A 56,799-nucleotide genomic window follows, 5' to 3' on the forward strand; every position below is an offset into this window, starting at 1 on the left:
TGAACCTGGAGAACAGCGCCCTCACCCAGAGCCCGGGCCTTGCGCCCGCCGCCCATGCCAGCCTGCGCCTGACGCGCGCCACGCTGGACGCCATTGCAGGCCAGGAGACCACGATGGCCGAGGCCATCAAGAGCGGCCAGCTGCGCATCGAGGGCGACGCCTCCAAGGTGACGGCGCTCATGTCCATGCTGGACCGCTTCGACAGCGTGTTCCCCATGGTGGAGCCACGCCCCGAGCGGGCCGCTCAGTAACCGTGCTGGGCGCGGAAGTCGCGCGCCTTGCCGAAGTGCCCGTTGCCGATGAAGGGCACGGGCGGGCGCAGCGCCGACAGAGGCGAGGGATGGTTGCTGGTCAGCACCAGATGGCCCCGGTCGGCCGGAATGAAGGCGCGCTTGGACTGCGCATGGCTGCCCCAGAGCATGAAGACCACGGGGCGCGCGCCCTGGGCGATGTGCCGGATCACTGCATCGGTCAGCAGCTCCCAGCCCTTGCCCGAGTGGCTGGCCGCCTGGCCTTCCTCCACCGTGAGACAGGTGTTGAGCAGCAGCACGCCGTTCCTGGCCCACTTGACCAGGCTGCCGCCCGGGTTGGGGAACGGCGGGAAGGGCACGCCCAGGTCACGCTGCATCTCCTTGAAGATGTTCTGCAGCGAGGGCGGCATGCGCACGCCCGGCGCCACCGAGAACGACAGGCCTTCGGCCTGCCCCCGGCCGTGGTAGGGGTCCTGCCCCAGGATGACCACGCGCACTTCCTCGGGCGGGGTCAGATCCAGCGCGCGCAGCGGCTGGGGCGGAAAGATCACGGCGCCGGCTTCCAGGCGCTGGTGCAGAAAGGTCAGCAGCTGCTGGCCCGTGGCACCCGCGAAGAAGTCCTCGACCAGGGGCTGCCAGTCGGGCGCAACGGGCCAGTCGGCGGGATCGGCGGATTGGAGTTGGTCGGCTTGCGCCGGGGCGATTGCGTCGTCTTGAAGGGCCATGGCGGATGGGGCACCAGCGCACGCATGGCGCGCGATGGTGGTTCCTCGAAGGTACGAAAGAAACGGGAATGCACCGGCGCGCGGCCGGTGCATTGATGTCCTGAGGATACCCGCAGTCGCACAGCCGCCCGGCGTGTGCGACATGCACGTCAGCGCATCAGCGCGTCCGGCGGCGCCGGCGCATTGCCGCCATGGCCAGCAGCACCGAGGCCGATGTGCCCGCCAGACCCGCGAGGTTCCACACGGGAATGGCTGCAGCAGAGGTCGCCGCCATCACCATCAGACCACCCGGATCGACCACCACGCCATTGGCCTGCAGGTCATCGTCGCCCAGGCCACCGTCCTGGACTTCCAGGGTGTAGGTATTGGCCGAGGTCACCTTGAAGCCATCGTTGAATTCATACCAGTGCGGTGCCGGGTTGGCCGCCGTGGGACCGTACTTCCAGTACTGGGCACCCGCAGGCAGGGCCTGCGGCATGGTGACACTGAGCTTCAGCGTCGCGCCTGAGTTGCAGCCCGACGAGCGCAGGTCCAGCACACCCAGCGGATAGGCCGCTGCACCCTGGGGCGGCGCCGTGGGCAGGCTTTGCGCACGCACCAGCGATGCCGATTGCAGGCTGCAGCCGCTGGCCGGATTGCTGACGGTCAGCGTCGCGCTGCCGCCTTGCAGGGTCGAGATGGTGGTGGCGCCAGCGACAGGGGCGTTGACCGTCAGGGGCTGCGAGGCGGGCCCCGCACCGCTGCTGGACTGTGCCGCCACGCTGCAGTTGTAGGCCACGCCGGGTGTCAGGCCGTTGACCGCCACCGTCGGAGTGCTGGACGTGCCCATCAGCACCGCGCCGCCACCTTGCGGGACACATTGCGCCACATAGCCCGTGACCGTCTGGCCGGGGATGGAGGCCACCGGATCGAAGGTCAGCTGCACGGCCGTGCCCTGCGCGAAAAAGCCCGTATCGGCAGGTGGCTGAAGTGCGCCCGGAACGCTGCCGGACCAGACGCTCATCGCATCCACGCCGAAGAACAGGCTTTGCCGGTTGTCCACCTCGGCAATGCGCAGGCGCACGGTCTGGCCCGCGTAGGCCGACAGGTCGAACTGCAGCGACTGGTAGCCGCTGCCGCTGTCCGAAGGACCGGGCGCCGTGGCCGGCGGCCACTGGAAGACATTGGCCAGCACACCGGCGCCCAGGCTGTCGGGCGCGGCGGCAGGGTTCATGACGTCGATGCGCACCTGCTGGTTGGGCGCAGCCACCGTGTAGTCAAGCGTGGCCGGCGCCGCAGCGACCTTGGCCGCATTCTGGACATGGACGCGGGCGCTCAGCGTGGCCGGGCTGCCCGCCGGAATGGCGACGTCCTGGTAGAGCACATGGCTGCCGGGGCCGGGCTGGTCGCTCATGAGGGCAAACGCCCCGTCGGGAGGTGCAGGCACGGCCACGGGCGTGATGGCGCCTTTGGTGCCTTGCTGGGCGGCGAAGCCGCCCTTGGAGCCGGCCTGGGACACGGATTGCCAGCCCGTGAAAACCAGGGAACCCGGACCGGAGTTCTGCTCGAAACTGCCGTTGGCCAGCAGTTCGGCGGCCTGCGCCGGGCCCAGGGCCGCAAACACCGCAAGCCCCAGACAGGACTTGCGGGCAACGCCTTTTACGCTGTGCATGATGCTGCCTTGCGCCGATCAGCGTTCGTAGACGGTGTCGGTGGGCGCGCTGTCCTGGGTGTTGCCCATGACCCGGTTGTTGTTGAACGAGGTGATCTTCCCGCCAGCCACAGCGTTGAACGCCTTGTCATTGCCGAACACCGTGGTGTTGGACAGGTAGACCTGGGCGGTCGTGCTCTGGACACTGATGGCGGCGCGTTCCGGCTCGCCCTGTGCTGGCACTGCATTGCCCAGCAATTGCGAGCGTTGCACCAGAACAGACACAGAAGTAGCGCTCGTCTCGACCTTGACCGCCGCCTGCGTGAAGCCCTGAATCCTGACGTTGTCCAGCACCACTTTGCCTGCCTGGAAGATTCTGACGCCGAACGTTCCTGTGCCGTTGCCGACGATGTCCAGATCCCGCAGCACCACGGTGTCAGAAACACCCGCGTTGATGGTGATGCCCGCGCTACCGGAGACCAGCACGCCGGCAAGCACGCCTGTGCCGTCCACCTGCATGGACTTGGTGATGGTGACTCCACCGACGCCCGCAGGATCCAGCACGTTGATCTCGCCGTTGGCGGCCGTCCTGGCGATGGCCCCCGCAAACGTCTTGCAGGGAGCCGTGCGGCTGCAGGGGTTGACGTCATCGCCCACGCCCGAGACCCAGGTGCGCGTGGCCTGTGCCCAGGCGCCGGACGATGCCAGCGTGGCCGATGCGCAAACGATGAGGGCAGCCCAGCCGCGGCTGGACAGGAAAGGGGCACGGGGCATGAACGACATCGGAGTCTCCGTAGGCGATGGGCTGCGGCCATGTTGCCGGATCGGCATTTCATGCGCATTGTCAATAATTATCATGCAAACGAAAAACTTTTAGAAACACTATTTGCACAAAAAAAGCCCGCACGCATGGCTGCGGCGGGCTGCTTCGGTGGCGCACCACCGAGGGACCGATCCGGTCTTGGCTTCAGGCAAACAGCTTGGCCAGCGCCTCTCCCGGCTCCTTGGCGCGCATGAAGGCCTCGCCCACCAGGAAGCTGTGGATGCCGGCATCGCGCATGGCCTTGACGTCCTCGCGGCTGCCGATGCCCGACTCGGTGACCAGCAGGCGGTCGGCGGGCACGTTCTTTTGCAGGTCCAGCGTGGTCTGGATGCTGACCTCGAAGCTGCGCAGGTTGCGGTTGTTGATGCCCACCAGCGGCGTCTTGAGCCGCAGGGCGCGGTCCAGCTCGGCGCCGTCATGGACCTCGACCAGCACGGCCATGTCCAGGCTGTGGGCGATCTGTTCCATCTCGGCCATCTGCGCGTCGTCCAGGCAGGCGGCGATCAGCAGCACGCAGTCGGCGCCCATGGCCCGCGATTCGTAGATCTGGTAGGGATCGACCATGAAGTCCTTGCGCAGCACGGGCAGGTGGCAGCTGGCGCGCGCCTGCTTGAGATAGTCCACGCTGCCCTGGAAGAACTGCTTGTCGGTCAGCACCGAGAGGCAGGCGGCGCTGACGCCCTTGCCGTCGCCATCGGCATAGCTTTGCGCGATGTCGGCGGGGATGAAGTCCTCGCGGATCACGCCCTTGCTGGGGCTGGCCTTCTTGATCTCGGCGATCACGCCGGCATGGCCGGCGGCGATCTTGGCGCGCAGCGCGCCCACGAAGTCGCGCGTGAGCACGCGGCTTTCGGCGTCGCGGCGCATGTCCGCGAAGGGCATGCGCTTCTGGGCGGCGGCCACTTCCTGCACTTTCACGTCGCAGATTTGCTTGAGGATGTCGGACACGTTGCTTTCCTTGGTTTCTTGTATTCGGTGGTCGATGGGGGCTGCGCGGCTCAGGCCGTCAGCCGGGCCGTGTAGGCCACGAGTTCGTTGAGCTTGGCCAAGGCCGCGCCGCTGTCCAGCGCCGCCTGGGCGCGGGCCATGCCGTCCTCGATGCTGGAGGCCACGTTGGCCGCATACAGGGCGGCACCCGCGTTCAGGCAGACGATGTCGCGCGCGGCACTCTTCTCGCCATGAAGCACGCCCAGCAGCATGGCCTTGGATTCCTCGGGATTGTCCACCTTGAAGGCGCGCGTGCCCACCATGCGCAGGCCGAAGTCCTCGGGATGGATCTCGTACTCGCGCACCACGCCGTCCTTGAGCTCGCCCACCAGGGTGCCCGCGCCCAGGCTGATCTCGTCCAGGCCGTCGCGGCCATAGACCACGATGGCGTGCTCGGCGCCCAGGCGCTGCAGCGCGCGCACCTGGATGCCGACCAGGTCCTCGTGGAACACGCCCATGAGGATGTTGGGCGCGCTGGCCGGATTGGTCAGCGGACCCAGGATGTTGAAGATGGTGCGCACGCCCAGCTCCTTGCGCACGGGCGCCACGTTCTTCATGGCCGGGTGGTGGTTGGGCGCGAACATGAAGCCGATGCCCACGTCGGCGATGCTGCGCGCGATCTGCTCGGGGCTGAGCTGGATGTTGACGCCCAGCGCCTCCATGGCGTCGGCGCTGCCGCTCTTGCTGCTGACGCTGCGCCCGCCGTGCTTGCTGACCTTGCCGCCCGCCGCCGCGATCACGAAGATGGAGCAGGTGGAGATGTTGAAGGTGTTGGCGCCGTCGCCGCCCGTGCCCACGATGTCCACCAGGTGGCGCTTGTCCTCCACATGGACCTTGTTGGAGAACTCGCGCATGACCTCGGCCGCGGCCGTGATCTCGCCGATGGTCTCCTTCTTCACGCGCAGGCCGGTGACGATGGCGGCCGTCATCACGGGCGACAGCTCGCCGCGCATGATCAGGCGCATCAGGTGCAGCATCTCGTCGTGGAAGATTTCGCGGTGCTCGATGGTGCGCTGCAGCGCTTCCTGGGGGGTGATCTGGGTCATTGCGGTGTCTCGGTTGGGTGCCGGCCTGCTCAGGCCTTCTGTTCCAGGAAATTCTTGAGCATGGCGTGGCCATGCTCGGTGAGGATGCTCTCGGGGTGGAATTGCACGCCCTCGATGGCCAGGCTGGTGTGGCGCACGCCCTGGATCTCGCCGTCCTCGCTGGTGGCCGTGATCTCCAGGCATTCGGGCAGGCTGGAGCGCGCAATGGCCAGCGAGTGGTAGCGGTTGACCGTGAACTGCTCGGGCAGGTCGGCGAACACGCCCTTGCGGTCGGTGGTGATGACGCTGGTCTTGCCATGCATCTGCTGGCCCGCGCGCACGATGTCGCCGCCGAAGGCCGCGCCAATGCTCTGGTGGCCCAGGCACACGCCCAGGATGGGCAGGCGGCCCGCGAAGTGCTGGATGGCGGCCACGGAAATGCCGGCTTCCGCCGGCGAGCAGGGGCCGGGCGAGATCACCAGGCGGTCGATCTTCTCGCGCTCGACCAGGGCGATCACCTCGTCCAGCGTGGCCTCGTCATTGCGCACCACGGTGACATCGGCACCCAGCTCGCCGAAGTACTGGACGATGTTGTAGGTGAAGCTGTCGTAGTTGTCGATCATCAGCAGTCTGGTCATACCGGCTCCTGGGTCTCAAAGGGAAAAACGGGTGGCGCGGGCATGCCGCAGCGAAGGCTGGCGCGGGAATGCGCGCAATGCTGCCTGGGTCTGGAAGGGGGAATCTGAGGGCATCTGGGCAATCTCCTGGGTTCTGGGAGCCGCCGTGCCGGGGAGCCATCTGCTGGGTGAGCCTTGCTGCCGTCACGGCGGCAAGGCGCGGTACGCAACCGCAACGACGTGCCGCTTCCTTATTGGAAGCGCCACCACTGTGCAACGATGATCGAAACGGGCGTACCGTTCATGGCTGTCTTGGATCGAGAGTTCAGGTGTCTGGAAGACGGGAATGCAGCAGGCTGCATGGCGAAGCATGCTAACACAGGGTCCGCGCAGCGTGGCGGGACGACCCTGCGGGCGCCTCACTTCAGGAAATCCGGCTGGTCGAACTTCTGCTTCAAAAAACGGCCATTGGCCAGCAGCGCCTGCGCATCGCTGGCCGCCACATGGGCCACCACCTGCTGCATCTGCCCGGCCAGCAGCGCCAGTTGCTCGGTCAGCAGTTGCCTGGGCGTCTTGCCGTCCTGCACGGGCTGGGTGACACGGAACAGCGGCGGCAGCGCCGCATAGTGCGACAGCGTGGCGGGCAGGTACTCCAGCACCGTCTCGCGCACAGTGAACAGGCCGTCGTTGAAGACCGGGCCGGCCTCGGCCAGCGAGGGCAGCACCTCGTGCACCGAGCCGCGCACGCTGTCCAGGTGCTTTTGCATCTCGGGCGTGAGCATCGGGCGGGCTTTTTGCACCAGCTCGTCGATGCGTTCGCGGATGTCCTCGGCGCTCCAGTGCTGCTGCAGCGCCCGCTCGAAGCTGGCGCCCGCGGGCTGCAGGGCCCAGCCCAGCAGCAGGCCCGCGACGTACAGCCCCAGCGTGATCCAGCCCCAGCCGCCGCCGATCACGCCGGCAAACAGCAGCACCGGCCCCAGCAGGGCCAGCGCCAGGCCGGCGAGGTTGCCGTTGCCGTAGAAGAAAAGCTGCAGGCGGCGCATCAGGCGGGTCCCATCGGTGGCGGCGCTGTCACTGGTAGCCCCGGATTTCCTTGAACACCAGCGGCAGTCCGCTCTTGCCGGTGTTGCGCGCATCGAAGGCGCGCCCGCCCGTCAGCGCGGCCAGGGCCTGCATTTCGCCGGACTGCGCCTCGCCAAAGATGATGGGAAAGACGCGCACCAGCGGCGCGCCGCCGTCGCGCGCCATGCGCTGCTCGCGCTCGAACGCGGCCCAGTCGCGGCCGGCCGTGTTGGCGCCATCGGTCAGCAGCACGATGCTGACGAAGCGCTCGGGATCGGCCCGCAGTTCCTGGCGTGCCTGCTGCTGGGCCAGCGTGAGCGCGTCGTAGATGGCCGTGCCGCCGTCGGCCACCAGGCTGTCGGCATAGGCCAGCACCTGGGCGCTTGCGGCCTGCAGGTCGCCCGCCGCGAACTGCACGCGCGCGGGCTGGCCGACCAGGCCCGAGAACGGAATCAGCAGCACGCGCTCGCGCGCCTGGAAGGCGGCGTAGCGCTGGCTGGCGGCCGATGCCTCGGCGCCGGACAGCAGCTTGAGCGCCTCCTTCATCTGCGCCAGCCGCGCACCCTTCATGGAGCCGCTCACGTCCAGCACGAAGATGCTGGTGGCCGGGCGGCGCAGATCGCTCTGGTAGGCCGAGAGCACGGCATCGATCACCTCCAGCCGGTTCGGAAAGCTCAGCTCCACCACGGGCGCCGTGGGCAGCGCCGGGCTGGCCTGTGCCTCGGGGCTGGCGGGGCGCAGCTGGGCCTGGCGCAGCGGCTGGCCCTGGAAGGCGGGGGCCTTGAACTGGGCGACCAGCTTGTCATAGTCTGCGCGCCGCGCAGCGTTGAGCAGCATCAGCGGATAGTCGGCCGAGATCACGCCGTCGCGCGGGTAGACCAGGGTGAGCCGGTCGGCGGCGGGCAGCTTCTCGTTCAGGCGCAGGATCACGGCCTCGTAGTTGACCAGCGCATCGACGGCGCCGGGCTCGCGCTCGAAGGCCTCGGCCAGCCAGCCGGAGCTGCCTGCCGTGAGCTTCTGGCCCGACAGAAAATCCTTGAGCACCTTGGCGTTGACCTCCCTGGCGTCCAGGTCCTCGGTCTTGCCGGCCACGGCCGAGGCCACGGCGAACAGCGCGCTCATGCCGGTGTTGGAGCTGGCCGGATTGGTCATGCCGTAGCGCAGCCGGCCCTGGGCGGCAGCGCGTGCGATGTCGGTCCAGGTGGGCGGTGCCTTGTCCCAGCCCAGCTTTTGCAGCACGGGGGCCTTCACGCCCAGGGCCACGCGCGAGTAGAAAAGCTTTTCACGCGCCAGAGGCTTGTTCGCCAGCGCCAGCGCGGGATAGGCGCCATTGGGCGGCAGGATGGCGTCGTACTGCTCGCCCGCATTGATGCGCTCGACCATCTCCAGCGTGCCCGCATAGCTGAGCTTGAGCGGCACGCCCGCCGCCGTGGCGGCCTGCTCCAGCGCGGGCGCCACGTCCTTGAGTTCGGAGCCGGCCAGCACGGTGAATGCACCCTGGGGAGCGGCGGACGGATCGGACTTGGCGGCGGCCTGCGGCGCGGGTTCGGGCGACTTGCCGCAGCCGGCCAGGGCCAGCGCAAGGCCCAGCAGCCACCAGGCCGCCAGGCGCCGGAACATGCTCACAGCACCACCTCGCCGGCGGGCGCCTGCAGCGCCTCGCGCACGTCCTCGCGGCGGCTCTTTTCCAGATAGGCGCGGGACTTGTCCACCTCCTGCGACAGCGTGTCCACCGTGGTCTGCATGGAGGCCAGGGCCTTGACCTTGAAGTCGGCCATGGCGTCCATGGTCTGGTAGATGTTGCCGAAGGCCTGCTGCAGCCTGGCGATGTCGATGGTGCTGCTGGCCGCCTGCTCGTGGATCTTCCCGCTTTGCTCGCGCAGCAGCTCGCTGGTGCCGGCGATCAGGTTGCCCGTGGTGGTGTTCAGCGCCGTGATCTGGTCCAGCACCAGCTTCTGGTTGGCCAGCGCCTGCGCCACGATGACGGCCGTGCGCAGCGCGGAGACCGTGGTGGTGGTCGCGCGGTCCACGCCCTTGGCCAGTTCGAGGTTGTTCTTGCGCACCAGGTCCAGCGCCAGGTAGCCCTGCACGTTCACCGCCATCTGGGTGAGCAGGTCGGTGACCTTCTGGCGTGCGTAGAACAGCATGTCCTCGCGCACCACGCGCGCCTTTTCCGGGTCGCTGGCGTCCAGCTGTGCCGCCTTGGCCTCCAGCGCCGCGTCCAGCTTCTTGCCGATGTGGATGTATTTCTCCAGCCGCTCCATCAGGCCCCACAGGTTGGCCTTTTCCTGCTCGATGGCGGCGTTGTCGCGCAGCAGCTCATCCTTGCCGCGCTTGAGGCTGTCGATGATGGCGTTCAGGTGGCTCTGGCTGGACTGGAACTTGTCGAAGTAGTCCACCAGCCTGTTGCCCATGGGGATCAGGCCCAGCAGCTTGCGCGGCTTGAACAGGTCGTCCTGGCGCGAGGGGTCCAGCGCCTCCACCTGGCGGCGCAGGTCGATCAGGCCCTGGCCGATCTGGCTGCCCTGGTCGAACAGGCCGTTGTTCAGCGTCTTGACGGGGCGCTCCAGCATGCGGTTGGAGACGGCGGCAGCGGCCTGCACCTCCTTGTTGCCCATGCCGTGGATGCGCTCGACCGCGCCCTTGAAGGCGGGCGACTGGCTGTCGTTGGCGGTGATGTCGTCGATGAACTGCGCCACCTGCGCGTCCAGCTGCTGCACTTCCTCGGCCTTGAGGCGGACCTTGCCGCTGGCCGACTCGATGGGCACGGGCAGGGCGGGCGCAGGCGGCTCCAGCACGAAATCCTGCTCCTGTGCAGGCACGGCCACGGCGGCGCTGGCAGCGGTGGTCTGGGGGGTGTTGCTCATCGGTTGCTCCTGGAACGTTCGGTCATTTGAAGCGCTGCTCCATGTCCACGATCATTCGCTCCAGCCACTCCTGGCTGGGCGGTTCGATCACATCCACCAGCTGCGCGGGCGCCTGCACGCCCTGCCCGGCCCAGCGCTCGGGCCCGTGCGTGTCGCCGCCGGTGCGAAAGCCGTATTCCTGCGCCAATGCGCGCAGTTGCGGATCGGATTCGAGCAGCTGGCCCACGCGATCGCCCGCAGGCGTGTAGGGCACGAGCACATGCTTGGAATACAGCGTGGGCTGTGGGTAGAGCATCACCATCTCGCCGCTCCTGCGCTGCGGGTGGCGCAGCAGGAACTCCACCAGCTGCGATTCATAGGCCACCAGCAGCGGCGCCTTGCCCATGCCCAGGGCCAGGTAGTCCTCGAAGGGGCCGGCCGACGAGCTTTCCTGGAAGCCCTGGCGCAAAAACAGCGGCGCCACCTGGGGCATCACGCGCTCCAGGTCGGCCGGGCTCTGCACCACCTGCTGGCCGTTGAGCACATAGCTGGCCAGCGCCAGGTACATGGCGGCGCTGTTGGAGCTGCGCACATCGGTGCTGGCGGGCAGCACGGCCTTGCCGGTGGCAAAGGCGCCGGAGGCCTTCAGGTCACGCCAGCGCGTGCCCTTGCCGGCCATGGCCAGCAGGGCGGGAAGATCGGTCACGTAAAAGAAGTCGCCCTGCTTTTGCACAACGCCGTTGGCGATCAGGATCTCGGCAATGGGCCGCCAGCTGGCGAACACGATGGGCGTGTAGAACGGCGTATAGACCGTGCCGGCCCTGGCCGCCGCCTTGAGCTGGGCCGCAGCCGGCGCCCCCGAGGGAAAGCCGAAGTCGTACTGCTTGGGGTCGTAGCTGTTGGCAATGCTGCGCGAGCCGGCCTTTTGCACCGTCACCGTCACGCCGTGGCGCGCCAGCACGTCGCGCACGCGCTCGTCCTGGAAGAAGGCTTCCTTCTCGGAGCCGATCAGGCCGCGTGCCGTCACGGACTGCTGCTGCGTCAGCTGCGCCTGGCGGTCCTGCACCAGGGCCGTGCGCGAGTACCAGACGCCGCCGCCCACGGCCGCCAGCAGCAGCGCCGCCAGCCCCGCCGCCAAAGCACGGCGCGCGTTCATTGAGAGGCTCCGCCCTGGATGACGGCAAGATGAAATTCGGTCATGAACGCGCGGGCCGTTGTCATGTCTTGTTCAAAAAAACTTCTTATACGGAAGTTTTGTGACACAACGACGACACGCGGCCCGGCCCGCGCCGCGACTACCTCAGCGCGAGTTGCTCAGTGAAGCTGCGCCCACCGGGCGTTTCGCGGTGCTGCTGGGTGCGGTGCTCCACCAGCTGGTCCCACGTCTGCATCTGGCGCTCTTGCGTCTTGCGCAGCGCGCCGGTGACCTGCTTGCCGGCTGTCTCGATCAGCGTGGTGATGGTGCGGCTGTCCTGCACCTTGGTCAGGTCATAGTTGCCCGACTGCAAATCCAGCATGCTGCGGTTGCGCGCCTTTTTGGATTCGGCGTTCAGGGACTCGGTCACCACCTGGGCGATCGACTCGCCCTCCCTGCCGCGGGACTGCCGGGTGGTCTTCTGGCCCACCTGGTACTCGGCGCGGCCGATTTCGGTCACGGCGCCGAATTCATTGGTGTTCTCGAAGTCACCGCTGAAGCTGGCCTGGAAATCGGCCAGGCCGCTTTGCAGGGACTGCACGGAACGCTCCAGCCCGGAGAGCGCGACGATGGCGCCCGGCGCGGCCGGCGCCTGCGCGTTGTGCAGCTGACTGAAGGCACTCTTGAACATGTCCACCAGCGCCGCATCCGCACGGCCACGCTGCGCGGCGGCATCAAAGCGCTTCAGATGCTGGTCCAGCGCGGCCTGGCGCTGCGAAGCGCTGGCGCCCACGGGGGCATCGGACTCCAGGTTGACGGCCAGCTCGCCCGCCGCGCCCTTCATCGCCACCGATCGGCCATCGGCGCCCACATGCAGGCTGAACGAGGACAGGGGCTGCGAAGGCTTGGGGTTCTTGATGTCCAGGTCCAGGCCGGACAGCACGCTGCGGTCGAAGTCCATCAGCTTGCCCAGTTCCAGCTGGGGCTTGCCCGGCTTTCCCAGGCCTTCCAGCGCTTCGTCCAGCCCGTCGGCCAGCTGGGCAATGGCCGCGCTCTCGGCCTGGCTCAAGGTGCCGGAACTCTTGACCTCGACCCGCAGCCCGCTGCTGCTGCCCGCTTCGCTGCCGTCGTTCGTGGCAATCCGCAGCTCCACGGTCTGGCCCGATTGCGTGCGGATCTTCAGGCTCACGGTGGCAGCGCCCACGGACACATCGCTCAGTGCGGACTTGTCCAGGGCCTGCGCATCCGCGCTGCCTGCGACGGAGTCGGCCGCCGTGGGCGCCTGGTACTCCGCCACCGTCTGTTGGTAGTCCGACGGCGTGGCCGCAAAGCGCGACAGCAGGGCGCCGCCCAGGCCGCGCCAGCGGTCGGCCAGGCTGGCCGACGGACCCAGGCCCAGGTTGCGCGCCATCAGGGTGCTGATGTCGTCCCTGTCTTGCGAGGCCCAGGCCCGGGTCAGCCTGAACTGGCCCAGTTCCACGGGCTGCGGTTTGGCATAGATGACGCTGGACCCTGTGGACTGGCCCAGCGTGACCTGCGTGCCCGGGTCGGCGGGTGCAGCGGGTGCAGCAGCTGCCGTGGTCGCTGACGACCTCACGGACACCGTGGGCCGCATGCCCGCTGCGCTGGCGGCAAAGCTGGCGCCGGTGGATGAAATGCTGGTCATGGATTGATCGTCTTCCTTCGGTCTTGTCTTGACTGAATGGCGGCCCCAGGCCTTTGCAGGCAGGGGATTTTCTCTGTTCATGGACCATCGGCAGATTTCCGATTTTCTTTACCCCCCGTGCACCAATATGGTGTGAAAACCTTGTATTCATTGAAATCCGGCCAATACAGGGAATGTTTGGCTGTTGGCGCAAAAAGACGCCATTGCCCTACTGGACGCAGCGACCGGCGGCAAGCGACATCCTCTCAGTGACGCCGCCCTCTTTGACCTGAGTCAAGACTATGGAGTGAACTGCATCGATATAACGAAACGGCATCGCCAAAATCGGTCGCTGCAGTGCAACATAGATAGAATGAAAAAGACCAGGAGACGATATTGGCATGCAAACCTTTGATTTGCATGCATCAAAACAAGCTATCAAAAGCTTCGTAGTCACAGGAAATACAAACATTCGCCGTGGCGCATATGTCGGCAATGCCGCGCCATGCCCCGTGATTCCTGACGAAGCCGCCCCAAGGCGGCCTGTTTCCCGGCAGACCTTCTGATCTGGAGCATTCGAGATGACGCTATTGGCTGGCAAAAAGGGCCTGATCGTCGGCATCGCCAACCGCGACAGCATTGCCTGGGCCTGTGCCCGGGCCATGCATGCGGCGGGCGCCGAGATCGGCGCGACCTGGCAGAACGACAAGGCCCGTGTGCATGTGGAGCCCCTGCTCGACGAGATCGGTGCCGAGCTGCGCATGCCGCTGGACGTGGGCGACGACGAGCAGATGCGCGCACTGTTCGATGCCGCCGCCGTGCGCTGGGGCCGGCTGGACTTCGTGCTGCACGCCGTGGCCTACGCCCCGCGCAAGGACCTGCAGGGCCGCGTGGTGGACAGCTCCCGCGAGGGCTTTGCGCTGGCCATGGACATCTCCTGCCACTCCTTCATCCGCATGGCCCACCTGGCCGAGCCGCTGATGGCCGCCAGCGGCGGCAGCCTCATGACGCTGAGCTACCTGGGCGCCAGCGAGGTCATGCAGCACTACGGAATCATGGGCCCGGTCAAGGCCGCGCTGGAGTCCACCACGCGCTACCTGGCGGCCGAGCTCGGCCCCTCGCGCATCCGCGTCAATGCCGTCTCGCCCGGGCCCATCGCCACGCGCGCGGCCTCGGGCATTGCCGCGTTCGATGAACTGGTGGCCGACAGCGTGCGCCGCTCGCCCATCGCCGGCGAGCTGCGGCCCGACGACGTGGGGCCGCTGTGCGCCTTCCTGGCCTCGGACGGGGCGCGCGCCATCACGGGCTGCACGCTGTATGTCGATGGCGGCCACCACATCCTCAACTAGCGGCTGCCGCACCGGCACCCCGCAGCACTGCAGATGACCCTCCCATTCCCCCGAACCGCCGCCGCCGCGCTGGCAGCCGCACTGGCCGCCGCACTGGCAGGATGTGCCTCCCTGGCGCCGCCGCACGAGCCGCCGCCCCTGCCCACGCCCGAGGCCTGGCCTGCCCATCTGCAGGCGGGCGCCCAGGGTGTCGCCGCCGCCGGCCTGCCCTGGCGCGACTACTTCACCGACCCCGCGCTGCGCCAGCTGATCGCCACCGCGCTGGAGCACAACCGCGACCTGCGCGTGGCCGCGCTGCGCGCCGAAGAGGCGCGCGCGGCCTTCCAGATCCAGCGCTCCGAGCTGTTCCCGGCCATTGGCGTGGGCGGCCAGGCCGCACGGGCGCGCGTGCCTGGCGACCTCAACCTCTCGGGCCGCTCCGTGGTCAGCGGCGAGTACCGCGCCGAAGTCGGCTTCAGCAGCTGGGAGCTGGACCTGTGGGGCCGCGTGCGCAGCCTCAAGGACGCGGCCCTGCAGACCTGGCTGGCCAGCGATGCGGGCCGCCACGCCGTGCAGACCGCGCTGATCGCCCAGGTGGCCGACGGCTACCTGGGCCTGCGCGAGCTGGACGAGCGCGTGGCCATTGCGCGCGAGACGCTGACCACGCGCCAGGAATCCTTTCGCATCTTCACGCGCCGCGAGGCCGTGGGCGCCAGCTCGCGCCTGCAGCTGGCCCAGGTCCAGACCCTGCTGACCCAGGCCCAGGCCCTGCTGGCCCAGCTGGAGCTGGCACGCGCGCAGCAGCTGCACGCCCTGGCCCAGCTGGTCGGCGCCCACCCGGGCCCGCTGCCCGCCGCCGCACCCTTTGACGACGCCCTGGTGCTGGCCGAGCTGCGGCCGGGCCTGCCCTCGGAACTGCTCACGGCGCGGCCCGACATTGCCGCGGCCGAGCACCAGCTGCGCGCGGCCCGGGCCCAGATCGGCGCGGCGCGCGCCGCCTTCTTCCCGCGCATTGCGCTCACGGCCCGCTGGGGCACGGCCAGCGCCGAACTCGACGGCCTGTTCGACGGCGGCAGCCGCGCCTGGGCCTTCGTGCCCACGGTGTCCCTGCCCATCTTCGACGGCGGCCGGCGCCGCGCCAACCTGGAGCTGGGCGAGATCCGCAGCGACATGGCCGTGGCCCAGTACGAGAAAGCCATCCAGACCGCCTTCCGCGAGGTGGCCGATGGCCTGGCCGCGCGCCGCTGGCTGTCCGAACAGATCACCGTGCAGCGCACCGCCGTGCAGGCCCAGGCCGAGCGTGCGCGGCTGGCGCAACTGCGCTACGACAACGGCTCGGCCGCCTACCTGGAGGTGCTGGACGCCCAGCGCGACCTGCTGGCCGCACGCCAGCAACTGGTGCAGGCGCGGCGCGCCCTGCTGTCCAGCCAGGTGGGCCTGTATGCCGCCCTGGGCGGCGGCAGCGGGGCTGAACCTGCCGCGCTGCCCGCCACCCTGCCGGCCACGCCTGCCGATCCCCCGAATTCCTGAAGCCTCCGGACCCGCCCATGGACAAGAACACCTCTCTGAAGAACAAGATCGTGCCGATCGCCGCCGTGGCGGTCCTGGCCCTCGTGGCCTGGTGGGCCTGGAAGACCTTCACGCCCAAGGGCCCGGGAGAGGGCTTCGTCGGCAGCAACGGCCGGGTCGAGGCCACCGAGATCGACATCTCCACCAAGCTGCCCGGCCGCGTGGAGGAAATCCTGGTGCGCGAGGGCGACTTCGTGCAGGCCGGCCAGCCCGTGGCGCGCATGCAGATCGACACCCTGCGCGCCCAGCGCCAGGAAGCCGACGCCATGCGCCAGCAGGCCGAGCACAGCGTGGCCGCGGCCGAGGCCCAGGTCACCCTGCGCCGCAGCGACCTGGCCGCCGCCCAGGCCCTGATCGTGCAGCGCGAGACCGAGGTGGACGCCGCGCAGCGCCGCTTCAAGCGCTCGGAAACGCTGGCGCGCGAGGGCGCCTCCTCGGTGCAGGAGCTCGATGACGACCGCGCCCGCGTGCGCGGCAGCGAGGCGGCACTGGCCGCCACGCGCGCCCAGGCCGCCGCTGCGCAGGCCGCCGTGAAGGCGGCCGAGGCCCAGGTGGTGGGCGTGCGCTCCCAGGTGCAGGCCGCCACGGCCACGGTGGCGCGCGTGCAGGCCGACATCGACGACGGCGTGCTCAAGGCCCCGCGCGACGGCCGCGTGCAGCTGCGCGTGGCCCAGCCCGGCGAAGTGCTGGGCGCAGGCGGGCGCGTGCTCAACCTGCTGGACCTGTCCGATGTCTACATGACCTTCTTCGTGCCGGAAACTGCAGCCGGGCGCATCGCACTGGGCAGCGAGGTGCGCCTGGTGCTGGACGCCGCGCCCGAGTACGTGATTCCGGCCCGCGTCTCCTTCGTCGCCAGCCAGGCCCAGTTCACGCCCAAGACCGTGGAGACCGCCAGCGAGCGCCAGAAGCTGATGTTCCGCGTGCGCGCCCAGATCCCGCCGGAGCTGCTGCGCCGCCATCTGGAACAGGTCAAGACCGGCGTGCCCGGCATGGCCTGGCTGCGCACCGATGCCAGCCATGAGTGGCCCGCCAAACTGGCCATCAAGCTGCCAGCCCAGCCCGCGCAATGAGCGAGAGCACGACGCCCCATGCCAGCGGCTGGGTCGTGCGCCTGAAGGGCGTGCACCAGCGCTATGGCCAGGTCGAGGCGCTGGCGGGCATCGAACTGGACATTCCCGAAGGCCGCATGGTCGGCCTGATCGGGCCGGACGGCGTGGGCAAGTCCAGCCTCATGGCGCTGATCTCCGGGGCGCGCAAGATCCAGGAAGGCAGCGTCGAGGTGCTGGGCGGCGACATGGCCCAGCGCCGGCACCGCGAGGCCGTCTGCCCGCGCGTGGCCTACATGCCGCAGGGCCTGGGGCGCAACCTCTATCCCACGCTGTCGGTGGAGGAGAACCTGCAGTTCTTCGCGCGCCTGTTCGGCCATGACGCGGCCGAGCGGCGCCGGCGCATCGACGATCTCACCCAGGCCACGGGCCTGCGCAAATTCCTGGAGCGGCCGGCCGGCAAGCTGTCGGGCGGCATGAAGCAGAAGCTGGGCCTGTGCTGCGCGCTGATCCACGACCCCGACCTGCTCATTCTTGACGAGCCCACCACGGGCGTGGACCCGCTGGCGCGCGCCCAGTTCTGGGACCTGATCGCGCGCATCCGCCGCCAGCGCCCCGGCATGAGCGTGCTGGTGGCCACGGCCTACATGGACGAGGCCCAGCGCTTCGACTGGCTGGTGGCCATGGACGAGGGCCGCGTGCTGGCCACGGGCACGCCGGCCGAGCTGCTGCAGCGCACGGACAGCCGCTCGCTGGAAGAGGCCTTCATCGCCCTGCTGCCCGAAGAGAAAAAGCGCGGCCATGCGCCCGTGACCATCGCCCCCCTGCCCGAGGGCGGCGAGGACGACATCGCCATCGAGGCCAGGGACCTGACCATGCGCTTTGGCGACTTCGTCGCCGTGGACCATGTGTCCTTCCGCATCCGCCGCGGCGAGATCTTCGGCTTCCTGGGCTCCAACGGCTGCGGCAAGAGCACCACCATGAAGATGCTGACCGGCCTGCTGCCGGCCAGCGAGGGCCAGGCCTGGCTGTTCGGCCAGCCCGTGGACCCGCGCGACATCGACACGCGCCGCCGCGTGGGCTACATGACCCAGGCGTTCTCGCTGTACGGCGAGCTGACCGTGCACCAGAACCTGGTGCTGCATGCGCGCCTGTTCGGCGTGCCCGAGGCGGACATTCCCGCGCGCGTGGCCGAGATGCTGCAGCGCTTCGACCTGCAGGCCGCGCAGCACAGCCTGCCGGCCGCCCTGCCGCTGGGCATGCGCCAGCGCCTGTCGCTGGCCGTGGCCATGGTGCACAAGCCCGAGCTGCTCATCCTGGACGAGCCCACCTCGGGCGTGGACCCCGTGGCGCGCGACGGCTTCTGGCGCCTGCTGGTGGAGCTGTCGCGGCGCGACCGCGTGACCATCTTCATCTCCACCCACTTCATGAACGAGGCCGAGCGCTGCGACCGCATGTCCATGATGCATGCGGGCAAGGTGCTGGACAGCGACACGCCCGCGCGCCTGGTGGCCAAGCGCGGCGCGGCCACGCTGGAGGAAGCCTTCATCGGCTACCTGGTCGAGGCCGGTGGCGGCGAGGCCCCGGCCGAGGAACAGCAGGCCGCACCGGCCGCCCCCGCTGCCGTGGAAACGCACACCGCGCGCCGCCGCCATTTCAGCGCCCAGCGCATGCTCAGCTATGTCTGGCGCGAAGCGCTGGAGCTGCAGCGCGACCCGGTGCGCGCCACGCTGGCCCTGGTGGGCTCGCTGATCCTGATGTTCGTGATGGGCTACGGCATCAGCCTGGACGTGGAGGACCTGCGCTTTGCCGTGCTGGACCGCGACCAGACCACCATCAGCCGCAGCTATGCGATGAGCCTGTCGGGCTCGCGCTACTTCATAGAGCAGCCGCCGCTGACCGACTACGACGCACTGGACCGCCGCATGCGCAGCGGCGAGCTGACCCTGGCCATCGAGATCCCGCCGGGCTTTGCGCGCGACGTGCTGCGCGGCGGCTCCGTGCAGGTGGGCGCCTGGTTCGACGGCGCCATGCCCACGCGCGCCGAGACCGTGCGCGGCTACCTGCAGGGCATACACCAGCACTGGCTGACCGAGCAGGCGCGCGAGCGCCTGGGTGTGACGCCGGCCGGCCTGATCGACATCCAGACGCGCTTTCGCTACAACCCCGACGTGCGCAGCCTGCCGGCCATGGTGCCGGCCGTCATGCCCCTGCTGCTGCTGCTTTTGCCGGCCATGCTGACGGCGCTGGCCGTGGTGCGCGAGAAGGAAAGCGGCTCCATCACCAACCTCTACGTCACGCCGGTCACTCGCACCGAATTCCTGCTGGGCAAGCAACTGCCCTATGTGGTGCTGGCCATGCTGAACTTCCTGCTGATGTGCCTGATGGCCGTCACCCTGTTCGGCGTTCCCGTGACGGGCAGCTTTGCCACGCTGGCCCTGGCGGCGCTGATCTTCAGCGGCGCCTCCACGGGCTTCGGCCTGCTGGCCTCCACGCTGACGCGCAGCCAGATCGCCTCGATGTTCCTGGTGCTGATCGGCACGCTGATCCCCACCACGCAGTTCGCGGGCCTGGTCGATCCCGTGTCCTCGCTGGAGGGGGCGGGCCGCATCATCGGCGAGGTCTACCCGGCCAGCCACATGATCGCCATCAGCCGCGGCGTGTTCAGCAAGGCGCTGGGATTTCGGGAGCTGGCCGGCTCGTTCGGGCCGCTGCTGCTGTCCGTGCCGGTGATCCTGGGCCTGGCCATTGCACTGACCAGAAAGCAGGAGAGCTGACATGCGCACCCGCCTTTTCTCCAACATCTACCGGCTGGGCGTCAAGGAGCTGTGGAGCCTGTGGCGCGACCCCGTGCTGCTGGTGCTCATCGCCTATGTGTTCACGGTCTCCATCTACACGGCGGCCACGGCCATGCCCGAGAGCCTGCACAACGCGCCCATCGCCATCGTGGACGAGGACGGCTCGCCGCTGTCGCAGCGCATCGCGGGCGCCTTCTATCCGCCGCAGTTCGCGCCGCCGGCCATGATCGATCGCACGCAGATGGACCCGGGCATGGACTCTGGCACCTACACCTTCGTGCTCAACATCCCGCCCAACTTCCAGCGCGACGTGCTGGCGGGCCGCGCCCCCGAGCTGCAGCTGAACGTGGATGCCACGCGCATGAGCCAGGCCTTCACGGGCAACAGCTATGTGCAGCAGATCGTCACGGCCGAGGTCAGCGAGTTCGTGCGGCGCTTTCGGGGCGCCACTGCCCTGCCCGTGGACCTGGTGGTGCGCGCGCGCTTCAATCCCGCGCTGGACAAGGTCTGGTTCGGCGGGCTGATGCAGATCATCAACAACGTGACCATGCTGTCCATCATCCTCACGGGCGCGGCCCTGATCCGCGAGCGCGAGCACGGCACGGTGGAGCACCTGCTGGTCATGCCGGTGACACCGACCGAGATCATGCTGGCCAAGATATGGTCCATGGGACTGGTCGTGCTGGTCACCGCCTTTGCCTCGCTCAACCTCGTGGTGCGCGGCGCCCTGGGCGTTCCCATCGAAGGCTCGCTGCCGCTGTTCCTGGCGGGGGCCGCGCTGTGCCTGTTCGCCACAACGTCGCTGGGGATCTTCCTTGCCACGCTGGCGCGCAACATGCCACAGTTCGGCATGCTGCTGGTGCTCGTGCTGCTGCCGCTGCAGCTGCTGTCGGGCGCCATGACGCCGCGCGAAAGCATGCCCGAGCTGGTGCAGAACATCATGCTGGCCGCGCCGACCACCCACTTTGTCGAGCTGTCGCAGGCCATCCTCTACCGCGGAGCGGGGCTGGACGTGGTCTGGAAGCCTTTCCTCGCGCTGGCCGCGATCGGCTCCGTGCTGTTCGCCCTCACGCTCACCCGTTTTCGCAAGACCATCAGCCAGATGGCCTGATTTCGTTCCCGCCGCCAAGGCATCTTTCCATCTCAACCAGCAAGGAGTTTCATATGAGCGCACAGACCATTCCCCTCCATCTGCTCAAGGCACAGCTTGAACTGCAGCTGCACCTGAGCCGGCTGCTGCAGGAAAGCGGCCAACAGTGGCTGGAGCATGCCGCACGCAACGGCCCCGAGCGCATCGCCGAGACCGGCAGCGAGATCGAGGGCGTGCAGCAGACCAGCAGCTGGCAGGAGCTGGCCACCCTGCCCGCCCAGGCCTTCTGGCGCCACGCCCACCTGCGCATGGGCCATGCCCAGGCCCTGGCCCAGACCGCCATGGCCAGCCAGATGACCCTGGCCCAGGGCGTGCAGCAGGCCGTGCACGACTGGCAGCAACAGGTGGCAGCCACGCTGGGCAACAGCACCCAGGGCGCAGCCGACACCGCCGTGCCGTGGAGCGACCTGCTCGCCCGCTGGACCTCGGCCGTGCAGTCCGTGGCCCAGCCCGCCCATGCGGCGCAGCAGCCCATTGCAGCAGCCGCCGCCGAAACGGCCCGCGACACCACAGCCCAGGGCTGACAGGCCCCAAGGAAGCCGCCACGCGGTCCCGCAGGTTCGGGGCCGCATGGGCGCGGGGCGGCCATCCGCACCCAGCCACAAGCAATCACACGCAATCTAAGAGCAGGGCATGACATGCCGGTAAAGGAGTGGGCCAGATGAACGAGAACCTGCAGAGCCACGGCACCGTGGACGTGGGAGGGATGTGGGGCGATCCGATGAAGCTGTCGCAGGCAGCCGCGCAATACGCCACCGATGCCTGGCAGCGCTCGCTGCTGTATGCCGACATCCGGCGCCAGCGTGGCAACCAGTACCGCGAGCATCTGGCCGAGGAAGTGCCCAATGTGCTGAGCTTCCGGGCCGAGATCGTGATGTCGGGCCTGGACCTGCCGCGCCCCGTCAACTACGGCCTGGCACGCATCGCGCCCATGGAGGGCACGGTCATCGACCCGGCCAAGCGCCCCTTCATCGTCGTCGATCCGCGCGCGGGCCACGGCCCCGGCATCGGCGGCTTCAAGCCCGACAGCGAGATCGGCGCCGCGCTCAAGGCCGGCCATCCCTGCTACTTCGTTGGCTTCCTGCCCGACCCCGCGCCCGGCCAGACCGTCGAGGACGTGATGCGCGCCGAGGCCCAATTCGTGCGCAAGGTCGCCGAGCTGCACCCCGAGAGCCGGGGCAAGCCCGCCGTCATCGGCAACTGTCAGGCCGGCTGGCAGATCCTCATGACGGCGGCCGTCTGGCCCGAGCTGTTCGGCCCCATCATCGTGGCCGGTGCGCCGCTGTCGTACTGGGCCGGCGACAACCCCATGCGCTATGGCGGCGGCCTCATGGGCGGCAGCTGGATGACGGCGCTGACCAGCGACCTGGGCGCGGGCCGCTTCGACGGCGCATGGCTGGTGCAGAACTTCGAGAACCTCAACCCCGCCAACACGCTGTGGGAAAAGCAGTACCAGGTCTATGCCGACGTGGACACCGAGGGGCCGCGCTACCTGGGCTTCGAGAAGTACTGGGGCGGCTATGTCTTCCTGGAAGGCCGCGAGATGCAGTACATCGTGGACAACCTGTTCATCGGCAACCGGCTGGCCACGGCCGAGCTGACGACCTCGGACGGCGTGCGCATCGACCTGCGCAACATCCGCTCGCCCATCGTGGTGTTCTGCTCGCATGGCGACAACATCACGCCGCCGGGCCAGGCCCTGGGCTGGATCACCGACCTGTACCGCGACGACGAGGACATTGCCGCCCACGACCAGACCATCGTCTTCGCCACGCATGACAGCATCGGCCACCTGGGCATCTTTGTCTCGGGCGCCGTGGGCCGCAAGGAGCACCGCGAGTTCGCGGCGCACATCGACATCATCGACCTGCTGCCCGCCGGCATCTACCGCGCCGAGATCGCCGACCGCCCGGCCGGTGTGCCGGCACAGGATCTGACCGACGACGCCTACCTGATGAAGATCCGCCGCAGCGACCTGGCCGAGGTGCGCGCCATCGTCCGGCCCGACCCCGAAAGCGAGCGCCATTTCGCCGCTGCCGCGCGCGTCTCCGAAATCAACCTGGCCCTGTACCGCAACACCGTGCAGCCCTGGGTGCAGGCGCTGTCCACGCCGCTGTCTGCGCGCTGGCTGCAGGCCATGCACCCGCTGCGCGTGGGCTATGAATGCTGGTCGGACTCGCACCCGCTGGCACCCGTCGTGGCCCAGGCCGCCGAGCATGCGCGCGAGGACCGCCACCCCGTCGAGCCCGACAACCCCTTCCTGAAGGCGCAGCAGGCCATGTCGCAGGCCGTGGTGCATCTGCTCGACACCTACCGCGACCAGCGCGATGCCATGCAGGCGCGGCTGTTCCACGCCATCTATGGCTCGCCCCTGGTCCAGGCCCTGGCCGGCCAGAGCCGCCAGGACGACGGCCCGCCGCGCCCGCACCCCGGCGAATCGCCCGAGCACTGCCAGTACATGCGCCAGGAGCTGGCGCGGCTGCACGAAAGCGTGGCCCAGGGCGGGCTGTACGAGGCCGTCATCCGCGCCCTGTTCCACGTGCTGCGCGCACGCGGCGAGGCCGATGAACGCCACTTCCGCCACGCCTGGCGGCTGCTGCAGGACCACCTGGGCGGCGTGCCGCCCGACATGGCGCAGTTCCGCCGCATCGTGCGCCGCCAGGCCCTGCTGATGCAGCGCGAGCCCGACGCCGCCATGGCCGCCATCCCCCGGTTGCTGGCCGCCTCGCCCGCCGGCGACATCCGCTGGGGCATGACCACGGTGGACGAACTGGCCAACCAGGGCGGCAACCTCAGCGATGCCGAGCACCAGCGCCTGCTGCAGGCCATGGGGCATTTCGTGCAGGCGCTGGAGGCGGCCGAGTCCAGGCAGGCGAAAGAGCAGGCCGAGCGGCACCCGGCCATCGCGCCAGCCTCGGTGGCCGAGCCAGAACCCGGATCTGTGACGGCACCTTTGACGACTCCTTCGGCAGCGCCTCTGACCGCCCCTGTTGCGGCCCCTGCTGCAGCTCCTGAACCGGCACCCGAGCCCGCACCTGTTCCCGAATCCGCGCCTGCCGCCAAGCGCCCCGCACGCGCCCAGGCCAGCCGCGCACACCCCAGCCCCCGGAAAAAGCGATGAACCTCTCCCCCGATTCCGATGCGGCCCTGCCGCCCGAAGACCTGGCCCTGCTGCGCAACCACAGCTTTGACGAACTGGACGTGGGCGACAGCGCCAGCCTGGAACGCACGCTGAGCACCCAGGACCTGCGCCTGTTCGCCGCCCTGTCGGGCGCGGCCGTGGCCGACGGCGCTGGTGCCGGTGCCGGTGCCGGTGCTGGCACGGTTGCCGGCGCCGACGATGACGACACGGCCCTGATCGCCCACGGCATGTGGGGCGGCATGCTGCTGGCCTCGGTGCTGGGCACGCGCCTGCCCGGCCCCGGCACCACCCTGGTCGGCCAGACGCTGCGCTTTCTGGCACCGCTTGCCGCAGGCGACCGGCTGACCGTGCGCGTGGAGGTGCTGGCCAAGCAGGCCGAGCAGCGCCAGGTCACGCTGGCCGTGGCCTGCACCAACCAGCATGGCGCCGCCGTGATCGAGGGCCAGGCCACCGTGCATGCGCCTGCGCGCCACATCGAGCGCCAGCGCACCAGCCTGCCCGAGATCCGCCTGGAAGCCGGTGGACGCGACGGCCTGCAGCGCCTGCTGGCCCATGTGGCCGGCCTGCCACCCATCCGCGTGGCCGTGGTCCATCCCTGTGACGAGCCCAGCCTCTCGGCCGCGCTGGACGCGCGCCGCGAAGGCCTGATCGACCCCGTGCTCGTGGCCCCGCGCGCGCGGCTGGACGCCGTGGCGGCCGAGCACGGGCTGGACCTGGGCGGCCTGCGCATCGAGGACGTGCCGCACAGCCACGCCGCCGCCACGCGCGGCGCCGAGCTGGCCGCCTGCGGCGAGGTCGAGGCCATCATGAAAGGCAGCCTGCACACGGACGAGCTCATGGCCGAGGTGGTGGCCGCCGCCGCCGGCCTGCGCACCAAGCGCCGCGTCAGCCACTGCTTCGTGCTGCAGACGCCGCACTACCCGCGCCCGTTCATCGTCACCGATGCGGCCATCAACCTCGCGCCCGACCTGCAGCAAAAGGCCGACATCGTGCGCAACGCCATCGCCCTGGCCCATGCCATCGGCGTGCCCGAGCCCAAGGTCGCCATCCTGGCCGCCGTGGAGACCGTGAGCCCGCACATGCCGGCCACGCTGGACGCCGCAGCGCTGTGCAAGATGGCCGACCGGGGCCAGATCGAAGGCGGCGTGCTCGACGGGCCGCTGGCCTTCGACAACGCCGTGTCCATGGCCGCCGCGCGCACCAAGGGCATCGATTCGCCCGTGGCGGGCCAGGCCGACATCCTGGTCGTGCCCGACCTGGAAAGCGGCAACATGCTGGCCAAGCAGCTCATGTACATGGGCGAGGCGGCCAGCGCCGGCATCGTCATGGGCGCCAAGGTGCCCGTGATCCTGACCAGCCGCGCCGACAGCCGCGCCTCGCGCATCGCCTCCTGCGCCATCGCCCTGCTGCTGGCCCACCGCTACCGGAACTCCCCGCCATGATCCCTGCCCACACCGCATCCTCCCCCGCCCGCGAACTGGTCGTGGTGCTCAACTGCGGCTCGTCCAGCATCAAGTTCGCCGTCTTCGACGGCGCACAGCGCCCGCTGCCGCGCAAGCCGCTGTGGAACGGCAAGGTCCAGGGCATCGGCGGGCCCGCGCCCGACTTCGGCGAGAGCGGCGTGCCGCCCTTTGCCATTGCCCTGGATGCCGCCCACCCCTACCGCGCCGCGCTGCAGCTGATCCGCGAGCGCATCACCGCGCGCCTGGCGCAGCTGGACGGCGCCCGCGTGGCCGCCGTCGCCCACCGCGTGGTGCACGGCGGCAGCCGCTACTTCGAGCCCGTGCGCGTCGATGCCGGCGTGCTGGCCGACCTCAAGGCCTTCATCCCGCTGGCGCCGCTGCACCAGCCCTTTGCGCTGGAGGCCATGGACATCCTGCTGCGCGAGCGGCCCGAACTGGTGCAGGTGGCCTGCTTCGACACCGCCTTCCACCACACGCTGCCCAAGGTCGAGCAACTGCTGCCCCTGCCGCACGCGGCCTGGGAACGCGGGCTGCGCCGCTACGGCTTCCACGGCCTGTCCTACGAATACATGGCCACCGCCCTGCCCGAGCGCCATGGCGACCTGGCGCGCGGGCGCACCCTGGTGGCCCACCTGGGCAGCGGCGCCAGCCTGTGCGCCATGCAGGGCCTGCAAAGCGTGGCCACGACCATGGGCTTCTCTGCGCTGGACGGCCTGATGATGGGCACGCGCACCGGCGCGCTGGACCCCGGCGCCGTGATCTACCTGATGGAAATCGAAAAGCTCAGCCTGCAGGAAGTGGGCCGCATCCTGTACCACGAGTCCGGCCTGCTGGGCGTCTCGGGCACCTCGTCCGAGCCGCGCGTGCTGCTGCCGCTGGAGTCAGGCGGCGATGCCCAGGCCGAGCGTGCGCGCGATGCGCTGGCCCTGTACGTGCGGCGCATCGTGCGCGAGATCGGCGCCCTGGTCGCCGTGCTGGGCGGCCTGGACCTGCTGGTGTTCACCGCAGGCGTGGGCGAGCACAGCGCCGAGATACGGCGGCGCGTGTGCGAGGGCCTGGGTTTTCTGGGCCTGCGGCTGGACGCCGAGGCCAATGCGCGCGATGCGACCGTGATCTCGGCCACCGGCAGCGCCGTCACCGTGGGCGTGGAGCCCACGAACGAGGAATGGGTGGCAGCGCGCCATGCGCTGCGCTGGCTGCCGGGCAACGCGATCCCCGCATGAGTGTGAACAGGCCCTAGGAACGATCGTCCTGCGCACCGCCCTCGCGCAGCCGCGCGAACTCGCGGTGCTCGTAGGCAATGCATTCCTCCATGAGGTGGCGGTACACCGCCTCCATCATGTCGGGCTGGCCGCCCTCGGCGGCCGTGCGCTCGCGCACGCGGCGCACGATGGCCTCGATGCGGCCCTCGTCGCGCACCTGGGCCGCATCGGCCTTGATGCGCGCGGCCTGCTGCATGTAGCCCATGCGCGTGACCAGCAGCGGCACCAGCACATCGTCCAGCGCATCCACATTGCGGCGCACATCCAGCATGTCGGTGCAGTGCTGCACCAGGTCGATGGCCTGCTTGGCGCGGTCCGTGCTCATTCCAGTCCTTCCTCCACCAGCTCGGCCGCGCGCATCAATGCGCGGGCCTTGTGCTCGGTCTCTTTCCATTCCATCTCGGGCACGGAATCGGCCACCACGCCGGCGGCGGCCTGCACGTAGAGCGTGCCGTCCTTGATCACGCCCGTGCGGATGGCAATCGCCAGGTCCATGTCGCCCGCAAAGCTCAGGTAGCCGCAGGCGCCGCCGTAGATGCCGCGCTTGGTGGGCTCCAGCTGGTCGATGACCTCCATGGCATGCACCTTGGGCGCGCCCGTCAGCGTGCCGGCCGGGAAGGTGGCCTTGAACACGTCCATGTTGTCCATGCCGTCGCGCAGAATGCCCTCCACGTTGCTGACGATGTGCATGACGTGGCTGTAGCGTTCCACGGCAAAGGCCTCGGTCACCTTCACGCTGCCCGTCTTGGCGATGCGGCCGATGTCGTTGCGCGCCAGGTCGATCAGCATCACGTGCTCGGCGCGTTCCTTGGGGTCGGCCACCAGTTCCTTTTCGGTGGCCTTGTCGGCCTCGGGCGTGGCGCCACGCGGGCGCGTGCCGGCCAGCGGGCGGATGGTGACCTTCTGGCCCTCGTCCGTGTTCTCCTGGCGCACCAGGATCTCGGGGCTGGCGCCCACCACATGGAAATCGCCCAGGTGGTAGTAGTACATGTAGGGGCTGGGATTGAGCGAACGCAGCGCGCGGTACAGGCTCAAGGGGCTGGCCGTGAAGCGCTTGTGGATGCGCTGGCCCACCTGCACCTGCATGAAGTCGCCCGCGGCGATCAGCTCCTTGGCCTTCTCCACGGCCGCCAGGTAGTCTTCCTTGGCAAAGCTGCGCTGGGCCGGATGGCTCTCGCCGGCCTTGATCTGCGGCGCGCTGACCGAGTAGCGCAGCAGATCCTTCAGCTGCCGCAGCCGCTTCTTGGCGCGCGTATAGGCCTCGCTCTCGCCGGGGTTGGCATAGACGATCAGGTACAGCTTGCCCGACAGGTTGTCGATCACCGCCACTTCCTCGCACTGCAGCAGCAGGATGTCGGGGCAGTTGAGCGTATCGGGCGGGCAGGAATCTTCCAGCTTCTTCTCGATGTAGCGCACGGCGTCGTAGCCGAAGTAGCCGGCCAGCCCGCCGCAAAAACGCGGCAGTCCCGGGCGCAGCGCCACCTTGAAGCGCTTTTGGTAGGCAGCGATGAAGTCCAGCGGATTGCCCTTGGCCGTCTCCACCACCTGGCCATCGGTCACCACCTCGGTGCATGCCGCATCGCCGAAGCCGCTGGCGCGCAGCAGCGTGCGTGCAGGCAGGCCGATGAAGCTGTAGCGCCCGAAGCGCTCGCCGCCCACCACGGACTCCAGCAAAAAGCTGTGCTTGCCGTCACCGCCCGCATGGGCCAGCTTGAGGTAGAGGGACAGGGGGGTTTCGAGATCCGCAAACGCCTCGACCATCAGAGGGATGCGGTTGTAGCCCTGCGCAGCAAGGCTCTTGAATTCGAGTTCGGTGATCACGGGGGAAGGCTCCGGATTGCGTGGCGCTGGCAGACCTGATGTGGGTGCGGGCTGCGTATGGATTGCGCCGATTCATTCGATTGGCCCGTAGGGCCTCGGGTGCACGCCGGGTCGCGCCCCGGGTGCTTCAGCTGTTCAGTTGGACAGGCTTGCGCCAGGGCCAGGCTCCCCGGTCTCCACAACCTGCAATGAACATGCGATGAATGAACATAGCGGGCAAGTGTAGCGCAGACGCGGCTGGGTACAAGTGCGGACCGGCGCCTTGCGGGGGCGCCGCAGGGGCCTGCCATGGCCACAATTGACACCCTGGTCAGCCTGACCAACAATGGCAGCACAACCTGACCAGAAAGGTCGACCATGCCGTCCCATTTCTCCGCCCGCACCGACGCTGCCTTGCCCGAGGGCGAACGCGACCCGCTGAACCGCGCCCTGCGGGACCTGAGCCATCAGGTCGGATCGGCCATGCCGCGCAACACCACGCCCATGCCGATCTCGGTCTTCAAGGCGCAGTACGGCGCGGTGCTCAAACAGGCCGATCACGACGGGGTGGCCCTCATCTCCCAGGGCCGCAAGCGCTACGTGATCGTCAGCGAGGAGCACATGGTGGCCCTGTCCGCCAACGAGCGCGCCCCCCGCACGGTGGCCGACATCTGCCGGTCCCTGCCACTGCCGCGCCAGGCCGTGGATCTGTCCGCTGCGCAAATGTCCGGGGCGCGCGGCGATATCGACGTACCCGCCCGGCGCGCGCCATGAGCCGCTACCTGCTGGGCCCCCGCTGCCTGCTGTGGATGGCGAACCAGGAACCCGCAACCCTGCAGTGGTTCTCCACCATCCGTCCGCTGGACTGCATCGTCAGCGACCTGTCCATGGCCATCGCCAAGGCGGCCGTGGCCGAGGCATTCCATGACCTGCGTGACCGCAACGAGTGGTTCTCCCTGCTCGATGCGCTGTATGCCAACCTGCGGGCCGAAGGCGCCTCCATGCTGACCAGCGTGGACAACAAGGTGCTGGAGCGCTTCATCGAATGGCGCAACGTTGCGCCGCTGGACAGCCAGGGCCCGCGGGGCACGGCGCCCCTGGCGCAGGACCTGCGGCTGCTCATCGCCACGGCCGACCTGCTCAAGGTCTGCTACACCGAGCCCGCCAACCTCTACCTGACGCAGGCCGCCGCCCGGGGCGTCACCGTGCACGCGCTGTGATGGACTTCGACGTACCGCCCCTGTCCAGCGCGGTGCGCCAGGGCCTGCGCCGGCGCCGGGTCGTCCTGAGCCTGTCGGGCGGCGGCTATCGCGGCCTCTTCAGCGCCCATGTGCTGGAGCGCATCCACCGCGAATTCGGCAACGGCGACCTGCTGGAGAAAGTGGACCTGTTCGCCGGCACCTCCATCGGCGCAATCATCGCCACCGCCCTGGCCAGCGGCTGCCAGCCCGCGCGCATCAAGCAGTTGCTGCTGGACCACGGCCCCGCCATCTTTCCCTCCAAATGGCTGCCCGGCCTGCGCCAGGCCATGGGCAAGGCGCTCTATGACAGCGCCCCGCTGCGCGCAGCGATCAAGGAGGCCATGCCGCAAGCGGAGCAGTCCGCCCTGGGGCAACTGCAGGTGCCGCTGCTGCTGCCCGCCGTGAACTGGAATTCATCGCAGCTGCACCTGCTGGCCAGCGGCGCCCTGCCCGACAGGGACCGGCTGGGCCTGACGCTGATGGACGCCATGCTGGCCTCATCGGCCGCCCCCACCTACTTTCCCGCGCACGCCGCAGCAGGCCATGTCTTCGTGGACGGCGGACTCGCCGCCAACGCGCCCGACCTGCTGGCCCTGCAGGCCGCACGCCAGCTCTGGGGGCCGGCGGCCGACATCGTGATGATCAGCATAGGCACCGCCAACCCCCAGCAGGGCCAGGACCCCGTGGCCATGCCCCGGCGCGGGCTGACCCTGGTCAAGCCCCTGCTGGACCTGGTCATGGCCGCCCAGGAGGTCCAGGCCGTCAAGGCGGCCCGCCAGGAACTGGGCACCAGCAGCTACCTGCGCCTGAACTTCACGCAGCCCGCAGCCCAGCAAAAGCGCCTGGGCCTGGACATCGCCAACGCCGACAGCACCCGGCTGCTGCAGGCCCTGGGCGACGAATGCATCGCCGCCCTCACGGACCAGGAAAAGACGCTGCTGAAGAACGTCCTGGGCTGAAGCCCCAGGCCAAGCGAAGCGAAGGCCCGACAGGGCTTGCAAAGAGAATCAGCGCTCAAACGCCGCCGAAGCCGCAGCCATCCGCCGCAGATACGCCGGATCCTCCTGCAGACAATGCACGTAGCTCACCTCGTCCTCCACCAGCTCCTCCATCCGCTGCGCAGCCCCGCAAATGGCCTGCAGCGCATTGGCCACCACCTCCAGATTGCGATGGCCCTCGGGCCGCTCCAGCCAGGCCAGCGCCAGCTGGCCCAGCGAGTACACCTCGCTGCTGCCTTGCAGCGTCAGCCGGCCGATTTCGGTCACGGCATGGCTCAACTGCTGCGGCGTGGGCTGGGTCAGGGTTGTGGAAGCGGTACTCATGGCGCAACCCCTCCCACGGCAGACGCGCCAGAGTGAGGCGCTTGATGGGAGGAGGGGAAGGCAGAAATGGAAATGCCGTACATGATTTCGTACTCCTTTGCGAGAGAACAAAACCACCGGCCCGTGTTCTTACGCACAGACAGGTGGACGGGATGTTAAGAACACGTGCAAAGCCGTGCGGACGCCCTTGCGGGTAGCCCCATCCCGCCCGTAACCGCAGGGACGTGGGCATGCACCCACGATCCGACAATTCAGACGTGACAAGGCCTCGCTCACGGGGAGGCAGCACCGCTTTACACGCAGGTGTTCTTACGCACCAGCCCCTGAACAGGGGGCCGCCGCAATGATAGAGGCTTTCAAGACGGCAAACGCCCCAGCGCTCCAGGCCGAGCGAAGCGAAGGCCCGAACCCACTCCCCGTATGGCCGCGCCTGCGCCGGGCTGCCTGCGGGGTTGCAGTCCTGCCGAAGGACAGGACTGCTTCGTCATCTGACTCGCTGCGGTTGTCTGAGCGAAGTTCACGCAGTGAACGCAGCGAGTTCCGCAGCGAACCCCGCAGGCAGCCCGGCGCAGGTTGCCCCGCAGCGCAGCGAAGGGGTCGCGGACATTCGGGCGCTTTTCTTTGCTCACTTTCTTGTAGCGAGACAAGAAAGTGAGTCGGCCGCCGGGCCGAAACCCGGCCTCGAAAAGAAACGCCCCGACAGGGGCTTGCAAACAGAATCAACGGTGCAACGCACAGACAGGTGGACAGGATGTTAAGAACACGCATTGCGACGTGCGGACGCCCTTGCGGGTAGCCCCATCCCGCCCAAAACCACTGGGACGCAGGCTCGCGCCTGCGCTCCGGAAACAAGACGAAAGCCACGAGCCGGTGTTCTTACCCACAGACAGGTGGACGGGATGTTAAGAACACGCATTGAGCCGTGCGGACGCCCTTGCGGGTAGCCCCATCCCGTCCATAACCGCAGGAACGTGGGCATACACCCACGACAAGAAAGCGGACCGAGCAGGATGATAGCCACCCTGCACCGGCCCGCGAAAACCCTGTTGCCACCCCCACCCGATCCCCACAACATGTCGCCCGGACGTAACAAACCGCAACCGGGCCACAGGCCCCGCGCAGGAGACACCATGACCGCCTTGCCCCGCTGGATGAAGACAGCCGCCCTGGCCATGGCGCTGGCGATGCCGCTGGCCGCCACTGCCCAGGAGCCGCCGCGCACCGTCGCGGGCGTGGCCTATCCCGCCCAGGCCGGGGTGGGCGGCCAGACGCTGCAGCTCAATGGCGCGGGCATTCGCTACAAGGCCATCTTCAAGGTCTACACGGCGGGCCTGTACCTGGAAAAGCCGGCCGCCAGCCTGCAGGAGATCGCGGCCCTGCCCGGCCCCAAGCGCGTGAGCGTGACCATGCTGCGCGAGATCGATTCGGCCGAGCTGGGCAAGCTGTTCGCGCGCGGCATCGAGGACAACATGGAGCGCGCCCGCTTCTCGCGCCTGGTGCCCGGCGTGCTGCGCATGAGCGACATCTTCACGCAGCACAAGAAGCTGCTGCCGGGCGAGAACTTCTCGGTGGACTGGGTGCCGGGCCAGGGCGCCCAGGTCTTCGTCAAGGGCCAGGCCCAGGGTGCGCCCTTCCAGGAGCCCGAGTTCTTCCAGGCGCTGCTGGGCATCTGGCTAGGCCCGCACCCGGCCGACGATCAGCTCAAGAAGGCATTGCTGGGCGGTTGAACGGCTGCGCGGGCTCCTGAACCGGCCCGGCAAAGCGCGCCTGGATCTCCAGCCCCGTGGCACCGGGCAGGGCCGTGAGCGTCCAGCCGTGGGCGCGCGCAATCTCCAGGCAGATGGGCAGGCCCAGGCCCGCGCCCAGGTCGCGCCGCTCGCTGCTGCGCCAAAAGCGCTCGAAGATGCGCGGCAGGTCCTCGGGCGGCACGCCACGGCCCTGGTCCAGCACCGAAAAGCCCAGGCCGCAGGCCTTCACGGTGACGGTGGCGCCCTGCGGGCTGTGCTGCACGGCGTTCTCGATCAGGTTCTTGAGCAGCACGAACAGCGCGCCCCGGTCGGCACGCCAGGCAGGCGAGCCGTCCTTGACCTCGCAGTGGATGTGCACGCCGCATTTTTCGGAGGCGCGGGCCATGAAGTCGCAGACCTCGCCAATGATGTCGGCCGGCGCAATGTCTTCCATGCGGTAGCGCTGGTGTTCGCAGACCTCGGCCAGGTGCAGCAGCTGCTGGACCTGGCGCGCCATGTGGTCCACGTCCTTGAGCAGCTCGGGGCTGCGCCGGTCCTCGGGCTCCAGCTCGATCTGCACGCGCATCAGGGCCAGCGGCGTCTTGAGCTCATGCGCGGCCATGGACAGGAATTCCTGCTGGTTCCTGAAGCCGGCCTGCAGCCGGTCCAGCACGTGGTTGAAGGCCTCGACCAGGGGCGCGAACTCGCGCGGCAGATCCTTGGGCTGCAGCCGCGTGCCCAGCGTCTGCGGGGTGATGCGCTGCGCATCCTGCGCGGCCACGCCCAGCGGCCTGAGCATGCGCTGCAGCGTGCGGTGCGTGGAGAACAGGAACACGACCAGGAAGACCACGCCGATGGCCACCATGCCGCGCCACAGCGCGGGCAGGCCCACCGATTCGCGCAGCCAGTCCACCATGCGGTCGCTGACGGCTATCTGCACGTGCCACGTCGTGCCGTCGTGGACCAGCGTGGCCGTGCCCGCGCGCATGACCACGCCGCCGCGCTCGTAGGCAAAGGCCTTGAGCTCGGGGTCGAAGCCCTGGCCGGTCTGCGTCAGCGGCTGCATTTCGCCGTTGGGGGCGAAGACCACGCGGCCGCGGGCGTCGGTGATGCGCAGCTGCATTTCCTCGCCCAGGCTGGTCAGCATCCAGGCCTTGAGTTCACGCTCGCTGAACCCCTGGGGCACGCCCTTGGCATCGAAGCTCACCCACTCGGCCAGCTTCTCGGCCGCATGCCCCATGCCGCGCTGCAGCGCGTAGCTGTCGAAGGGCTTGGCGACGAGGATCACCAGCGCGCCGACCAGCAGCGCGCTGAACACCATGCTCAACCCATAGACGGCCAGCAGCCGCGAGCGCAGGCTACCGGGCCAGCAAAGGTTCGCGAAGCGCATAGCCCTGACCCCGGATGTTGACGATTTCCATGCACGAGCCGGCCGCGGCCAGCTTGCGGCGCAGCCGGTGCAGGGCCACATCGAGGGCGTTGGGCGTGACCACGCTGCTCATGCCCCAGGCCGCCGCCTCCAGCGTGGAGCGGCGCACCGTGGCGCCGGCCTTGCGCACCAGGCTGAGCATGATCTGCAGCTCCGCCGGCGGCAGCGCGATGGCCGAGCCCGCGCAGTGCATGCAGGCCTGCTGCGGGCTGATGCTGATGTCGCCCAGCTGCGGCGCCAGCTCCTGCACCAGGGCCGGGCGGCGCAGCAGGGCGCGCACGCGGGCGATCAGTTCTTCCATGGGAAAGGGCTTGGTCAGGTAGTCGTCGGCCCCGGCTTCCAGGCCGCCCACGCGGTCGCTGAGCGCGTCACGGGCCGTGAGCATCAGGCAGGGCGTGGAGCGGCCTGCGGCGCGCAGGCGCTGCACCAGTTGCAGGCCGTCGCCATCGGGCAGACCGCGGTCGATGACGATGACGCCGTAGTCGATGTCCTGCAGGGCCAGCCAGGCCGTGGAGATCTGGTGGAAGACGTCGGTCTCTATGCCGGAGTTGGCCAGCGAGCGGCTGACCAGCGTGGCCAGCCTGGCATGGTCCTCAATTAATGCGATGCGATTCATGGTTTCCGTCGTTGCCGCACAGGGACAGCAAATGCTCCCTGATCCCGGTGATGCGCTGGGGCGCCATGGGCTCGACCAGCACATGGATGACCCACAGGTCCTCGACCATGGCGCGGCATTGCAGAGCAATGTCCTCGGACACCAGATCGTCGGCGCAGGCCGCGTCCACGAAATCAAACCATATGTTCTGGAATCTTGCGCGGGTCAGCAACTGTGCGGCCGTCTTCTGGCCGCGCTGGCGGGACAGGGCATGCTCGCAGACGCAGCGCACGTAGGCGCGCAGGTGGCGTGCGGGGCCTGGCGGCTCCTCGGCCAGCGTCTGCAGCAGGTCCTCTCGGAACTTGAGGATGAGCAGCTCGAAGATCGTCTCCAGCCGCACGGCACGGTGCTGGCTGCATTCTTGGAAGCGCGAACCCAGGGAATACGCCTGGCCCGCCGCCTGGATACCTATCACGTCCTGGTAGATGGAGGCTTGCATTGCGATGGCACGTTCTGTCGTTTCAGGCTCCGTCGGTCCGCCGCGAGAGCGGCAAACCTGCGGGGAAAACGGCCATGCTCCCCGATTGCGTCTTACTGGCGACTTACCGGCCCCTGAATCTGCCCCATTACACCGGGAATATGCAGGCGGCCGGTTTGATCAATATTGGCTCAAATATCTTCCTGCCAGCCAGCAACATACCTGACCAGCGCCCACTGTGCCAGCCACAGTGCCATATATCCAAATGTCTCCACCAACTCCTCCAGCACAATCACCTGATAATCAAACCATTGCTGCAGGACAATGAAGCCATGTCCTTCCGCATTGGTGGATATCACCATGGCCGCGACAAATATCGCCAGACTGAATATCGGCAGCGCATTCTCGCGAACCAGGCGCTTGATGACCTTGTTCCAGACACCGTGGCGCACAAACCAATAGCAGCACAGCAGCAGCATGGCACCCACCACCCATTTGACGGCGGGCCGGTACCACAGCACCTGGGAGCTGATCACCGGCCCCCACTTGCCAGCCTCCAGGCTGGGCAGGAAAGCCGCGCCCCAGGCCAGTTCACGCCCCAGAAAGGCCAGCCAGAACAGGGAGGCGATCCACCACAGTGGCGCTGCAAAGGAGCCCTTTTGCCGCCGCGCCGCAACCAGGGCTGCCACCATGCCCAGCAGCAGGGTCACGGCCTGGATATTCTCCAGGAATCCATTTTCCCAGCTCAGGCTTTGCGGCAATACAAAGCTCAGGGGAAAGCTCAATACCAGTCCCGCCAACAAAGCCCAATTCCAAAGCCGCAGCAAGGAATCATCATGGTATTTGGACGCGGATATTCTTGTTTTTGAAAGGGAAGCAGTCATTTTGATACAGGGCGTCTGGCGCTTTATCTGTTGATATGGTTTTTGCAAGCACGCAATATCCCGGAAATACTTACCAGGAAGCCGGAAAAATGGCGGGCGCACGGGCCTTCCCGCCGTTTTTCATTACAGCAGACTTGCCACCAGATTGCAGCACTGTGTCAAATTTGCCCTGCCGGGCGCGCAGTTGCCACCGCAGCCCGGCCAGGGCGGGCCGGGCTCGGCCCGTTGCCAAAACGGGCTGGGTTCAGGCGACGCGGACCGCGCGCGGGGGCAGCGCCGCCAGGGGCGCGGGCTGCACCAGGTCGCGGTAGTAGTTGGGCAGCGCGAACAGTGCGGGGTGCACTTCGGCGTTGTAGTAGCGCAGGTCGGGCAGGCGGCGCTCGGCCAGGCGCTGGCGCAGCTGGGCGGGGGGCAGCGCCGCCGCATCCAGCGTGTCGGAGGCCACGGCCAGGCCCCAGTAGGCGCCGTACAGGGGGATGTAGAGGCCGTAGCAGCGCACGATGGCAAAGCGCTCGCGCAGGCTGGCCACCAGCCGCGCCACCTGCTCGCCATGGAAGACGGGGCTGCCCAGGTGCAGCACCAGGGCGCCGCCCGGCGCCAGCACGCGCTTCATGCGCGCCAGGGCCTGGTCGGAGTACAGCGCGCTGGCAGGCGTGTCGGGGTCGGTGAGGTCCATGAGCGCGAGGTCGAAACGCTCCTCGGTGTGCTCCACCATGGCCATGCCGTCGCCTATGCGCAGCTGCAGGCGCGGGTCATCGAACACGCCCCGGTGCACCTGCTGCAGGTGCGTGCGCGCAGCCTGGACCACGGCCTCGTCCAGCTCGGCCACCACCACCTGCTCCATGGACGGGTGCTTGAGCAGCTCCTCGGCCGCGCCGCCATCGCCGCCGCCCAGGATCAGCGCCTTGCGCGGCGCCGGGTGGGCCAGGGCCGCGGGGTGGACCAGGGCCTCGTGGTAGAAGAATTCCTCGCGTTCGGAGGTCATGAAGCGCCCGTCCAGGCGCAGCACCTTGCCGAACTGCGGCGTATGCAGCAGCTCCAGTTCCTGATGGGGCGTCTGCACGGTTTCGCGCCGCGTGGCGCGCCAGCCAAAGCGCGCATGGGGCGTGAGCGCCTCCAGCGCCCAATCGCCCTCATCGGCCGCCGCCTCGTCCTTGGCGCCGGGGCCGATGTCGCCGCGCATGAGCTGCTGGCGCACCACGCGGCCCGGCGCGTAGGCGGCGATCACGCCCTCCATCAGCGCGCGGGCCTTGCCCGAGTTGTCGGCGGAGAAGTTGCAGACGTAGACATCGACGGTGACGCAGCCGGTCTCGGGCCAGGTGTGGATGGCCAGGTGCGATTCGGCCAGCAGCACGGTGCCGGTAACGCCGCCGGGCTGGCCCTGGTAGTCCGGGAACTTGACCCAGCGGTCCTCCACCAGGGTCAGGCCGGCCTGCGCGGTCTGTGCGCGGCACAGGGCGGCGATGGCGTCGGCGTCGAGCATGTGGCGCGCGTCGCCCAGGCATTGGTAGAGATCGGCGGTCAGGTGCAGTCCGTGCATGTGGCGTGCTTCCTCCTTGTCTGTGGCCGGATCGCGGCCAGGATGGCAAAGCAGACGACTCTAGCAAAAACATAAATCGCACCGTCAAAGTGCGTTAACCATCGCCAAATCCCATTCTTTTTCCAAAAAACCTGGAACTGTGCGAATCAGGCCAGTTCGGTCAGCGCATCGACAAAGCCGTCGGCATCGACCTGGCGCACGGGCTGGCCATGGTTGTAGCCGTAGCTGACCAGCACCACGGGGCAGCCCGCGGCGCGCGCGGCCTGGGCGTCGTTGCTGGAGTCGCCCAGCATCAGCGTGCGCGCAGGGGAGGTGCCCAGGGCCTCGCAGGTCTTGAGCAGGGGCAGCGGGTCGGGCTTCTTGCGCTCGAAGGAGTCCCCGCCGAAGACCTGCTCGAACAGCGGCGCCAGGCCCTTTTGTGCCAGCAGCGGCTGTGCGAAGGACAGCGGCTTGTTGGTCAGGCAGGCCAGCCGCAGGCCGCGCGCGCGCAGGGCCTGCAGGCCTTCGAGCACGCCCGGATAGACCTCGGCGAACTGGCCGTTGAGCTGCAGGTAGTGGTGCTCGTAGCGCTGCCAGGCCTGGCCGTAGATGGCATCCACATCGGCTGCGCCCACATGGGCCAGCACCGAGCGGATCAGGTGCTCCGAGCCCTTGCCCACCATGTTCTCGATGGCCTGCGGGGCGATGGCCGGCAGTTGCAGGTCCACCAGCATGCGGTTGAGGGCTTCGGCGAAGTCGCCCAGGGTGTTGACCATGGTGCCGTCGAGATCAACGATGGCGGCGTCCAGTTGCGTGGAATCGAGGGGAATGAGGTGCACTTGCACGGCCTTGCAAACGGTTGAAGGATGTCGGGCACCGATCGTAGTGCCTGCGCAAAGCCGTTGGTGGCAGCGGAGTCTTGCGGAACTCAGGTCCCGGACTGCAGCGGGTGATCGTGCGTGCCCTGAACGCCCTGAGCGCCCTGAGCGCCCTGAGCGCCCTGAGCGCCCTGAGCGCCGTGCGTGCCGTGTGTTCCATGCGCCAGCCAGTTTTCCCCGGCCTGCCAGCGCGCGGCCCAGGCGGGCAGCTGGTCGGCGGGCATGGGCCGGGCGATGCCGTAGCCCTGGGCCACGTGGCAGCCCATGTCGCGCAGGCGGCGCGCATGCTTGGGCGTTTCCACGCCTTCGGCCACCGATTCGAGCTGGAAGGTGCTGGCCAGCTGGATGACACCTTCGACGATGCCCAGGTCGTCCGGGTCGGCCAGCATGTCGCGCACAAAGCTCTGGTCGATCTTGAGCGACTGCACGGGCAGCTTGCGCAGGTAGGTGAGCGAGGAATAGCCGGTGCCGAAGTCGTCCAGCGCAAAGCGTATGCCCAGCTGCCGGCACTGGCCCATCACCTGGATGGCCTGCTCCATGTCGGCAATGGCGGCGCTTTCCAGGATTTCCAGCTCGATCAGGTGCGGCGGCAGGTCCGGGTGGCGGGCCAGCACCTGGGCCATCTTGGCGTGGAAGCCGCCGTCCAGCAGTTGGTTGGCGCTGACGTTGATGCTCACGCACAGGTCCAGGCCCTGGCCGAACCAGCGCGCCGCCTGGGCCACGGCCTCGCCGATGACCCAGTCGCCCAGCGGCCGCTCCAGGTCGCTGCCCGCGATGAAGGGCAGGAACTCGCCCGGCGCGCGCAGGCCCTGGCGCGGGTCGTGCCAGCGCAGCAGGGCCTCGGCACCCACCAGCTTGCCGCCGCCCAGCTCCACCTTGGGCTGGTAGTGCAGCAGGAATTCACCCTTCTCCAGCGCCTGGCGCAGCCAGCCCAGCTGCAGGCGGCGCGCATGGGCCTTGCGGTCGTTTTCCGGATCGAACAGCTGGTAGCGGTTGCGCCCGGCCTGCTTGGCCACGCACATGGCCTGGTCGGCATGGCGCAGCAGCAGGTCGGGGTCGGCCTGGTCGTCGGGGTAGAGGCTGACACCCACGCTGGCGGTCACGGACAGCACCCGGTCCTGCACGGGCACGGGACGGCTGGCCGCCTCCAGCACCCGGTCGAGGATGGTGGAGCAGTGCTCGGCCGAGCCGATGTGCGACAGCAGCAGCACGAACTCGTCGCCGCCGAGCCGGGCCAGCGTGTCCTCGGAGCGCAGCACGCTCTTGAGGTGGGCGGCCACGCCCACCAGCAGCGCATCGCCTGCGGCCGCGCCGTGCAGGTCGTTGATTTCCTTGAAGCCGTCCAGGTCCAGGAAGCACACGGCCAGGGAGCGACCCTCGCGCGCCGTGCGCAGCATGGCCTGGTTGAGCCGGTCGATCAGCAGGCGGCGGTTGGGCAGGCCGGTGAGCAGGTCGTAGTGGGTGACGCGCTCGAGCTCGGCCTCGTGGGCCTTGATGTGGCTGATGTCGGTGAAGACGCCGATGTAGTGCTCGATCTCGCCACCGGCGCCCTGCGCGGCGGAGATGGACAGCATCTCGGCGAAGATCTCGCCCGTCTTGCGGCGGTTCCAGATCTCGCCGTGCCAGAAGCCGTCGCGCTCGATGCAGGCCCAGATCTGCCGGTAGAACTCCGGGCCGTGCAGGCCCGAGGACAGCACGCGCGGCGTCTTGCCGATCACGTCCTCGGGCGCATAGCCGGTGATGCGGGTGAAGGCCGGGTTGACGCGCGTGATGCGCCGCCCCGGATCGACCACCATGATGCCCTGGTGGCTGCTGTCGAACACCACGGCGGCCTGGGCCAGTTCGCGCTCGAAGCGCTTGCGCTCGGTAATGTCCCGGGAGATGCCGAACAGGCCCGCGATGTGGCCTGCGGTATTGCGCACGGGGCCCTTGGTGACCAGGAGGTCCAGCGTCCTGCCCGGCTCCACCGTCAGCTGCTCCTCATGCGTGGCCACCTCCTGGCGCAGCACAGCCTGGTCCTTCCTGCGGATGGCGCTGGCGATGCCGAAGGGAAAGAGCGCGAAGTCATCCTTGCCCACGATGTCCTCGGCCTGGCGGCCCACCAGGCTGGCGGCGGCCCGGTTGACCAGCAGGTAGCGCCCGCGCAGGTCCTTCACGAACACCGCGTCCGAGGTGCCCGAGATCACCGAATCGAGCAGTTGCCGCTGCATGTTGGCCTTGCGCAGCGAGCGCTGCAGCGTCTCGGCCAGCACGCTCACGGCCAGGCCGTTGACGGCCACCACGCCCCACTGCGCCCAGTCGCGCACGGCGACGCCGTCGGTCTGGTCCAGACTGTAGGCGGCAAAGGCCGTGGCCAGCAGGCCCGGCCCCAGGCCGCCGATCAGCGCACTGACCAGCACGGGCAGCATGAACAGCAGCAGCAGCGAGCGTTCACCGAAATGGCTGGCCAGCGTGCTGCTGGCGGCCAGCACGGCCAAGCTCATGGCCAGGGCAAACAGATAGGAGGCCCAGACCGGAAAACGGCGCGGCCCCATTTCCTGGGTGATGGCGGAGGCGCCGCCGCTGTGCGCGGCCGGCACCGAGCACAGCGCGAAGAACAGCAGGAAGTCCGTGGCCAGCACAAAGAACAGCCCTTTGACGACGGAAAGCCAGCCGATATCCGCACTCCCTGCCAATGCGAACAACAGCTTGTCGGACAGAAGGATCCAGCCGAATGCGAACAATCCGTAGCTCACCGTGATCAGTCCGATAAATCGGCGTCTTGCTGATTTGGCCATTTCAGCGTGGCACTCCCTGTGTGTATGGCTGTCCCGAATTATTGCCAATCCCTGCTGGCAATCACGTCGTCATTCACCGAAAACAGGGGCAATAAAACCATTTGCCGCACACTGGCTCATTCATAGAGAAATTGCATCGCAGGTTTTTCGCAATGGATGCAGGAATATCCGTTCTGCCCTTTTTCGGGGCTGGCGGCCAACTCATTCCGGGCTCTGGCGGCAGGGCTGCTGCTCGGTGCGGGCAGCCTCGGCATGCAGCCAGGCCAGGAAGGCCGCCACGGCGGGCCGCCGGGCGTTGCGCGCGGGGTAGACGGCAAAGTGGGCCTTGACGCGCAGGGCCCGGTCCACGCCGAAGGGGGCCACCAGCCGGCCGTCGGCAATGTGGCCGCCCGCATTCATGGCGCTTTCCAGCGCCACACCCAGGCCCTGCGTGGCCGCGTCCAGCGACATCTGGGCGCGGTCGAAACGCACGGCAAAGCGCTCTGGCGCGCGCAGCTGCGAGAACGATTGGAACCAGTCCGACCACTGGACGATGCTGACGTTGCTCTGGATCAGCGGCACATGCAGCAACTGCTGCACGCGCTGCAGCCCATGCTCGGCCACGAAGGCGGGGCTGGCCAGCGGCAGGATGTGCTCCTCGAACAGGGGCTCCACCTCCAGCTCCGGCCACTGCGCAATGCCGTAGCGGATGTCGATATCGGCCTGGCCCAGCGCGAAGTCGCTGTGCGAATGCGCAGCCGACAGGTTCAGCGCAATGTGCGGGCAGGCCCGCGCAAAGTCCCGCAGCCGGGGCATGAGCCAGAGGCTGGCGATGCTGGGCGCGCAGTGCACGTAGAGGCTGTTGCTCATGCTGTGGCGCAGGTCCTCGGTGGCCGAGACGATGGCCGCCAGCGCGCCGCCCACGCGTTCCAGGTAGGCCTGCCCCGGGCGGCTCAGGCGCACGCCATGCGCGCTGCGCTCGAACAGGCGCACGCCCAGCTGCGCCTCCAGCTTGGCCACCTGGTGGCTGACGGCCGAGGCCGTCAGGTGCAGCTCGGAGGCGGCCAGCGCGAAGCTGCGCCGGCGCGCCACGGCCTCGAAGGCCTGCAGGTGGGCACTGCTGGGAATGGATGCCATGGCAAGTTCCTCGAAGACGCGGGCAGCTCACGGGCAGACCCCGGGAGACCCCGTACGTGAGCTGAAGAACCGTCATCTTAGGCTGATGAAACATCGTTTGTCTTCATGCTCGCGACAGCCCAAGATGGCTGCATCCACCACCACTACAGCGGAGACAGGCACATGCTGCTCAAGGACAGGGTCGCCATCATCACCGGCGGCGCAGGGATCAACGGACTCGGTTTTGCCACGGCGCGCCAGATGGCCGCCCAGGGGGCCCGCGTGGCCATCCTCGACCTGGAGCGGGCCGATCCGGCCGGCGCGGCCGCGCGGCTGGGCGACGGGCACCTGGGGCTGGTGGCCGACGTGACGGACAAGCCCTCGTGCGAGGCGGCGGCCGCCGCCGTGCTGCGCGCCTTTGGCCGCATCGACGCGCTGGTCAACAACGCGGGCATCACGCAGGCCGTGGGCACGCTGGAGATCGGCGGGGCCGACTACGACCGCGTGCTCGACGTGAGCCTGCGCGGCACGCTGTACATGTCCCAGGCCGTGCTGCCGGCCATGCGCAGGCAGCAAGCGGGCGCCATCGTCTGCATCTCCTCCGTCTCGGCCCAGCGCGGCGGCGGCATCTTCGGCGGGCCGCACTATTCGGCCGCCAAGGCCGGCGTGCTGGGCCTGGCACGCGCCATGGCGCGCGAGTTCGGCGGCGATGGCATACGCATCAACTGCGTCACGCCGGGCCTGATCGAGACCGATATCACCCAGGGCAAGCTCGGCCCCGAACGCAAGCGCGAGATCTCCGCCACGATTCCGCTGGCACGCCTGGGCCGCGCCGACGATGTGGCCGGCGCCTGCGTGTTCCTGGCCAGCGACCTGGCCGGCTATTGCACGGGCATCACGCTCGATGTGAACGGCGGGATGCTCATCCACTGACTGCATCCTCACCCGCACCCCACCGGCCTGGCCATGGCGCGCATGGCCCCCCCAAAAAGCAAAGGAGACAAGACCATGCAGAACAAGCATTTCCAACGCGTCGCCCTGGCCGCAAGGGCCTTGGCAGCCTGCGCCCTGCTGCTGCCGGCCCTGGCCGGCGCCCAGGCCGTGAAGCTCACGCTGGGCCACGGCGCGGCGCCCGACAATCCGCGCCACCTGGCCTCGCTGAAGTTCGCCGAACTCGTGAAGGTGCGCAGCGCGGGCCGCATCGAGGTGCAGGTCGCGCCCTCGGCCCAGCTGGGCGACGACGCGGCCATGGTCACGGCCCTGCGCACGGGCGCGCTGGACCTGTCGGCCAATTCCCAGGGCGCGGTGGCAGCGGCCGTGCCCGAGTACGCGGCCTATGGCATGCCTTTTCTCTTCGCCACGCCGGCCCGTGCCTTCCAGGTGCTGGACGGGCCGCTGGGCCGGGAGCTGGCCGACAAATCGGCCGCCAAGGGCATGGTGGTGCTGGGCTACTGGGACAACGGCATACGCCACATGACCAACAGCAAGCGGCCCCTGCGCAGCGTGGACGATCTCAAGGGCCTGAAGATGCGCACGCCGCCCGACGCGGTGCTGGTGGACATCATCCAGGCCCTGGGCGCCGAGGCCCAGCAGATCAAGTTCGCCGAGCTGTACGTGGCCCTTCAGCAGGGCGTGGTCGACGGGCAGGAGAACCCGCTGGCCAACTTCCACGCCAGCAAGCTGTACGAGGTGCAAAAGCACCTGACGCTGACGGGCCACATGTTCCAGATGACGCCGCTGATCATGGGCAAGCGCAGCTGGGACCGGCTGCCGGCCGCCGACCGCACGCTGCTGGCCGAGGCCGCGCAGGAGGCCACGGCCTACCAGCGCCAGCTGGCGCGCGAGGCCGACGACAAGCTGCTGGACGACATCCGCGCCAAGGGCGTGGAGGTCAGCACCATCGACGCGCGGGCCTTCGCCCAGGCCACGGCCAAGGTGCAGGACAAGTGGCTGGCCAGCCCTGCGGGCCCCTACATCGCCAAGGTCGTCAAGGCCGCAGGCGCGCAGTGAAGTGCAGGGAGCCATCCATGAACCTCATCGAACGCCTGGTCACGGGCCTGTGCCGCGCCGTGCTGTGGACCAGCACCCTGGTGATCTTCGTGATCCTGGTGTGCAACACCGCCCTGCGCTATGCCAGCGGCGCCAGCCTGCAATGGGCCAACGAGGTGCCCGAGCTGCTGTTTCCCTGGCTGGTGATGTCGGGCGTGGTGCTGGCCGCCGCCCATGGTGCCCACATCACCACCAGCTTTCTGGTCGAGGCGCTGCCGGCCCGCGTGCAGCGCGCCACGGCCGTGCTGGGCTGGCTGGCCGTGGCCGCCCTGTACGCCACGCTGGCCTGGTCCACGCTGAACATGCTGGAGATCGTGCATGACGAGCGCAGCCAGATCCTGGGCATTCCCGGCTCGCTGACCTATGGCTGCGTGATGGTGGGCATGGCGCTGCTGGCCTTGCTGGCCCTGCAGTCGGCCTGGCGCGCCTGCGTGGCGGGCGGGGGCCGGGCATCCGCAGGGGCTGCAGATGCGGCCGATGCCGCAAGTGCCGATGCCGAACCCGCGCGGCCCGTGGCCGCCGCGCACTGGTGAAGGGGGCCGGTCCATGTCCCTCATCATGCTTTTCGTCTTCATGGCGGGCGCCGTGATCGCCATGCCCATTGCCCACGCGCTGCTCATGGGCGCCATGGCGGCGGCGGCCACCTCGGACCGCGTGCCGCTGGACCTGCTGGTGCAGCAGATGGTGGCCCAGGTGCAGAGCTTTCCGCTGATCGCCATCCCGTTCTTCATGCTCACCGGCTCGCTGATGATGGGCGGGCGCCTGGGCGAGGCCCTGGTGGGCGTGCTGTCGGCGCTGATAGGGCGCTTTCACGGCGGGCCGGCCCAGGTGGGGGTGATGTCGTCCACGCTGTTCGGCGGGGTGTCGGGCTCGGCCGTGGCCGATGCCTCGGCCATCGGCTCGCTGATGATCCCGTGGCACAGGCGGCTGGGCTATCCGCCCGCGTTCTCGGCGGCCACGCTGGCGGCGGCGGCCACCATCGACATCCTGATCCCGCCGTCGATCCCCATGATCCTGTTCGCGCTCAGCGCCAATGCATCGATTGCGGCGCTGTTCGTGGCGGGCATCGTGCCGGGGCTGCTGATGTGCGCGGGCTTCATGGGCGTGTGCTGGTGGGTGGGCCGCAGGCGCGGCTTTCCGCGTGACACCACGCCCTTTGCCTGGCCCGCCTTCCGGCGCCACCTGCTGTACGCCAGCCCGGCCCTGCTGCTGCCGGTGCTGATCATCGTGTTCCTGCGCTTCGGCATCGCCACGCCCACCGAGGTGGCCGTGCTGTCCACGCTGTATGCGGGCCTGGTGTCGGCCGCCATCTACCGCGACCTGGGCTGGCGCCGGCTCAACGATGCGGTGGTGCATGCGGGCCTGGCCACGGGCGTGGTGCTGCTGGTGATCATGGCCTCGTCGGCCATCGGCTGGCTGCTGACCTTCGACCGCATGCCCGATGGCATCGTGCACTGGGTGCAGTCACATGTGCATTCGGCCTGGCTGGTGATCGTGCTGATGAACCTGCTGATGCTCTTCATCGGCATGTTCATCGACCTGCCGGCCGCCGTGCTGCTGCTCACGCCGGTGTTCGTGCCGCTGGCCCAGAGCATCGGCATGGACATGACCCAGCTGGGAATCATGATGGTCGTGAACCTGGCCCTGGGGCTGTACACGCCGCCCGTGGGCACGACGCTGTTCATCACGAGCTCGCTGGCCCGGGTCAAGGTGGGCCAGACCGTGCGCGAGCTGATTCCCTTCTACCTGGTGGCGCTGGCGGTGCTGGCGCTGGTGTCCTATGTGCCGGCCAGCATCCTGCGCTGAGCCGCGCGCCCTTCCATCCCGAGGAGACGATGCATGAACCAAGAACTGCAACAGCGCCTGGACCGGCTCGCAGCCTGTGCCTGGCGCATACGCCGCCGCGCCCTGCAAATGGGCGAGGTGCAGGGCCAGGGCTACATAGGCCAGGCCCTGGGCTGGGCCGATGTGCTGGCCGTGGCCTATGGCGACGCGCTGCGGCTGCGGCCCGATGAGCCCGGGTGGGAGGGCCGCGACCGCTTCCTGCTCTCGCACGGCCACTACGCCATCGCCTTCTACGCGGCCCTGGCCGAGGCGGGCATCCTGTCCGACGAGGAGCTCCAGACCTATGGCAGCGATGACAGCCGCCTGCCCATGTCGGGCATGGCCAGCTATACGCCGGGCATGGAGATTTCGGGCGGCTCGCTGGGCCAGGGCCTGCCGATCGCCGTGGGCATGGCGCTGGCGCTGCGCCACAAGGGCAGCGATGCCTTTGTCTACAACTCCATGTCCGACGGCGAGCTGGACGAGGGCTCGACCTGGGAGGCCGCGCTGTCCGCCGCCCACCACGGCCTGGGCCGGCTGATCTGCCTGGTGGACGTGAACAACCAGCAGGCCGACGGCCCGTCCACGCGCATGCTGGGCTTCGAGCCGCTGGCCGACAAATGGGCCGCCTTCGGCTGGCATGTGCAGCGCGTGGACGGCAACGACCTGGCCCAGGTCGTCCAGGCCTTCGACGCGGCGCGCACGCTGGCCGCAGAGCGGCCCCGCGTCATCCTGTTCGACACGCTGATGGGCAAGGGCGTGCCCTTCCTGGAGCAGCGCGAGAAGAACCATTTCATCCGCGTCGATCCGCCCGAGTGGCAGCAGGCCATCGCCATCCTGGACGCATCGCAACCCCTGGAGCCCGCCCTGCCATGAACATGCCTCTTGCCACCCCCAAGCCCCGGCCGACCACCTCGGCCATGATCGCCTCCATCGCCGCCGAGGGCCAGCGCGTGCAGGCCGCGCCCTTCGGCAAGGCCCTGGTGGAGCTGGCCGCCAGCCGGCCCGATGTGGTGGGCATGACAGCCGACCTGGCCAAGTACACCGACCTGCACCTGTTCGCCCAGGCCCACCCCGAGCGCTTCTTCCAGATGGGCATGGCCGAGCAGTTGCTCATGGCCGCCGCCGGCGGCATGGCCAAGGAGGGGCTGACGCCCTTTGCCACCACCTATGCGGTGTTCGGCACGCGCCGGGCCTATGACTTCATCCATCAGGTGATTGCCGAGGACAACCTGGACGTCAAGATCTGCTGCGCCCTGCCCGGCCTGACCACGGGCTACGGCCCCAGCCACCAGGCCACGGACGATCTGGCCATGATGCGGGCCGTGCCGGGGCTGACCATCGTCGATCCCTGCGATGCGCTGGACATCACCCAGGCCGTGCCCCAGATCGCGGCGCACCGCGGCCCCGTCTACATGCGGCTGCTGCGCGGCAACGTGCCGCTGGTGCTGGACGAGTACGACTACCGTTTCGAGCTGGGCAAGGCGAAGATGCTGCGCGAGGGCCGCGAGGTGCTCATCATCTCCAGCGGCTTCATGACCATGCGCGCGCTGGAGGCCGCCCAGCTGCTGGCCGCCGACAACGTGGGCACCGCCGTGCTGCATTGCGCCACCATCAAGCCGCTGGATGTGCAGGCCATCGTGCAGGCCGTGGCCAGCGGGCCGCGGCTGGTGGTGGTGGCGGAGAACCATTCGGTGGTGGGCGGCCTGGGCGAGGCCGTGGCCGGCGCCCTGCTGGAGCGCGATGTGCGGCCCGCGCGCTTTCGGCTGGCGGGCCTGCCGGACGCCTTCCTCGATGCGGGCGCCCTGCCCACGCTGCATGAGCGCTACGGCATCAGCGCCCAGGCGCTGGCGGGGCGCATCCGGCGGTGGCTGGGCTGAACGCCCGGCGTTGTGGCAGCGGGCGCTCCAGAGCAAAGCAGGGCAGTGCAGATGAGGGCTACTTGGCGGGATCCCCGTCGCGCAACGCCAGCAAGTAGCCCATGCCGCGCACCGTGTGCAGCAGCTTGACCGCATAGGGATCATCGAGCTTGCTGCGCAGCCTGCACACCGCCACATCCACCACGTTGTTCAGCGCATCGACGGGCAGGCTCCAGACCTGCTGCACCAGTTCGGCGCGCGTGACCACATCGCCCTGGCGCTGCAGCAGCAGCCACAGCACGGCGAATTCCTGGCGAGTCAGGTCCAGTCGCCGGCCGGCACGCTCGGCCCGCTTTTTCGACAGGTCCAGCACCAGATCCGCCAATGTCAGGCGCAGGCCCTCCTGGCCGGCAGAGCCTCGCATCCGCAGCCGTGCACGGGCCAGGAACACCGGCAACCTGACGGGTTTGACCAGGTAGTCATCGGCGCCGTTCTGCAGGCAGAACACCTGGTCCTCCAGACTGTCGTTTGCGGTGACCACGATGGTGGGCGTGTCGCCCGCCTGGAGCAGGGTCTGCAGGACCGCACGCCCGCTCTGGCCAGGCAGTTCCAGATCCAGCACGAGCAGGCTGTAGGCGCGGCTCAGTGCCAGGTTGCGGCCCTGCAGACCGTCATGCACGACATCGACGTTGAATCCGTCCTGGCACAGGCCCTGGCACAGGTACTGCGCCGACGGCGGGTGGGCATCCACGATCAGGATCTTCATGTCTTTTCCTTCGCACGCGGGCACAGGCGAGGCTCAGGCCAGCACCTGCCGGAGGATCTGCTGCTGCCGCCTGGCCCATTTCGTGCCAATGCGAATGGCATCGCGCTGCTGTGAGGAGGCAGAAGCGAAGAAGACCGTTTCACTGATCTGCAGGCGGTGAAACAGCCGCCGCATCTGCAGGGATCGGGCCCTCAGCGAGCCTTCCGGCGCCAGGGATTCCCCGTGCTGCGCCGAGAACATGGACGCGGCCTGCTCCAGGCAGCGCTGGGCATCGGGCGTGGTCGCGGGCACGGCACGGGGCTCGCACAGCCGGGCCTTGGCCACCAGGGGGTTGTGGCCCACCACCAGCCCCCAGGGACGCATGGCGGTCGAGGGATTGACCGACAGCGCCTCCAGCTTGGTGAGCCCGAACACGCGCGCCAGGCGCAGGCGCATGGCCAGCAGCGGGGCATCTGGCTGTACGGCCTCGATGGCCGCGAGGGCCTCCTCCTCGTTGTCACCGCCCACGGGCAGCAGCAAGGAACGCAGCAGCAGCCCGGCCAGCACGTCCCCCTTGGCCGCTGCAGCATGGAGCAGGGCCACGCCCTGTTCCATGGGTTCGATGTGCGTGGCATCACGCAGCACCAGTGCACCCAGACGGCGCTCGGCCTCGGGCAGCCCGTGACGTGCCGCCTTCTCCAGGCAAAAGCGTGCCAGGGTGGGATTGGCCACCGAGCTGCGGTAGTCGGAGCAGATGCGGAACAGGTGCAGCCAGGCGGTGACGATGCCGCCATCGGCAGCGCGCAGCAGCAGGGCTGCGGCCTTGCGCAGGTTCTGCGCATTCACGAGGTTTTCGGGAGCCAGGTGTGCACAGGGCAGCCCCGAAAGCGCCCGTCCAAGCACGTGGCAGGCGCGCACGTCTCCATTGGCGGCGCACCGGTCCAGGCTGGCTTCGATACAGCCCACGGTCAGCCGTCCCAGGTCATGGCCCGCCACCTCCGCCTGGTGGACCAGGTCGGCAATCAGCTGCTGCATGACCGGGCCATGAGCGGCATGAGGCAGGTCGCGCAGGAGCTCCAGCATCCGCACGGCGCGGTGCGACTGGCCCTTGGCCATGGCCTGCCGGGCCTCGCAGGCCATGACTTCGGCAATGTCCAGCGGCTGTATGGCGCGCAGGATCTGCAACGCCTGCAGCAGCTCACCGGATGTGTGCGCAGACACGCTGCTTGCCAGATGGCTTGGCAGTGCGGCGCTGCACTTGCCAAGGCACTCCAGAGCCAGATCGAGCTCCCCCCGGATGAGATGCCAGGCGGCAAGCTTCTGGCGCCCGACATCCTCGTACTCCGCCGCGATCCTCAGGGTCTCCAGCAGCCCGTGCTCCAGCAACTCCCTGAGCGGCAGATGCAAGGCTATGCAGACCGAGGCCTGGCGCCTGGCCTGCGGCAGTGCGGCCTGCAGATACTCCAACCCCACCGGGATGCTCCTGGAAACGCCGGGGCCCCCGGTCAGATACGCCTCCCCGAGCTGAAGCCTGGCACCCGTGTCCCCTCGCCTGGCCAGCATCCTCAGCTTGACATCCTCGCGCCGCATTTTTCTGTCCCCTCCTATCTTGCGATACCCGCTCACAGCCGTATCAACAACCCGATACGAATTGATTTTTTCTTCTTTACCGGATTCAACCCCCGGGATGCTATCAATCTCCAGAATCCATCTACCCAACAGAAAAGTGACATTCAAGACATATTGAAGAAAGATAACTGCCATTAATGGAATTGCAATCCATTGGTGTTGGCCGGACGGAACATGTCGAGCCCAAAAAACCTGTGATTGGCTTGCCACCCCCCGTCGATTCCTTTTCAAGGCTCCTGGTGCCGGCCTGTGAATTCTAGTATTTACAACAGCATCCGTTTTTAAATGGATGCGCATGGAATCCACATTCAATACAAGGACCAGGCATGAAATTCAATCGTATATTGGCGGCCGCACTGCCCGTCATTTCGCTGGCGGCCAGCGCGCAGTCATCCATCACCCTGTTCGGCATCGTTGACGTCAATGGGCGCTACGTGAAGAACAGCGATCTGCCCAGCAACATGACCATGAACAACAGCGGGCTGTCATCGGGCCGGTTTGGCTTTCGCGGCACCGAGGATCTGGGCGGCGGATTGAGGGCCGAGTTCTGGCTGGAGTCAGACCTCTATGCCGACACCGGCACGACAAACGCCAATGGCAAGTTCTTCCAGCGCCGCTCCACGGTGAGCTTGGCGGGCGGCTTCGGCGAGCTGCGCCTGGGCCGCGATTTCACGCCGGCCGCGCAAAATCCCACCAAGTTCGACCCGTTCAACGTGATCGGCCTGGCAAACTCCAACATCATCAGCCGCCTGCCCGGCACCTTCTCGAACTACTACCGCAGCGACAACGCCATCCAGTACTTCACTCCCAAATGGAGCGGTTTCCAGGCAGAAGTGATGTATGCCCTGGACGAAGACCCCGTGAGCAGCGCCGGCCGCCATTTCGGCAGCCGCCTGACCTACGACAACGGCCCTCTGAACCTGGCGCTTACCTATGGCTCGACCGATGTGAACGCTGCGGGCACCAAGCTCAAGCAATACGGCGCAGGCGCCTCCTACGATTTCGGCTTTGCCAAGCTGATGGGGTATTTCCAGCGCGAGGACCTGCCCTATGGCACCTATGGAACCCGCATCGCGGGCTCCGAGGACCGCTGGCAGGTCGGCCTTACCGTGCCCGTGGGGGCGAACTACATCCGCGCCTCCTATGTGCGCACCGATTCGCGCCGTGGCCCGGTGGCCTTCAATGGCAGCGATGCCAACAGGTATGCGATCGGCTATGTGCACAACCTGTCGCGGCGCACGGCGCTGTACGGAACCCTTGCACGCGTGACCAACAAGGGCGGGGCCAATTTCAGCCTCAATGGCGGCACCACCGGATTGGCTGCGGGCGGCAGCTCCACAGGCGCTGAACTCGGCATGCGCCACAGTTTCTGAAGATTTCCACGCATTTGCGGCAATATGGCTGAAATGTCATCCGGCTGCCCGGATATATAGAAGCCAATGGCTCTACAGTCTCCGCCATGGACTGAATACAGTTCATGGCGGATTTCACGAATCCGCCCATGTATCCGCCCTATTTCGGAGGCATATTCAATGAAATCCATATTCATATTGGGCACCGCAGCAATCGTCATGGCTGCATTGCCGGCCCATGCAGAACGCTTTGCAAACGGCAAATCCTATTACGGATCGCCCGCGCCTGCGGGCGTCTACCGTACTGTCGATCTATCGCAGAAAGCGCCCATCAATATCGCCTGCGGCGAAACCGTGAACTTCACCAGCCAGGGCCGCACATTCGCGTGGAAGGTCAGCTCCATCCAGCACAACCACGTCCCGGTGGCGCGCTTTGCGCCGCCCGGTTTCGACACGCAGGGCAAGAGCATCTTCGTCATGCCCGGAGAGCATGAGCTGGGCGGCTGAAAGCGCCGTTGGCAACGAAAAGGGCCCGCAATTCGCGGGCCCTTTTTTGCTGGAGGCAGGCCGAAGCTCAGGCGGCCAGGGCGCCGCGCATGGCGTCGATCACGGCCTTGTAGTCAGGCTTGCCGAAGATGGCGCTGCCCGCCACGAAGGTGTCGGCACCGGCATCGGCCACGCGGCGGATGTTGGTTTCCTTGATGCCGCCGTCCACTTCCAGGCGGATGTCGCGGCCGCTGGCCTCGATGCGCTTGCGCGCGGCCTCGATCTTGCGCAGCGTGCTGTCGATGAAGCTCTGGCCGCCGAAGCCGGGGTTCACGCTCATCAGCAAGATGAGGTCGATGTCGTCGATGACCCAGTCCAGCACGTCCAGCGGAGCGGCGGGGTTGAACACCAGGCCGGGCTTGGCGCCCTGGGCGCGGATGTTCTGGATGCTGCGGTGCACGTGGGCCGTGGCATCGGGGTGGAAGCTGATGTAGTCGGCGCCGGCCTTGGCGAAGGCCGTGGCCAGTTCGTCCACGGGCGAGACCATCAGGTGCACGTCGATGGGCACGGGCTGGCCGTCGGGCGTCTTCGCATGGGGCTTCAGGGCCTCGCAGATCATGGGACCGAACGTGAGGTTGGGCACGTAGTGGTTGTCCATCACGTCGAAGTGGATCCAGTCGGCGCCGGAGGCGATCACATTCTTGACCTCGTCACCCAGACGGGCGAAGTCGGCAGACAGGATGGAGGGGGCGATGCGGTAGGTGGGGCTCATGGCCTGCGATTGTCGCAGCTAGCCCATGCCGGCACCAGCGACGGCACAAAGCCATGGGCGGCGGCGCGTGGGGACGTTCGCAAGCCGGTACATTGCGGGCAGTTACCATTGCCGCCATGCCCATGAACGAGTTCCAGGTCCAGGTCCGCCCCGCCTTTTTGCCAGAGCAATCCGCTCCAGCGGCGGGCGTATACGCCTTCTCCTACACGATCACCGTGACCAATACCGGCCAGGTGCCGGGCCAGTTGATCGCGCGCCACTGGATCATCACCAACGAACTGGGCCATGTCGAAGAGGTCAAGGGCCTGGGGGTGATCGGCCGCCAGCCGCTGCTGCAGCCCGGCGAGACCTTCGAGTACACCAGCGGCTGCCAGCTGCGCACGCCCAACGGCAGCATGCAGGGCAGCTATCTGTGCATCAGCCACGAGGGCGAAGTCTTCGAGTGCCCCATCCCGCGCTTTCATCTGCAGTCGGGCGCTGGCGGCGACAGCTTTCCGGACCCTGACAACCGCGTGCTGCACTGAGCGCGTTCCTCGGGGGAGGCGCTAGTCTTCCGCCCTGCCGCAAGACCCCTACATGAAGCGAATCACCCAAGACCTGCCCGGCCTTCTGGCCGCACTCGACCCCGAGGCCGACCTCGCGCACCGCCATATCTGGCTGATCCACCTGCTGGAGTGGGTGCGCGCGCCCAAGCCGTCGGTGGACGGCGCCGTGCAGCGTGTGCAGTTGCTGGTGGAGGCCGTGGAGGCCGACCCGGCCGTGCGCCAGCGCCTGCATGCCTGGTGGCTGCGCTTCATCGACACCGTGGACATCACGGCGCTGCTGGCCGATTTCGGCTTTGCGCCGCGCACCAACATGTTCAGCGAGCTGTCCGAGCGCGCACGCTACAAGCTGCTGCCCAGCACGCCCGAGACGGTGGATGCCTCCGAGCTGTTCATGCTGGCCATGCCCGACGAATTCGACGCGCGCTGGCTGCACGCGCTGGAGGCGCCGCTGCTCGAACGCATCGCACTGCTGCTGACCGATGGCAGCGAGGGCCAGGGCAGCAGCTTCTGGCAGAACAGCCTGCTGGGCTCCATCACCTATTGCACGGGGCAGATCCTGTCCACGGGCTTTTCGCCCGAACTGCGCCTGCGCATGGACGAGCAGGCGCGCGACGACCAGCCCTTCCACGCCCTGATCCACGACGCCGAGAGCCTGCGCGTGGAGGTGATGCACGCGCTGCGCACCAATGACCGGCGCGATGCGGCCGAGGCCCGGCTGCGCGAGCGCCTGGATGCCTGCCGCGCGGCCGTGACATCGGTCTACACACATTTCGAGTCCGAAGGGATTTCGGTGGGCCTGGTGTTCCGCCTGCGCCAGCTGCGCGCGCGCATCCTGCGCGTCAGGCGGCTGCTGGACTGCCTGGTGGCCGACAACCGCGCCACCGAGACGGCCGACCTGCTGGCCAACCTGGTGTCCGTGGGCATTGAGCGGCGCAGCCTGCGCGCGCTGCTGTCCACCAACACCTCGCTGCTGGCGGCCAAGGTGGCCGAGCGCAGCGCCGAGACGGGCGAGCACTACATCACCCGCACCGGCCGCGAATACCTGTCCATGGCAACCAAGGCCGCCGGCGGCGGCTTCGTGATGGCCTTCACCACGCTGCTGAAGTTCGCGCTCTACGCGCTGGGGCTGTCGGCGTTCTGGGGCGGGCTGGCGGCGGGCATCAACTACTCCATCAGCTTTGTGCTGATCCAGCTGCTGCACTTCACGGTGGCGACCAAGCAGCCGGCCATGACGGCACCGGCCATGGCCGCCAAGCTCAAGGACCTGCGCGCCAGCGAGGCCATCGAGGAGTTCGTGGACGAGGTCGCCCACCTGGTGCGCTCGCAGGTGGCGGCCGTGCTGGGCAACGTGCTGGTGGTGCTGCCCATGGTGCTGCTGCTGTCGCTGGGCTATGCCCAGCTGTTCGGCCACACGCCCATCGACGGGCCGCATGCGATTGCCGTGCTCGACTCGTTGAGCCTGCTGGGCATGTCGCCGCTGTTCGCGGCCTTCACGGGCGTGCTGCTGTTCGCCAGCAGCCTGATCGCGGGCTGGGCGGAGAACTGGTTCGTGCTGCGCCGGCTGGACTCGGTGATCCGCTACAACCCCGGCATCACGCGCTGGCTGGGCGCCAAGCGCGCCGACCGCTGGGCGCATTTCTGGCGCAAGAACATTTCGGGCTTTGCCGCCAACGTCTCGCTGGGCATGATGCTGGGCCTGGTGCCCGCGTTCGCTGCCTTCTTCGGCCTGGGGCTGGAGGTGCGCCACGTCACGCTGTCGGCAGGCCAGATCGGTGCCGCCATGGCGGCCCTGGGCTGGCAGGTGCTGCACTCCGACATGTTCTGGTGGGCGGTTGCCCTACTGCCGGTCAATGGCGCGTTGAATGTCACTGTCAGCTTTTATCTGGCATTCCGCGTTGCGATGAGGGCACACAATGTCAGCGGAGTCGACCGCTCGCGCATCTATTCGGCCATCCGCCGCCGTCTGCGCACAGCGCCGCTGAGTTTCTTCCGCCCCTGAGCCTGCGGGACCTCGGGAACCACGCGGAACCCACGTGCTGGCGTGCCCGCCCGGCCTTGCAGCCCGGCAGTCACGCCAGTGGATCGCCAACGAAGTGTCCCCGTGCCAAGCGCACGGGACGCGGGCTTGCCCGCGCCGCAGGGAAGGCCCTGCGGAGCTTCGCTTGCGGGCCACTGGCTCGCGCAAAGGACCTCGCTTATGAATGACATGCTGAGCTTCTGGGAACCGTGGCTGCGGCCATCGGCCGGGTTGGCCACGGTGCAATGGTCCCTGCTGCTGGCCGTGGCCACCATGGTGGGTTACGCCTGCCAGCGCCATGCGGCCCTGCCCAAGGTGGTCGGCTATTCGCTGGTCGGCGGCATTGCCGGGCTGATCGGCTTTGGCGCCAATACCGCCTGGCCGCTGCAGGGCACGGGATTGTTCCTGCTGGAGCTGGGCGTGGCCATCGTGCTGTTCGAATGCGGCGGGCGCATCACGCTGCGCTGGTTCCGCCACAACCCCATGGTGCTGGTGCAAAGCGTGGCCGAATCCGCGTTGACCTATGTGCTGGTCTCCCTGGTGCTGGGCTGGCTGGGCGTGGCCCCCGAAGTGGCCGGGCCGCTGGCCCTGGTGGCCATGGCGGCCTCGCCCCTGGTGCTGACGCGCGTGGTGGCCGACATGCGTGCCGCAGGCGCCGTGACCGATCGCGGCCTGGTGCTGGCCACCCTGTCCACGCTGTATGCGCTGGCCCTGGGCAGCGCCAAGGCGGGCATGCTGACGCAGCCCAAGGCGGGCTTCGTGGCCTCGATCATGCCGGTGCTGGTGGTGCTGGGCGTCTCGGTGGCCGTGGCCCTGGTGCTGGCCGTGCTGATGCGCCTGGCGCTGCGCTTCATGAGCCCGGCCAGCGAGAACACCTCCATCCTCTTTCTCACGCTGATCTCGGCCAGCGTGCCCGTGGCCTCGTACCTGGGCGGCTCGGCGCCGCTGGCGGCGCTGCTGGGCGGCATCCTGCTCAAGCAGTTCAACCCGCGCCCCTGGGCCTGGCCGCGCCAGCTGGGCACGGCGGCCTCGCTGCTGACCATGCTGATGTTCGTGCTGGTCTCCACCGTGGCCGCGCAGGCCGACTGGAGCGCGCCGGTGGCCGGCGTGGTGGGCGCCGTGATCCTGGCACGCCTGGTCGCCAAGACCATGGGCGTGGCCGTGGGCAATGTGGGCACGGGCGCCAACTGGCGCCAGGCCTTCTGGGTGGGCTGCGCCATGGCGCCCATGTCGTCGGTGGCGCTTTTGATCGCCTCGCAGTTCGTGGCCGCC

General features: G+C 68.3%; 51 protein-coding genes (2 of these 51 cut by a window edge). 26 read left to right on the top strand and 25 right to left on the bottom strand.

Annotation, left to right across the window (positions count from 1 at the left end; all coding sequences use genetic code 11):
* Positions 1-251: the 3' portion of an alkyl sulfatase dimerization domain-containing protein gene (locus INR38_RS16165; protein WP_207443007.1), read on the top strand. It extends 1,783 nt beyond the left edge of the window; the window shows 251 of its 2,034 coding nt (coding positions 1,784-2,034); the start codon falls outside the window, past its left edge; the stop codon is at positions 249-251.
* Here INR38_RS16165 and INR38_RS16170 read toward each other — a convergent pair.
* The 11 genes from INR38_RS16170 to INR38_RS16220 form a co-directional block, all read right to left on the bottom strand.
* A complete protein-coding gene (locus INR38_RS16170; protein WP_099752553.1) occupies positions 245-976 on the bottom strand; it encodes a uracil-DNA glycosylase in 732 nt (243 codons plus the stop codon). The two genes, INR38_RS16165 and INR38_RS16170, sit on opposite strands and share 7 nt — an antisense overlap.
* A 157-nt stretch (positions 977-1,133) precedes the next feature.
* Positions 1,134-2,627: a fibronectin type III domain-containing protein gene (locus INR38_RS16175; RefSeq protein ID WP_081816123.1), complete on the bottom strand. Its 1,494-nt coding sequence runs from the start codon at positions 2,625-2,627 to the stop codon at positions 1,134-1,136.
* Positions 2,628-2,645: 18 nt separating this feature from the next.
* Positions 2,646-3,389 (bottom strand): hypothetical protein, encoded by a 744-nt coding sequence (locus INR38_RS16180; RefSeq protein ID WP_052155277.1) that lies wholly within the window; start codon positions 3,387-3,389, stop codon positions 2,646-2,648.
* Between the two features lie 184 nt (positions 3,390-3,573).
* The gene (gene trpC, locus INR38_RS16185) at positions 3,574-4,377 is read right to left on the bottom strand and encodes an indole-3-glycerol phosphate synthase TrpC (protein ID WP_065347113.1); all 804 of its coding nucleotides are present in this window, start codon (positions 4,375-4,377) and stop codon (positions 3,574-3,576) included.
* A gap of 50 nt (positions 4,378-4,427) precedes the next feature.
* A complete protein-coding gene (trpD, locus tag INR38_RS16190) occupies positions 4,428-5,462 on the bottom strand; it encodes an anthranilate phosphoribosyltransferase (RefSeq protein WP_013804671.1) in 1,035 nt (344 codons plus the stop codon).
* Between the two features lie 29 nt (positions 5,463-5,491).
* Entirely contained in the window at positions 5,492-6,079 is a 588-nt protein-coding gene (locus INR38_RS16195) for an aminodeoxychorismate/anthranilate synthase component II (RefSeq protein WP_012202700.1), read from the bottom strand.
* A 398-nt stretch (positions 6,080-6,477) separates the two neighbouring features.
* Entirely contained in the window at positions 6,478-7,101 is a 624-nt protein-coding gene (locus tag INR38_RS16200; RefSeq protein ID WP_207443006.1) for a hypothetical protein, read from the bottom strand.
* Positions 7,102-7,129: 28 nt separating this feature from the next.
* Entirely contained in the window at positions 7,130-8,740 is a 1,611-nt protein-coding gene (locus INR38_RS16205; RefSeq protein ID WP_207443008.1) for a VWA domain-containing protein, read from the bottom strand.
* A 2-nt stretch (positions 8,741-8,742) separates the two neighbouring features.
* Entirely contained in the window at positions 8,743-9,987 is a 1,245-nt protein-coding gene (locus tag INR38_RS16210; protein ID WP_192367502.1) for a toxic anion resistance protein, read from the bottom strand.
* Between the two features lie 22 nt (positions 9,988-10,009).
* Positions 10,010-11,122: a hypothetical protein gene (locus INR38_RS16215; protein WP_192367503.1), complete on the bottom strand. Its 1,113-nt coding sequence runs from the start codon at positions 11,120-11,122 to the stop codon at positions 10,010-10,012.
* Between the two features lie 139 nt (positions 11,123-11,261).
* Positions 11,262-12,767: a hypothetical protein gene (locus INR38_RS16220; RefSeq protein WP_207443005.1), complete on the bottom strand. Its 1,506-nt coding sequence runs from the start codon at positions 12,765-12,767 to the stop codon at positions 11,262-11,264.
* Positions 12,768-13,147: 380 nt separating this feature from the next.
* Here INR38_RS16220 and INR38_RS16225 point away from each other — a divergent pair, with 380 nt between their 5' ends.
* The 10 genes from INR38_RS16225 (at position 13,148) to INR38_RS16270 (ending at position 26,465) form a co-directional block, all read left to right on the top strand.
* Entirely contained in the window at positions 13,148-13,312 is a 165-nt protein-coding gene (locus tag INR38_RS16225; protein WP_155294163.1) for a hypothetical protein, read from the top strand.
* A 15-nt stretch (positions 13,313-13,327) separates the two neighbouring features.
* On the top strand, positions 13,328-14,095 hold the full coding sequence (fabI, locus tag INR38_RS16230; RefSeq protein WP_207443004.1) for an enoyl-ACP reductase FabI: 768 nt from the start codon (positions 13,328-13,330) through the stop codon (positions 14,093-14,095).
* 33 nt (positions 14,096-14,128) lie between these two features.
* Positions 14,129-15,604, top strand: coding sequence for an efflux transporter outer membrane subunit (locus INR38_RS16235; RefSeq protein ID WP_096914605.1), 1,476 nt, complete (start codon positions 14,129-14,131; stop codon positions 15,602-15,604).
* A gap of 17 nt (positions 15,605-15,621) precedes the next feature.
* On the top strand, positions 15,622-16,713 hold the full coding sequence (locus tag INR38_RS16240) for an HlyD family efflux transporter periplasmic adaptor subunit (protein ID WP_207443003.1): 1,092 nt from the start codon (positions 15,622-15,624) through the stop codon (positions 16,711-16,713).
* Positions 16,710-19,466: a ribosome-associated ATPase/putative transporter RbbA gene (gene rbbA, locus INR38_RS16245; protein WP_207443002.1), complete on the top strand. Its 2,757-nt coding sequence runs from the start codon at positions 16,710-16,712 to the stop codon at positions 19,464-19,466. The genes INR38_RS16240 and rbbA overlap by 4 nt, the downstream gene beginning before the upstream one ends.
* A 1-nt stretch (position 19,467) precedes the next feature.
* Entirely contained in the window at positions 19,468-20,598 is a 1,131-nt protein-coding gene (locus tag INR38_RS16250) for an ABC transporter permease (RefSeq protein WP_012202690.1), read from the top strand.
* A 53-nt stretch (positions 20,599-20,651) separates the two neighbouring features.
* Entirely contained in the window at positions 20,652-21,161 is a 510-nt protein-coding gene (locus INR38_RS16255; RefSeq protein ID WP_034389636.1) for a hypothetical protein, read from the top strand.
* A gap of 137 nt (positions 21,162-21,298) precedes the next feature.
* The gene (locus tag INR38_RS16260) at positions 21,299-23,758 is read left to right on the top strand and encodes a DUF3141 domain-containing protein (RefSeq protein ID WP_207443001.1); all 2,460 of its coding nucleotides are present in this window, start codon (positions 21,299-21,301) and stop codon (positions 23,756-23,758) included.
* A complete protein-coding gene (locus INR38_RS16265; protein ID WP_207443000.1) occupies positions 23,755-25,221 on the top strand; it encodes a bifunctional enoyl-CoA hydratase/phosphate acetyltransferase in 1,467 nt (488 codons plus the stop codon). Before INR38_RS16260 ends, INR38_RS16265 begins: the two co-directional genes overlap by 4 nt.
* Positions 25,218-26,465, top strand: a complete 1,248-nt coding sequence (locus INR38_RS16270; protein ID WP_207442999.1) for an acetate/propionate family kinase — start codon at positions 25,218-25,220, stop codon at positions 26,463-26,465. The genes INR38_RS16265 and INR38_RS16270 overlap by 4 nt, the downstream gene beginning before the upstream one ends.
* Positions 26,466-26,478: 13 nt before the next feature.
* Here INR38_RS16270 and INR38_RS16275 read toward each other — a convergent pair whose 3' ends face one another.
* Entirely contained in the window at positions 26,479-26,829 is a 351-nt protein-coding gene (locus INR38_RS16275) for a chorismate mutase (protein WP_016449526.1), read from the bottom strand.
* Positions 26,826-28,325 (bottom strand): anthranilate synthase component I, encoded by a 1,500-nt coding sequence (gene trpE / locus INR38_RS16280; RefSeq protein WP_013804687.1) that lies wholly within the window; start codon positions 28,323-28,325, stop codon positions 26,826-26,828. Before trpE ends, INR38_RS16275 begins: the two co-directional genes overlap by 4 nt.
* 357 nt (positions 28,326-28,682) lie before the next feature.
* Here trpE and INR38_RS16285 point away from each other — a divergent pair, with 357 nt between their 5' ends.
* Genes INR38_RS16285 through INR38_RS16295 form a run of 3 tightly spaced genes read left to right on the top strand, consistent with a single transcriptional unit; the run spans position 28,683 to position 30,504 of the window.
* Complete coding sequence (locus INR38_RS16285; protein WP_013804688.1) at positions 28,683-29,078, top strand: hypothetical protein; 396 nt, start codon at positions 28,683-28,685, stop codon at positions 29,076-29,078.
* Complete coding sequence (locus INR38_RS16290; RefSeq protein ID WP_207442998.1) at positions 29,075-29,524, top strand: hypothetical protein; 450 nt, start codon at positions 29,075-29,077, stop codon at positions 29,522-29,524. Before INR38_RS16285 ends, INR38_RS16290 begins: the two co-directional genes overlap by 4 nt.
* Positions 29,524-30,504, top strand: a complete 981-nt coding sequence (locus tag INR38_RS16295) for a CBASS cGAMP-activated phospholipase (RefSeq protein ID WP_207442997.1) — start codon at positions 29,524-29,526, stop codon at positions 30,502-30,504. Before INR38_RS16290 ends, INR38_RS16295 begins: the two co-directional genes overlap by 1 nt.
* Positions 30,505-30,552: 48 nt before the next feature.
* On the opposite strand, the gene INR38_RS16300 is transcribed toward INR38_RS16295, so the two are convergent.
* On the bottom strand, positions 30,553-30,867 hold the full coding sequence (locus tag INR38_RS16300; RefSeq protein WP_034389625.1) for a hypothetical protein: 315 nt from the start codon (positions 30,865-30,867) through the stop codon (positions 30,553-30,555).
* A gap of 1,130 nt (positions 30,868-31,997) precedes the next feature.
* On the opposite strand from INR38_RS16300, the gene INR38_RS16305 reads away from it, so the two are divergent.
* Positions 31,998-32,594, top strand: coding sequence for a chalcone isomerase family protein (locus INR38_RS16305; protein WP_013804690.1), 597 nt, complete (start codon positions 31,998-32,000; stop codon positions 32,592-32,594).
* Here the strand turns inward: INR38_RS16305 and INR38_RS16310 are convergent.
* From INR38_RS16310 to INR38_RS16345, 8 genes are all read right to left on the bottom strand, one after another.
* Positions 32,569-33,984 (bottom strand): ATP-binding protein, encoded by a 1,416-nt coding sequence (locus INR38_RS16310; RefSeq protein ID WP_013804691.1) that lies wholly within the window; start codon positions 33,982-33,984, stop codon positions 32,569-32,571. The two genes, INR38_RS16305 and INR38_RS16310, sit on opposite strands and share 26 nt — an antisense overlap.
* Positions 33,953-34,639 carry a response regulator transcription factor gene (locus INR38_RS16315; RefSeq protein ID WP_013804692.1) on the bottom strand — a complete coding sequence of 229 codons (687 nt, stop codon included), beginning with the start codon at positions 34,637-34,639 and terminating at the stop codon, positions 33,953-33,955. Before INR38_RS16315 ends, INR38_RS16310 begins: the two co-directional genes overlap by 32 nt.
* A complete protein-coding gene (locus INR38_RS16320; RefSeq protein ID WP_207442996.1) occupies positions 34,617-35,117 on the bottom strand; it encodes a hypothetical protein in 501 nt (166 codons plus the stop codon). Before INR38_RS16320 ends, INR38_RS16315 begins: the two co-directional genes overlap by 23 nt.
* A gap of 170 nt (positions 35,118-35,287) precedes the next feature.
* Positions 35,288-35,980 (bottom strand): hypothetical protein, encoded by a 693-nt coding sequence (locus INR38_RS16325; RefSeq protein ID WP_043820122.1) that lies wholly within the window; start codon positions 35,978-35,980, stop codon positions 35,288-35,290.
* Between the two features lie 244 nt (positions 35,981-36,224).
* Complete coding sequence (gene speE, locus INR38_RS16330; RefSeq protein WP_207442995.1) at positions 36,225-37,520, bottom strand: polyamine aminopropyltransferase; 1,296 nt, start codon at positions 37,518-37,520, stop codon at positions 36,225-36,227.
* Positions 37,521-37,666: 146 nt separating this feature from the next.
* Positions 37,667-38,344 (bottom strand): phosphoglycolate phosphatase, encoded by a 678-nt coding sequence (locus INR38_RS16335; protein ID WP_207442994.1) that lies wholly within the window; start codon positions 38,342-38,344, stop codon positions 37,667-37,669.
* 83 nt (positions 38,345-38,427) lie between these two features.
* The gene (locus tag INR38_RS16340) at positions 38,428-41,112 is read right to left on the bottom strand and encodes an EAL domain-containing protein (protein WP_347566759.1); all 2,685 of its coding nucleotides are present in this window, start codon (positions 41,110-41,112) and stop codon (positions 38,428-38,430) included.
* 243 nt (positions 41,113-41,355) lie between these two features.
* The gene (locus INR38_RS16345; RefSeq protein WP_043820098.1) at positions 41,356-42,270 is read right to left on the bottom strand and encodes a LysR substrate-binding domain-containing protein; all 915 of its coding nucleotides are present in this window, start codon (positions 42,268-42,270) and stop codon (positions 41,356-41,358) included.
* A gap of 162 nt (positions 42,271-42,432) precedes the next feature.
* Here INR38_RS16345 and INR38_RS16350 point away from each other — a divergent pair, with 162 nt between their 5' ends.
* The 6 genes from INR38_RS16350 to INR38_RS16375 all read left to right on the top strand — a co-directional run bounded on the left by INR38_RS16350 (position 42,433) and on the right by INR38_RS16375 (position 48,002).
* Positions 42,433-43,182, top strand: a complete 750-nt coding sequence (locus tag INR38_RS16350; protein WP_013804706.1) for an SDR family NAD(P)-dependent oxidoreductase — start codon at positions 42,433-42,435, stop codon at positions 43,180-43,182.
* 75 nt (positions 43,183-43,257) lie between these two features.
* On the top strand, positions 43,258-44,259 hold the full coding sequence (locus INR38_RS16355; protein ID WP_207442993.1) for a TRAP transporter substrate-binding protein: 1,002 nt from the start codon (positions 43,258-43,260) through the stop codon (positions 44,257-44,259).
* A gap of 17 nt (positions 44,260-44,276) precedes the next feature.
* Positions 44,277-44,831, top strand: a complete 555-nt coding sequence (locus tag INR38_RS16360; protein WP_043790797.1) for a TRAP transporter small permease — start codon at positions 44,277-44,279, stop codon at positions 44,829-44,831.
* Between the two features lie 13 nt (positions 44,832-44,844).
* Positions 44,845-46,104, top strand: a complete 1,260-nt coding sequence (locus INR38_RS16365) for a TRAP transporter large permease subunit (protein ID WP_207442992.1) — start codon at positions 44,845-44,847, stop codon at positions 46,102-46,104.
* Positions 46,105-46,137: 33 nt separating this feature from the next.
* Complete coding sequence (locus tag INR38_RS16370; RefSeq protein ID WP_096914581.1) at positions 46,138-46,998, top strand: transketolase; 861 nt, start codon at positions 46,138-46,140, stop codon at positions 46,996-46,998.
* Positions 46,995-48,002 carry a transketolase C-terminal domain-containing protein gene (locus INR38_RS16375; protein ID WP_207442991.1) on the top strand — a complete coding sequence of 336 codons (1,008 nt, stop codon included), beginning with the start codon at positions 46,995-46,997 and terminating at the stop codon, positions 48,000-48,002. Before INR38_RS16370 ends, INR38_RS16375 begins: the two co-directional genes overlap by 4 nt.
* A gap of 58 nt (positions 48,003-48,060) precedes the next feature.
* Here the strand turns inward: INR38_RS16375 and INR38_RS16380 are convergent, their stop codons facing one another.
* On the bottom strand, positions 48,061-48,747 hold the full coding sequence (locus INR38_RS16380; RefSeq protein ID WP_180318378.1) for a winged helix-turn-helix domain-containing protein: 687 nt from the start codon (positions 48,745-48,747) through the stop codon (positions 48,061-48,063).
* A gap of 33 nt (positions 48,748-48,780) precedes the next feature.
* Entirely contained in the window at positions 48,781-50,199 is a 1,419-nt protein-coding gene (locus tag INR38_RS16385) for a hypothetical protein (RefSeq protein ID WP_325100515.1), read from the bottom strand.
* A 482-nt stretch (positions 50,200-50,681) separates the two neighbouring features.
* Here INR38_RS16385 and INR38_RS16390 point away from each other — a divergent pair, with 482 nt between their 5' ends.
* On the top strand, positions 50,682-51,728 hold the full coding sequence (locus tag INR38_RS16390) for a porin (protein ID WP_013804713.1): 1,047 nt from the start codon (positions 50,682-50,684) through the stop codon (positions 51,726-51,728).
* Positions 51,729-51,926: 198 nt separating this feature from the next.
* A complete protein-coding gene (locus tag INR38_RS16395) occupies positions 51,927-52,214 on the top strand; it encodes a CzcE family metal-binding protein (protein ID WP_224986389.1) in 288 nt (95 codons plus the stop codon).
* 67 nt (positions 52,215-52,281) lie between these two features.
* On the opposite strand, the gene rpe is transcribed toward INR38_RS16395, so the two are convergent.
* Entirely contained in the window at positions 52,282-52,965 is a 684-nt protein-coding gene (gene rpe / locus INR38_RS16400; RefSeq protein ID WP_012202654.1) for a ribulose-phosphate 3-epimerase, read from the bottom strand.
* A gap of 116 nt (positions 52,966-53,081) precedes the next feature.
* Between rpe and apaG the strand changes: the two genes are divergently transcribed.
* The 3 genes from apaG to INR38_RS16415 all read left to right on the top strand — a co-directional run.
* A complete protein-coding gene (gene apaG, locus INR38_RS16405) occupies positions 53,082-53,489 on the top strand; it encodes a Co2+/Mg2+ efflux protein ApaG (protein WP_034367895.1) in 408 nt (135 codons plus the stop codon).
* 52 nt (positions 53,490-53,541) lie between these two features.
* The gene (locus INR38_RS16410; RefSeq protein ID WP_012202652.1) at positions 53,542-55,509 is read left to right on the top strand and encodes a site-specific recombinase; all 1,968 of its coding nucleotides are present in this window, start codon (positions 53,542-53,544) and stop codon (positions 55,507-55,509) included.
* A gap of 198 nt (positions 55,510-55,707) precedes the next feature.
* On the top strand, positions 55,708-56,799 hold the 5' portion of the coding sequence (locus INR38_RS16415; RefSeq protein WP_043820084.1) for a cation:proton antiporter. The gene runs 171 nt beyond the window's last position; only the first 1,092 of its 1,263 coding nucleotides appear in the window; its start codon is at positions 55,708-55,710; the stop codon falls past the right edge of the window.

The sequence above is a fragment of the Delftia sp. SD018 genome (assembly GCF_017355445.1).
Lineage (GTDB): Bacteria > Pseudomonadota > Gammaproteobacteria > Burkholderiales > Burkholderiaceae_C > Comamonas > Comamonas acidovorans.

Excerpts from the sequence above, each read along its gene's own strand:
- INR38_RS16170 (WP_099752553.1), bottom strand. The coding sequence starts at position 976 with ATGGCCCTTCAAGACGACGCAATCGCCCCGGCGCAAGCCGACCAACTC.
- INR38_RS16175 (WP_081816123.1), bottom strand. The coding sequence starts at position 2,627 with ATGCACAGCGTAAAAGGCGTTGCCCGCAAGTCCTGTCTGGGGCTTGCG.
- INR38_RS16180 (WP_052155277.1), bottom strand. The coding sequence starts at position 3,389 with ATGTCGTTCATGCCCCGTGCCCCTTTCCTGTCCAGCCGCGGCTGGGCT.
- trpD (WP_013804671.1), bottom strand. The coding sequence starts at position 5,462 with ATGACCCAGATCACCCCCCAGGAAGCGCTGCAGCGCACCATCGAGCAC.
- INR38_RS16195 (WP_012202700.1), bottom strand. The coding sequence starts at position 6,079 with ATGACCAGACTGCTGATGATCGACAACTACGACAGCTTCACCTACAAC.
- INR38_RS16200 (WP_207443006.1), bottom strand. The coding sequence starts at position 7,101 with ATGCGCCGCCTGCAGCTTTTCTTCTACGGCAACGGCAACCTCGCCGGC.
- INR38_RS16205 (WP_207443008.1), bottom strand. The coding sequence starts at position 8,740 with ATGTTCCGGCGCCTGGCGGCCTGGTGGCTGCTGGGCCTTGCGCTGGCC.
- INR38_RS16210 (WP_192367502.1), bottom strand. The coding sequence starts at position 9,987 with ATGAGCAACACCCCCCAGACCACCGCTGCCAGCGCCGCCGTGGCCGTG.
- INR38_RS16215 (WP_192367503.1), bottom strand. The coding sequence starts at position 11,122 with ATGAACGCGCGCCGTGCTTTGGCGGCGGGGCTGGCGGCGCTGCTGCTG.
- INR38_RS16220 (WP_207443005.1), bottom strand. The coding sequence starts at position 12,767 with ATGACCAGCATTTCATCCACCGGCGCCAGCTTTGCCGCCAGCGCAGCG.
- INR38_RS16225 (WP_155294163.1), top strand. The coding sequence starts at position 13,148 with ATGCAAACCTTTGATTTGCATGCATCAAAACAAGCTATCAAAAGCTTC.
- fabI (WP_207443004.1), top strand. The coding sequence starts at position 13,328 with ATGACGCTATTGGCTGGCAAAAAGGGCCTGATCGTCGGCATCGCCAAC.
- INR38_RS16235 (WP_096914605.1), top strand. The coding sequence starts at position 14,129 with ATGACCCTCCCATTCCCCCGAACCGCCGCCGCCGCGCTGGCAGCCGCA.
- INR38_RS16240 (WP_207443003.1), top strand. The coding sequence starts at position 15,622 with ATGGACAAGAACACCTCTCTGAAGAACAAGATCGTGCCGATCGCCGCC.
- rbbA (WP_207443002.1), top strand. The coding sequence starts at position 16,710 with ATGAGCGAGAGCACGACGCCCCATGCCAGCGGCTGGGTCGTGCGCCTG.
- INR38_RS16250 (WP_012202690.1), top strand. The coding sequence starts at position 19,468 with ATGCGCACCCGCCTTTTCTCCAACATCTACCGGCTGGGCGTCAAGGAG.
- INR38_RS16255 (WP_034389636.1), top strand. The coding sequence starts at position 20,652 with ATGAGCGCACAGACCATTCCCCTCCATCTGCTCAAGGCACAGCTTGAA.
- INR38_RS16260 (WP_207443001.1), top strand. The coding sequence starts at position 21,299 with ATGAACGAGAACCTGCAGAGCCACGGCACCGTGGACGTGGGAGGGATG.
- INR38_RS16265 (WP_207443000.1), top strand. The coding sequence starts at position 23,755 with ATGAACCTCTCCCCCGATTCCGATGCGGCCCTGCCGCCCGAAGACCTG.
- INR38_RS16270 (WP_207442999.1), top strand. The coding sequence starts at position 25,218 with ATGATCCCTGCCCACACCGCATCCTCCCCCGCCCGCGAACTGGTCGTG.
- INR38_RS16275 (WP_016449526.1), bottom strand. The coding sequence starts at position 26,829 with ATGAGCACGGACCGCGCCAAGCAGGCCATCGACCTGGTGCAGCACTGC.
- INR38_RS16285 (WP_013804688.1), top strand. The coding sequence starts at position 28,683 with ATGCCGTCCCATTTCTCCGCCCGCACCGACGCTGCCTTGCCCGAGGGC.
- INR38_RS16290 (WP_207442998.1), top strand. The coding sequence starts at position 29,075 with ATGAGCCGCTACCTGCTGGGCCCCCGCTGCCTGCTGTGGATGGCGAAC.
- INR38_RS16295 (WP_207442997.1), top strand. The coding sequence starts at position 29,524 with ATGGACTTCGACGTACCGCCCCTGTCCAGCGCGGTGCGCCAGGGCCTG.
- INR38_RS16300 (WP_034389625.1), bottom strand. The coding sequence starts at position 30,867 with ATGAGTACCGCTTCCACAACCCTGACCCAGCCCACGCCGCAGCAGTTG.
- INR38_RS16305 (WP_013804690.1), top strand. The coding sequence starts at position 31,998 with ATGACCGCCTTGCCCCGCTGGATGAAGACAGCCGCCCTGGCCATGGCG.
- INR38_RS16310 (WP_013804691.1), bottom strand. The coding sequence starts at position 33,984 with ATGCGCTTCGCGAACCTTTGCTGGCCCGGTAGCCTGCGCTCGCGGCTG.
- INR38_RS16315 (WP_013804692.1), bottom strand. The coding sequence starts at position 34,639 with ATGAATCGCATCGCATTAATTGAGGACCATGCCAGGCTGGCCACGCTG.
- INR38_RS16320 (WP_207442996.1), bottom strand. The coding sequence starts at position 35,117 with ATGCAAGCCTCCATCTACCAGGACGTGATAGGTATCCAGGCGGCGGGC.
- INR38_RS16325 (WP_043820122.1), bottom strand. The coding sequence starts at position 35,980 with ATGACTGCTTCCCTTTCAAAAACAAGAATATCCGCGTCCAAATACCAT.
- speE (WP_207442995.1), bottom strand. The coding sequence starts at position 37,520 with ATGCACGGACTGCACCTGACCGCCGATCTCTACCAATGCCTGGGCGAC.
- INR38_RS16345 (WP_043820098.1), bottom strand. The coding sequence starts at position 42,270 with ATGGCATCCATTCCCAGCAGTGCCCACCTGCAGGCCTTCGAGGCCGTG.
- INR38_RS16350 (WP_013804706.1), top strand. The coding sequence starts at position 42,433 with ATGCTGCTCAAGGACAGGGTCGCCATCATCACCGGCGGCGCAGGGATC.
- INR38_RS16355 (WP_207442993.1), top strand. The coding sequence starts at position 43,258 with ATGCAGAACAAGCATTTCCAACGCGTCGCCCTGGCCGCAAGGGCCTTG.
- INR38_RS16360 (WP_043790797.1), top strand. The coding sequence starts at position 44,277 with ATGAACCTCATCGAACGCCTGGTCACGGGCCTGTGCCGCGCCGTGCTG.
- INR38_RS16365 (WP_207442992.1), top strand. The coding sequence starts at position 44,845 with ATGTCCCTCATCATGCTTTTCGTCTTCATGGCGGGCGCCGTGATCGCC.
- INR38_RS16370 (WP_096914581.1), top strand. The coding sequence starts at position 46,138 with ATGAACCAAGAACTGCAACAGCGCCTGGACCGGCTCGCAGCCTGTGCC.
- INR38_RS16375 (WP_207442991.1), top strand. The coding sequence starts at position 46,995 with ATGAACATGCCTCTTGCCACCCCCAAGCCCCGGCCGACCACCTCGGCC.
- INR38_RS16380 (WP_180318378.1), bottom strand. The coding sequence starts at position 48,747 with ATGAAGATCCTGATCGTGGATGCCCACCCGCCGTCGGCGCAGTACCTG.
- INR38_RS16390 (WP_013804713.1), top strand. The coding sequence starts at position 50,682 with ATGAAATTCAATCGTATATTGGCGGCCGCACTGCCCGTCATTTCGCTG.
- INR38_RS16395 (WP_224986389.1), top strand. The coding sequence starts at position 51,927 with ATGGCTGCATTGCCGGCCCATGCAGAACGCTTTGCAAACGGCAAATCC.
- rpe (WP_012202654.1), bottom strand. The coding sequence starts at position 52,965 with ATGAGCCCCACCTACCGCATCGCCCCCTCCATCCTGTCTGCCGACTTC.
- apaG (WP_034367895.1), top strand. The coding sequence starts at position 53,082 with ATGCCCATGAACGAGTTCCAGGTCCAGGTCCGCCCCGCCTTTTTGCCA.
- INR38_RS16410 (WP_012202652.1), top strand. The coding sequence starts at position 53,542 with ATGAAGCGAATCACCCAAGACCTGCCCGGCCTTCTGGCCGCACTCGAC.